Source organism: Pseudomonas sp. NPDC087804 (genome assembly GCF_044742965.1).
Lineage (GTDB): Bacteria > Pseudomonadota > Gammaproteobacteria > Pseudomonadales > Pseudomonadaceae > Aquipseudomonas > Aquipseudomonas rustica.
Genome location: NZ_JBIUVN010000021.1, coordinates 1 through 56911, shown reverse-complemented (window position 1 = coordinate 56911; position 56911 = coordinate 1). Strand labels below are relative to the sequence as shown.

52 protein-coding genes and 2 pseudogenes (1 of these 54 cut by a window edge) are annotated in these 56911 nt (G+C 59.7%); 17 read left to right on the top strand and 37 right to left on the bottom strand.

All coding sequences use genetic code 11. The features are described 5' to 3' along the window. The 6 genes from ACIOMO_RS21345 to ppc form a co-directional block, all read right to left on the bottom strand. Positions 1 to 607 carry the 5' portion of an isocitrate lyase/phosphoenolpyruvate mutase family protein gene (locus ACIOMO_RS21345; protein WP_401243440.1) on the bottom strand. It extends 230 nt beyond the left edge of the window, so only the first 607 of its 837 coding nucleotides appear in the window; it begins with the start codon at positions 605 to 607; its stop codon lies off the left edge, out of view. 33 nt (positions 608 to 640) lie between these two features. Continuing rightward, positions 641 to 1501 carry a DUF72 domain-containing protein gene (locus tag ACIOMO_RS21340; protein WP_212543966.1) on the bottom strand — a complete coding sequence of 287 codons (861 nt, stop codon included), beginning with the start codon at positions 1499 to 1501 and terminating at the stop codon, positions 641 to 643. Beyond that, positions 1501 to 1812, bottom strand: a complete 312-nt coding sequence (locus ACIOMO_RS21335; protein ID WP_159813042.1) for a hypothetical protein — start codon at positions 1810 to 1812, stop codon at positions 1501 to 1503. Before ACIOMO_RS21335 ends, ACIOMO_RS21340 begins: the two co-directional genes overlap by 1 nt. A 222-nt stretch (positions 1813 to 2034) precedes the next feature. After that, positions 2035 to 2709: a tRNA (adenosine(37)-N6)-threonylcarbamoyltransferase complex dimerization subunit type 1 TsaB gene (tsaB, locus tag ACIOMO_RS21330; protein ID WP_212543967.1), complete on the bottom strand. Its 675-nt coding sequence runs from the start codon at positions 2707 to 2709 to the stop codon at positions 2035 to 2037. 93 nt (positions 2710 to 2802) lie between these two features. Then, the gene (gene adk / locus ACIOMO_RS21325) at positions 2803 to 3453 is read right to left on the bottom strand and encodes an adenylate kinase (protein WP_053117556.1); all 651 of its coding nucleotides are present in this window, start codon (positions 3451 to 3453) and stop codon (positions 2803 to 2805) included. Between the two features lie 300 nt (positions 3454 to 3753). Next, positions 3754 to 6384 (bottom strand): phosphoenolpyruvate carboxylase, encoded by a 2631-nt coding sequence (ppc, locus tag ACIOMO_RS21320; protein WP_401243437.1) that lies wholly within the window; start codon positions 6382 to 6384, stop codon positions 3754 to 3756. 213 nt (positions 6385 to 6597) lie between these two features. Between ppc and ACIOMO_RS21315 the strand changes: the two genes are divergently transcribed. From ACIOMO_RS21315 to ACIOMO_RS21305, 3 genes are all read left to right on the top strand, one after another. Then, complete coding sequence (locus ACIOMO_RS21315; protein ID WP_016983304.1) at positions 6598 to 6942, top strand: hypothetical protein; 345 nt, start codon at positions 6598 to 6600, stop codon at positions 6940 to 6942. Positions 6943 to 7318: 376 nt separating this feature from the next. Further along, positions 7319 to 7723, top strand: coding sequence for a DUF4398 domain-containing protein (locus tag ACIOMO_RS21310; protein ID WP_034154861.1), 405 nt, complete (start codon positions 7319 to 7321; stop codon positions 7721 to 7723). 55 nt (positions 7724 to 7778) lie between these two features. Then, positions 7779 to 8567 (top strand): OmpA family protein, encoded by a 789-nt coding sequence (locus ACIOMO_RS21305; RefSeq protein ID WP_053117547.1) that lies wholly within the window; start codon positions 7779 to 7781, stop codon positions 8565 to 8567. A 164-nt stretch (positions 8568 to 8731) separates the two neighbouring features. Here the strand turns inward: ACIOMO_RS21305 and ACIOMO_RS21300 are convergent, their stop codons facing one another. The 15 genes and pseudogenes from ACIOMO_RS21300 to ACIOMO_RS21230 form a co-directional block, all read right to left on the bottom strand. After that, on the bottom strand, positions 8732 to 9061 hold the full coding sequence (locus ACIOMO_RS21300; protein WP_053117545.1) for a hypothetical protein: 330 nt from the start codon (positions 9059 to 9061) through the stop codon (positions 8732 to 8734). Next, positions 9058 to 9963, bottom strand: a complete 906-nt coding sequence (locus ACIOMO_RS21295) for an alpha/beta hydrolase (RefSeq protein ID WP_401243434.1) — start codon at positions 9961 to 9963, stop codon at positions 9058 to 9060. Before ACIOMO_RS21295 ends, ACIOMO_RS21300 begins: the two co-directional genes overlap by 4 nt. 150 nt (positions 9964 to 10113) lie before the next feature. Next, positions 10114 to 11364: a flavohemoglobin expression-modulating QEGLA motif protein gene (locus ACIOMO_RS21290; RefSeq protein WP_172680080.1), complete on the bottom strand. Its 1251-nt coding sequence runs from the start codon at positions 11362 to 11364 to the stop codon at positions 10114 to 10116. A 60-nt stretch (positions 11365 to 11424) separates the two neighbouring features. Further along, complete coding sequence (locus tag ACIOMO_RS21285; protein WP_401243432.1) at positions 11425 to 11979, bottom strand: hypothetical protein; 555 nt, start codon at positions 11977 to 11979, stop codon at positions 11425 to 11427. A gap of 159 nt (positions 11980 to 12138) precedes the next feature. Then, entirely contained in the window at positions 12139 to 12852 is a 714-nt protein-coding gene (locus tag ACIOMO_RS21280; protein ID WP_053117532.1) for a TetR/AcrR family transcriptional regulator, read from the bottom strand. Positions 12853 to 12957: 105 nt separating this feature from the next. Further along, positions 12958 to 14460, bottom strand: a pseudogene (gene lysS / locus ACIOMO_RS21275) (lysine--tRNA ligase). 111 nt (positions 14461 to 14571) lie between these two features. Then, a protein-coding gene (gene prfB, locus ACIOMO_RS21270; protein WP_401243430.1) for a peptide chain release factor 2 occupies positions 14572 to 15667 on the bottom strand; the annotation gives its coding sequence in 2 pieces (ribosomal slippage) (positions 14572 to 15594 and positions 15596 to 15667; 1095 coding nt in all). Positions 15668 to 15876: 209 nt separating this feature from the next. Further along, the gene (locus ACIOMO_RS21265) at positions 15877 to 16878 is read right to left on the bottom strand and encodes a diguanylate cyclase domain-containing protein (RefSeq protein ID WP_400754067.1); all 1002 of its coding nucleotides are present in this window, start codon (positions 16876 to 16878) and stop codon (positions 15877 to 15879) included. 48 nt (positions 16879 to 16926) lie between these two features. Then, the gene (locus tag ACIOMO_RS21260) at positions 16927 to 17937 is read right to left on the bottom strand and encodes a chemotaxis response regulator protein-glutamate methylesterase (RefSeq protein WP_282358186.1); all 1011 of its coding nucleotides are present in this window, start codon (positions 17935 to 17937) and stop codon (positions 16927 to 16929) included. Further along, on the bottom strand, positions 17934 to 20204 hold the full coding sequence (locus tag ACIOMO_RS21255; RefSeq protein WP_401243427.1) for a hybrid sensor histidine kinase/response regulator: 2271 nt from the start codon (positions 20202 to 20204) through the stop codon (positions 17934 to 17936). Before ACIOMO_RS21255 ends, ACIOMO_RS21260 begins: the two co-directional genes overlap by 4 nt. Next, positions 20201 to 20884 carry a chemotaxis protein CheW gene (locus ACIOMO_RS21250; protein WP_282358188.1) on the bottom strand — a complete coding sequence of 228 codons (684 nt, stop codon included), beginning with the start codon at positions 20882 to 20884 and terminating at the stop codon, positions 20201 to 20203. The genes ACIOMO_RS21255 and ACIOMO_RS21250 overlap by 4 nt, the downstream gene beginning before the upstream one ends. After that, a complete protein-coding gene (locus ACIOMO_RS21245) occupies positions 20881 to 22152 on the bottom strand; it encodes a protein-glutamate O-methyltransferase CheR (RefSeq protein WP_159813800.1) in 1272 nt (423 codons plus the stop codon). The genes ACIOMO_RS21250 and ACIOMO_RS21245 overlap by 4 nt, the downstream gene beginning before the upstream one ends. Next, positions 22149 to 22685, bottom strand: a complete 537-nt coding sequence (locus tag ACIOMO_RS21240; RefSeq protein WP_401243424.1) for a chemotaxis protein CheW — start codon at positions 22683 to 22685, stop codon at positions 22149 to 22151. Before ACIOMO_RS21240 ends, ACIOMO_RS21245 begins: the two co-directional genes overlap by 4 nt. Further along, on the bottom strand, positions 22685 to 24247 hold the full coding sequence (locus ACIOMO_RS21235) for a methyl-accepting chemotaxis protein (RefSeq protein WP_249342457.1): 1563 nt from the start codon (positions 24245 to 24247) through the stop codon (positions 22685 to 22687). Before ACIOMO_RS21235 ends, ACIOMO_RS21240 begins: the two co-directional genes overlap by 1 nt. 395 nt (positions 24248 to 24642) lie before the next feature. Then, the gene (locus ACIOMO_RS21230; RefSeq protein WP_212543980.1) at positions 24643 to 25365 is read right to left on the bottom strand and encodes a tellurite resistance TerB family protein; all 723 of its coding nucleotides are present in this window, start codon (positions 25363 to 25365) and stop codon (positions 24643 to 24645) included. Between the two features lie 176 nt (positions 25366 to 25541). On the opposite strand from ACIOMO_RS21230, the gene ACIOMO_RS21225 reads away from it, so the two are divergent. From ACIOMO_RS21225 to ACIOMO_RS21190, 8 genes are all read left to right on the top strand, one after another. Then, the gene (locus ACIOMO_RS21225) at positions 25542 to 26456 is read left to right on the top strand and encodes a LysR family transcriptional regulator (protein ID WP_053117503.1); all 915 of its coding nucleotides are present in this window, start codon (positions 25542 to 25544) and stop codon (positions 26454 to 26456) included. Between the two features lie 131 nt (positions 26457 to 26587). After that, entirely contained in the window at positions 26588 to 28045 is a 1458-nt protein-coding gene (locus tag ACIOMO_RS21220) for a gamma-aminobutyraldehyde dehydrogenase (protein ID WP_122598076.1), read from the top strand. 83 nt (positions 28046 to 28128) lie between these two features. Beyond that, a complete protein-coding gene (gene ydcS, locus ACIOMO_RS21215; RefSeq protein WP_401243421.1) occupies positions 28129 to 29280 on the top strand; it encodes a putative ABC transporter substrate-binding protein YdcS in 1152 nt (383 codons plus the stop codon). Between the two features lie 268 nt (positions 29281 to 29548). After that, entirely contained in the window at positions 29549 to 30586 is a 1038-nt protein-coding gene (locus ACIOMO_RS21210; RefSeq protein WP_401243419.1) for an ABC transporter ATP-binding protein, read from the top strand. Between the two features lie 16 nt (positions 30587 to 30602). Continuing rightward, positions 30603 to 31523, top strand: a complete 921-nt coding sequence (locus ACIOMO_RS21205; RefSeq protein ID WP_401243473.1) for an ABC transporter permease — start codon at positions 30603 to 30605, stop codon at positions 31521 to 31523. After that, positions 31513 to 32337: an ABC transporter permease gene (locus tag ACIOMO_RS21200; RefSeq protein ID WP_016986393.1), complete on the top strand. Its 825-nt coding sequence runs from the start codon at positions 31513 to 31515 to the stop codon at positions 32335 to 32337. Before ACIOMO_RS21205 ends, ACIOMO_RS21200 begins: the two co-directional genes overlap by 11 nt. A 149-nt stretch (positions 32338 to 32486) precedes the next feature. After that, on the top strand, positions 32487 to 33911 hold the full coding sequence (locus ACIOMO_RS21195; protein WP_401243417.1) for a gamma-aminobutyraldehyde dehydrogenase: 1425 nt from the start codon (positions 32487 to 32489) through the stop codon (positions 33909 to 33911). Positions 33912 to 34137: 226 nt separating this feature from the next. Next, the gene (locus ACIOMO_RS21190; protein ID WP_007908950.1) at positions 34138 to 35622 is read left to right on the top strand and encodes an APC family permease; all 1485 of its coding nucleotides are present in this window, start codon (positions 34138 to 34140) and stop codon (positions 35620 to 35622) included. A gap of 75 nt (positions 35623 to 35697) precedes the next feature. Here ACIOMO_RS21190 and ACIOMO_RS21185 read toward each other — a convergent pair whose 3' ends face one another. After that, a complete protein-coding gene (locus ACIOMO_RS21185) occupies positions 35698 to 36099 on the bottom strand; it encodes a type II toxin-antitoxin system VapC family toxin (protein ID WP_053117485.1) in 402 nt (133 codons plus the stop codon). Then, on the bottom strand, positions 36099 to 36344 hold the full coding sequence (locus tag ACIOMO_RS21180) for an AbrB/MazE/SpoVT family DNA-binding domain-containing protein (RefSeq protein WP_082341390.1): 246 nt from the start codon (positions 36342 to 36344) through the stop codon (positions 36099 to 36101). The genes ACIOMO_RS21185 and ACIOMO_RS21180 overlap by 1 nt, the downstream gene beginning before the upstream one ends. Before the next feature lie 417 nt (positions 36345 to 36761). On the opposite strand from ACIOMO_RS21180, the gene ACIOMO_RS21175 reads away from it, so the two are divergent. Beyond that, on the top strand, positions 36762 to 37274 hold the full coding sequence (locus ACIOMO_RS21175) for a Bro-N domain-containing protein (RefSeq protein WP_401243414.1): 513 nt from the start codon (positions 36762 to 36764) through the stop codon (positions 37272 to 37274). A gap of 84 nt (positions 37275 to 37358) precedes the next feature. Next, positions 37359 to 37565 (top strand): hypothetical protein, encoded by a 207-nt coding sequence (locus tag ACIOMO_RS21170; RefSeq protein ID WP_283437563.1) that lies wholly within the window; start codon positions 37359 to 37361, stop codon positions 37563 to 37565. Here the strand turns inward: ACIOMO_RS21170 and ACIOMO_RS21165 are convergent. Next, positions 37562 to 37747 (bottom strand): hypothetical protein, encoded by a 186-nt coding sequence (locus ACIOMO_RS21165; RefSeq protein WP_008081608.1) that lies wholly within the window; start codon positions 37745 to 37747, stop codon positions 37562 to 37564. The genes ACIOMO_RS21170 and ACIOMO_RS21165 overlap by 4 nt on opposite strands. 403 nt (positions 37748 to 38150) lie before the next feature. Between ACIOMO_RS21165 and ACIOMO_RS21160 the strand changes: the two genes are divergently transcribed. Next, positions 38151 to 39779 carry a glucan biosynthesis protein D gene (locus tag ACIOMO_RS21160; protein ID WP_008081609.1) on the top strand — a complete coding sequence of 543 codons (1629 nt, stop codon included), beginning with the start codon at positions 38151 to 38153 and terminating at the stop codon, positions 39777 to 39779. A gap of 206 nt (positions 39780 to 39985) precedes the next feature. On the opposite strand, the gene ACIOMO_RS21155 is transcribed toward ACIOMO_RS21160, so the two are convergent. The 3 genes from ACIOMO_RS21155 to ACIOMO_RS21145 form a co-directional block, all read right to left on the bottom strand. After that, the gene (locus ACIOMO_RS21155; protein WP_008081610.1) at positions 39986 to 41092 is read right to left on the bottom strand and encodes an NADH:flavin oxidoreductase/NADH oxidase; all 1107 of its coding nucleotides are present in this window, start codon (positions 41090 to 41092) and stop codon (positions 39986 to 39988) included. A 256-nt stretch (positions 41093 to 41348) separates the two neighbouring features. Next, a complete protein-coding gene (recJ, locus tag ACIOMO_RS21150) occupies positions 41349 to 43058 on the bottom strand; it encodes a single-stranded-DNA-specific exonuclease RecJ (RefSeq protein WP_401243411.1) in 1710 nt (569 codons plus the stop codon). 55 nt (positions 43059 to 43113) lie between these two features. Next, a complete protein-coding gene (locus ACIOMO_RS21145; protein ID WP_007908961.1) occupies positions 43114 to 43656 on the bottom strand; it encodes a YaeQ family protein in 543 nt (180 codons plus the stop codon). Between the two features lie 146 nt (positions 43657 to 43802). Here ACIOMO_RS21145 and ACIOMO_RS21140 point away from each other — a divergent pair, with 146 nt between their 5' ends. Both ACIOMO_RS21140 and ACIOMO_RS21135 read left to right on the top strand, forming a co-directional pair. Next, a complete protein-coding gene (locus tag ACIOMO_RS21140) occupies positions 43803 to 45002 on the top strand; it encodes a CaiB/BaiF CoA transferase family protein (RefSeq protein ID WP_400650925.1) in 1200 nt (399 codons plus the stop codon). After that, positions 44929 to 45909 (top strand): TIGR02285 family protein, encoded by a 981-nt coding sequence (locus ACIOMO_RS21135; RefSeq protein ID WP_401243409.1) that lies wholly within the window; start codon positions 44929 to 44931, stop codon positions 45907 to 45909. Before ACIOMO_RS21140 ends, ACIOMO_RS21135 begins: the two co-directional genes overlap by 74 nt. 176 nt (positions 45910 to 46085) lie before the next feature. Here the strand turns inward: ACIOMO_RS21135 and ACIOMO_RS21130 are convergent, their stop codons facing one another. The 8 genes and pseudogenes from ACIOMO_RS21130 to xerD all read right to left on the bottom strand — a co-directional run bounded on the left by ACIOMO_RS21130 (position 46086) and on the right by xerD (position 54174). Beyond that, entirely contained in the window at positions 46086 to 46367 is a 282-nt protein-coding gene (locus tag ACIOMO_RS21130; RefSeq protein WP_053117463.1) for a DUF3509 domain-containing protein, read from the bottom strand. Between the two features lie 164 nt (positions 46368 to 46531). Further along, on the bottom strand, positions 46532 to 46939 hold the full coding sequence (locus ACIOMO_RS21125; RefSeq protein WP_401243407.1) for a response regulator: 408 nt from the start codon (positions 46937 to 46939) through the stop codon (positions 46532 to 46534). 117 nt (positions 46940 to 47056) lie between these two features. Next, the gene (locus ACIOMO_RS21120) at positions 47057 to 48403 is read right to left on the bottom strand and encodes a transporter substrate-binding domain-containing protein (protein ID WP_401243405.1); all 1347 of its coding nucleotides are present in this window, start codon (positions 48401 to 48403) and stop codon (positions 47057 to 47059) included. Between the two features lie 119 nt (positions 48404 to 48522). After that, complete coding sequence (gene thrC / locus ACIOMO_RS21115) at positions 48523 to 49932, bottom strand: threonine synthase (protein WP_159813836.1); 1410 nt, start codon at positions 49930 to 49932, stop codon at positions 48523 to 48525. A gap of 109 nt (positions 49933 to 50041) precedes the next feature. Then, a complete protein-coding gene (locus ACIOMO_RS21110; RefSeq protein ID WP_007908972.1) occupies positions 50042 to 51346 on the bottom strand; it encodes a homoserine dehydrogenase in 1305 nt (434 codons plus the stop codon). Between the two features lie 131 nt (positions 51347 to 51477). Beyond that, the gene (gene dsbC, locus ACIOMO_RS21105) at positions 51478 to 52209 is read right to left on the bottom strand and encodes a bifunctional protein-disulfide isomerase/oxidoreductase DsbC (protein WP_053117452.1); all 732 of its coding nucleotides are present in this window, start codon (positions 52207 to 52209) and stop codon (positions 51478 to 51480) included. 242 nt (positions 52210 to 52451) lie between these two features. Then, a pseudogene (locus ACIOMO_RS21100) lies at positions 52452 to 52577 on the bottom strand (site-specific tyrosine recombinase XerD); the annotation flags it as partial. Positions 52578 to 53277: 700 nt separating this feature from the next. After that, positions 53278 to 54174, bottom strand: coding sequence for a site-specific tyrosine recombinase XerD (gene xerD / locus ACIOMO_RS21095; RefSeq protein WP_053117450.1), 897 nt, complete (start codon positions 54172 to 54174; stop codon positions 53278 to 53280). A 108-nt stretch (positions 54175 to 54282) separates the two neighbouring features. Between xerD and ACIOMO_RS21090 the strand changes: the two genes are divergently transcribed. Beyond that, a complete protein-coding gene (locus ACIOMO_RS21090; protein ID WP_401243402.1) occupies positions 54283 to 56091 on the top strand; it encodes a cation:proton antiporter in 1809 nt (602 codons plus the stop codon). Positions 56092 to 56177: 86 nt separating this feature from the next. Here the strand turns inward: ACIOMO_RS21090 and ACIOMO_RS21085 are convergent, their stop codons facing one another. Together ACIOMO_RS21085 and ACIOMO_RS21080 are read right to left on the bottom strand one after the other, a co-directional pair. Further along, positions 56178 to 56591: an acyl-CoA thioesterase gene (locus ACIOMO_RS21085; protein WP_401243400.1), complete on the bottom strand. Its 414-nt coding sequence runs from the start codon at positions 56589 to 56591 to the stop codon at positions 56178 to 56180. Positions 56592 to 56736: 145 nt separating this feature from the next. Next, the coding region (locus ACIOMO_RS21080; protein ID WP_401243471.1) for a 50S ribosomal protein L19 at positions 56737 to 56911 on the bottom strand (175 nt) is incomplete at its 5' end.

The window sequence follows — 56911 nt, the reverse complement described above, 5'->3', positions numbered from 1 at the left end:
GTACCACCGCCAGCACTTCTTCGGCGTTGCGTAAACCCGGCGCGTACAGCACGTCGGCGCCAGCGTCGGCGAAGGCTTTCAAGCGGCGAATGGTGTCATCGAGGTCAGGATTGCCGTGCAGATAGTTCTCCGCACGCGCGGTGAGGATGAAAGGAAATGGCAGCGTGCGCACGGCCGTGACAGCGGCTTCGATGCGCGCCACGGCATGTTCAAAACAATAGATCGGCGCATCCGGGCGGCCCGTCGCGTCTTCGATCGAACCACCGACCGCGCCCGCTTCGGCGGCACGCAACAAGCTTTTCGCGGACTCGGTCGGGTCATCAGAAAAGCCGTTTTCCAGATCCACCGCCACCGGTAAATCGGTCGCAGCGACAATCGCGCGGACGTTGGCCAAGGTCTCTTCAAGACTCAACGCGCCATCGGCCTTGCCCTGGGAAAACGCATAACCGGCACTGGTCGTGGCCAAGGCCTGATAGCCGAGGCTGGCGAGCATCTTCGCCGAGCCGGCATCCCACGGATTGGGAATGACGAAGACTTGCGCACGCTCATGCAGCGCTTTGAAGGCGTGGGCTTTACGGGTTTGTGCTTGAAGGTCTGAGGCGTCCATCGGCTGGCTCCCGGGCAGGAAAACGAATCCGCCTCAGAGCAGGCCAAGTTGCTCGGCGGCGGGTTCTCTGTATAGCTCAGGCAGCGGTGGCAGGCCAGGCAAACGTTGCATCAATTGTGCGTGAAAACGTTGCGCCAGCTTCGCCGCCAACAGGTTGTCGGCGGTGTGCAGGAAGATGTACGGCGTGCGCCCCTCTTCGATCCACTCGGCGATTTTCGCCACCCACGGCACGAGGAAGGTGTCGTTGGCCTCAAGCTCGGGATGGCCGATGAAGCGCACCTGCGGGAATTGCGTGAACGCCGCCGGGCGCGTCGGCACGCGGGGCTTTTTTGATTGCGCGTGGATCACCGAGGATTCGGTCGACAGGCAACTGAACAGCGCACGCGGATCGAGGCAGATGCGCTCGACGCCACGGTCGAGCAGCAAGCGATTGAGCAAACGTTCGCTCTCACCCTTGGCGAAGAACTGTTCATGCCGCACTTCCACCGCCAGCGGGCAATCCAGCGCATCGATGAACGCCGCCAGTTCCGGCAGCCGATGCGGCGTGAAGCTTTTCGACAATTGCAGCCACAACGGCGAAACACGCTGACCGAGGGGTTTGAGTAATTGCAGGAAGGTTTCGGCGGCGGTCAGTTGCTCGCGCAAGTCGCCGCTGTGGCTGATGTCGCCGGGGAATTTGGCGGTGAAGCGAAAATGTTCGGGCATGACCTCGGCCCAACGCTGCACGGTGGCCGGCGACGGGCTGGCGTAGAAGGTCGTATTGCCTTCGACGGCGTTGAACACTTGAGAATAGAGACCGAGGAAGTCAGAGGTTTTTGCGTCTACCGGGTAGAGATACTCGCGCCAGGCGTTTTCGCTCCAGGACGGGCAACCGAGGTAGTAAGGCAAATCCATCAGATGTACAGATCGAGGCCCAGCACGTCTGCATCCCAATCGACAAAACCGGCGGTGCTCAGGTAGCTGGCGAGGGCCATCGCTACGCTTTTGCTCATGGCGCGGTGGTAAATCATGTCTTGTTGGCGGGCGGGCAGATTGCTCAGGCGTTGCGCGGTGGCTTTGGCGGCAGCACGTGCGGCCAGTTGCTCTTCAGTCGGGAATTCCAGCTCGCCGTCGATATCGTCGACGGATTCATCCACCGTCACATTGCCTTTGCGAGGCTTGCGCTTGATGGGATAGGACTGAGAGGAGAGGCCGTCTATACGCATAAATTCATGCTCGGTATCGATGATGGCAATTTAGCGGCACCGGGCCGACTTAGCAAACTGCCGAGTGATAACTAGAACACATAAAGCGCAAAAGGTTTAAAGCGAGGGGGTGGAAACTGACGATTGGTGTTTTGAAAATCAAAAGATCGCAGCCTTCGGCAGCTCCTACAGTTGGAATGTGATCCCTGTAGGAGCTGCCGAAGGCTGCGATCTTTTAAAGGCTCAGCGAGCCTTGGGGGTGGCGACTTTGTCGCGCAGGTAAACCGGTTGTGCGTCATCTGCCGGGATCGACTCGCCGCGCTCCCAAGCGAAGCGCGCCAGCGTCAGCAAGTCTTCAGCGTGAGGAAGCATGCCCGCATCCGAGCCAGTCAGATTGACGGCAATACGCTCGGCATAGCCCCAACCGGTGCCGGCACCGAACCAGTCGCCACTGGCATCCGCCGGCAGCGCGACCACTTCCGGCGGCAGCACCGCTTCGGCGCCGACCAGACGCATCTCCCCCGCCGTCTCGCGGTAGCAGCCCCAATACACTTCATCCATGCGCGCATCGATGGCCGCAGCGACCTGGCTCACACCATGTTCACGCAACGCACGCTGCGCCAGCACCGCCAGATTGGACACCGGCAACACCGGGCGATCCAGCGCAAACGCCAGGCCCTGCACGACACCAATGGCAATCCGCACACCGGTAAACGCACCCGGCCCGCGACCGAAAGCGATCGCATCGACCGCTTGCAACGTTGTGCCAGCGTCGGCCAGCAGTTGCTGAATCATCGGCAGCAGCTTCTGCGCGTGCAGGCGCGGGATCACCTCGTAATGGCTCGTGACCTTGCCGTCATGCAGCAAGGCAACGGAGCAAGCTTCAGTCGCGGTGTCCAGGGCCAGCAAGGTGCTCATCGATGTTTCCAAAACAGGGGTGGGAAAAAGTGCGTCAGTATAAACAACTACGGCCCGCAAGCGGGCCGTGGATGATGCTGCGATTCAGACTTTTCAGCTCAGCGCTGCCAGCACCTTGGCGGTGATTGCATCAACCGAACCTACGCCTGGAATGTGGCTGTACTTCGGCTTGCCAGCATTTTTGGCGGACAGGTTCTGATAGAACTCCACCAGCGGCTTGGTCTGCGAGTGGTAAACCGACAGGCGATGACGCACGGTTTCTTCGGTGTCGTCCTTGCGCTGTACCAGCTCTTCGCCGGTGATGTCGTCTTTGCCAGCGATTTTCGGCGGGTTGTAGACGATGTGGTAAACGCGGCCGCTGGCTTCGTGAACACGACGACCGGCGATGCGTTGAACGATTTCTTCGTCTTCAACAGCGATTTCAACCACAGCGTCCAGCTCGACGCCGGCAGTAACCAGTGCTTCCGCCTGCGGAATGGTGCGCGGGAAGCCGTCGAACAGGAAGCCGTTGGCGCAGTCAGGCTGAGCGATACGATCTTTGACCAGTGCGATGATCAGGTCATCGGACACCAGACCGCCGGCATCCATGATGCTCTTGGCTTGCACGCCCAGCGGAGTACCGGCCTTGACCGCTGCACGCAGCATGTCACCGGTGGAAATTTGTGGAATGCCGAATTTTTCGGTGATGAACTTTGCCTGAGTACCTTTACCGGCCCCGGGAGCTCCCAGCAGAATGACGCGCATTAGATGTGCTCCTCAATTTTTTTATAAAAAGCTTTTACAAAACAAAGGATTCGCCTCTTGGGACGAATCCTGAAAATACGGGACGTGGCCGCAGAAACGGCCAAAGGCTGATCAAGATACACAGCAGGCTGCGCCCACACAAGACGCCAAAAGTCGGAGAAACCTTCGCCCGCCGCGACCCTGCGACGCGGTGACCCAAGTCGCAACCCCATCATTAACTGTCGCCTGGCGGCACTTTCACCCGTCAGGCAAAGCGGCAACCGACGCCTGTGGCCGGTGCCGCATGTCGCCACAAAATCGTTAGCCGGTGTTGCGCAAACCGGCGGCGATCCCCGCCACAGACACCAGCAACGCCTGTTCCACCGGGCTGCCCTGCTCGACATTCTGCTGCCGTGAACGGGCCAGTAACTCGGCCTGCAATAGATGTAGCGGGTCGAGGTAAGTGTTACGCAGACGGATGAATTCGAGGGTGTCCGGGCTATGCGCCAGCAGCTGCGACTGACCGGTCAGACCAAGCACCACCGCGCACGCCTGCGACAATAGGTCGCGTAACTGCGCGCCCAACGGCAGCAAATCCGCCTCGACCAGACGCTCGTCGTAGGACAACGCGATGTCCGCGTCGGCCTTGGCCAGCACCATTTCCAGCATGTCGATGCGCGTGCGGAAGAACGGCCACTGCTCACGCATCTGCCCGAGCAACTCGCCTTCGCCGCGCTCCAGCGCTTTGCTCAACGCCGATTCCCAGCCGAGCCACGCCGGCAGCATCAGCCGCGTTTGCGTCCAGCCGAAGATCCACGGAATCGCCCGCAAACTTTCGATGCCGCCCGCACGGCGTTTCGCCGGACGGCTGCCGAGCGGCAAACGGCCCAACTCCTGCTCCGGTGTCGACTGACGGAAATACTCGACGAACTGCGGATTCTCTCGCACCACCTGACGGTAAGCACTGACGCCATCGGCCGCCAATTCGTCCATCAGATGGCGCCATTCCGGCGTCGGTGGCGGCGGTGGCAGCAACGTCGCTTCAAGCACCGCTGCCAGATACAGATTGAGGTTTTGCTCGGCGATGTCCGGCAGGCCGAATTTGAATCGAATCATTTCCCCCTGCTCGGTGGTACGGAACCGCCCCGCCACCGAACCCGGTGGCTGCGACAGAATCGCCGCGTGCGCCGGGCCACCGCCACGACCCACGGTGCCGCCGCGACCGTGAAACAGCAGCAATTCAACTTGCTGCTCACGGCAGATTTCCACCAAGCGTTCCTGCGCACGATATTGCGCCCACGCGGCCGCCGTGGTGCCGGCGTCCTTGGCCGAGTCGGAGTAACCGATCATCACTTCCTGCGGGCCTTGCAGCCGTGCGCGGTAGCCCGGCAACAGCAACAGTCGCTCCATCACCGGCCCGGCGTTGTCGAGGTCGGCGAGGGTTTCGAACAGCGGCACCACACGCATCGGTCGCAACACGCCGGACTCTTTGAGCAGCAGTTGCACGGCGAGCACATCGGAAGCGGCGCCAGCCATGGAGATCACGTAGGAACCGAGCGAAGCGCCCGGTGCGGCGGCGATTTCCTTGCAGGTGTTGAGCACTTCGGCAGTGTCGGCCGACGGTTTGAAGTGCGCCGGCAGCAGTGGCCGGCGATTAGTCAGCTCTTGCGTGAGGAAACGGATGCGCTGTTCTTCATCCCAATCTTCGTAGCGACCGAGGCCGAGGTAGTCGGTGATTTCAGTCATCGCCGAACTGTGCCGCGACGAATCCTGACGCACATCGAGGCGCACGAGGAACAGGCCAAACGTCACCGCGCGACGCAGGCAATCGAGTAACGGGCCGTCGGCGATCACGCCCATGCCGCATTCGTGCAGCGAGTTGAAACACAGTTCCAGCGGATCGAGCAGATCGCGATTGTTGCTCAGCACATCGGCCGGCGCAGGCGTTGGCGCGGTCAGTGCGGCGTGTGCCCAGTTGCGCGTCGCACGCAGGCGTTCGCGCAGTTGCTTAAGGACTGCGCGGTACGGTTCGGCGCTGTCGCCCGCCTTGGCTTTGAGCGCATCGCTGGCCTGCTGCATCGACAGCTCGGCAGCGAGATGATCGACATCGCGCAGGTACAAATCGGCGGCCATCCAGCGCGCCAGCAGCAACACTTCGCGGGTCACTGCGGCGGTGACATTGGGGTTGCCGTCACGGTCGCCGCCCATCCACGACGCGAAGCGAATCGGCGCCGCTTCCAATGGCAGACGCAGGCCGGTCGCTTCAAACAAGGCCTTGTCGGCCTTGCGCATATGGTTGGGAATCGCTTGCCACAGCGAATGTTCGATCACCGCGAAACCCCACTTGGCTTCATCGACCGGCGTAGGTCGTGTGCGGCGGATTTCTTCGGTGTGCCAGGCTTCGGCGATCAGCCGTTGCAGGGTGTTTTGAATTTGCTCGCGTTCGGCGCTGGTCAGGTCGCGATGATCTTGGGCGGCGAGTTGCCCGGCGATCGCGTCGTACTTCTGGATCAGCGTGCGTCGCGCCACTTCGGTCGGGTGCGCGGTCAGCACCAGTTCGATCTCCAGTCGGGCCAATTGCCGTGCCAGCGATTCGGCGCTGTGGCCTTCGTTGCGCAAACGCGCGAGCAATTCCGGCAACACGCGAGATTCGAACGGCGCCGGCTGCGACTCTTCGCGCCGATGGATCAACTGATACTGCTCGGCGATGTTCGCCAGATTGAGAAACTGGTTGAACGCCCGCGCCACCGGGAGCAATTCGTCCTCGCTCAATTGATTGAGGCTGGCGCTCAGTTCAGCATCCATCGAGCCTCGGCGATCGGCCTTGGCGCCCTTGCGAATCTGCTCGATCTTGTCGAGGAACGCCTCGCCGTACTGGTCTCGAATCGTATTGCCCAACAGCTCTCCGAGCAGGTGAACGTCTTCGCGCAAGCGTGCATCAATATCGGTCATCAGCAATTCCCCAGCAGTAATCCGGACGGCTTAGAAACGAGTGCATGACCTAGAGAGTGCCGCTCTGCGCCGCTTCTTACAAGCATCCGACCAAGGGACTTTAAACCTTGTGGCCGAAAGCTAGTCTCAACAGTAAGCCGTACAACGGCTTGCCGCCGGCCCCGGCGGACACTCACCCAGACCTGCCATCAGCAGGTGCGAAATGAGGTCATCATGAAAATTCGTGAACTCGCCCAGCATTGGGAAGAAAACGCCAAAGGTCGCCTGACCGACACTGGCTACACGATTCATCTGGACGTTGAGGCGGCTGCGCGACTGGCCGCGATTGCCGAGATGTACCCCAAGCGGCATGCCGAAGAATTGCTCGGCGAACTGATTGGCGCCGCGCTTGAGGAGTTCGAAGCGAGCTTGCCGTATGTGAAAGGTTCGACGGTGGTGGCGACGGATGAGGAAGGTGATCCGCTGTACGAGGACGTCGGGCCTACGCCGCGTTTTCTGGCGCTGTCGCGGCGGCATTTGCATGACCTCTCGGCTGTTGAAGGCAAGCAAAAACACTGACCCAACACACATCAAACTGTAGGAGTGAGCCTGCTCGCGATAGCGGTGTATCAGTCAAAATTGATGGTGACTGGCACACCGCTTTCGCGAGCAGGCTCACTCCTACAGGGTTCGTATTTCAATTTGAAAATCGTGTGTTACCTGGCTTTTAAAACCCCGCGCGTACCGCTCTATCCCGCCAAAGTTCCCGCTTTAGAGCCTTGTCCATTCAGTCAAAAATTATTTTGGCGATTAGCCATCTTTTCTGAACTTTTGAAAAATCACTCCGGTCGGAACCTGTAACCACGCCTGGAACGAGCGTTTCAAAAACGCCTTTCACACGACGCTTTTCGGCTCCTCGACCAGGATGGATTTAGATGTTTTCAGGAGATGCCTAATGGAGTTGAAGACCATGAAAAACCAAACCTCGTTTACCCACCTGCGCGGTCTGAAACTGGCTGCTCTGGCGATCGGCACCAGCTTCGTTCTGGCCGGTTGCGCCGGTAATCCACCGACCGAGCAATACGCCGTGACGCAATCGGCCGTGAACAGCGCCGTCAGCGCTGGCGGTACCGAGTTCGCAGCGGTCGAGATGAAGCAAGCGCAGGACAAACTGAAACAAGCCGAAATCGCCATGCACGACAAGAAGTATGACGAGGCCCGCACCCTGTCCGAGCAAGCCGAGTGGGACGCTCGCGTAGCCGAACGCAAAGCTCAGGCAGCCAAGGCTGAACAAGCCGTGAAGGATTCCCAGAAAGGTGTTCAGGAACTGCGTCAGGAAAGTCAGCGCACCGTGCAATAAGCGCGCATCCCGACCGCAAAGCTGAAACTTTTATCGATAGAAAGGACGACAAATTATGCGTAAGCAACTGATGATCCCAGCTCTTCTGGCCGCAAGCGTTGCCTTGGCTGCCTGCTCCACTCCGCCTAACCCGAATCTGGAAAACGCGCGCACCAACTACGCCGGCCTGCAAGCCAACCCGCAGGCGAGCAAAGTCGCAGCGCTGGAAACCAAAGACGCCAGCGATTACCTGGACAAAGCCGACAAGGCTTATCTGGACAAGCAAGACGCGGCCAAGGTTGACCAACTGGCTTACCTGACCAATCAGCGCGTAGAAGTGGCCAAGCAGACCATCGCCCTGCGCACTGCTGAAAACAACCTGAAAAACGCCGCTGCCCAACGTGCTCAAGCGCGTCTGGATGCCCGTGATCAGCAGATCAAACAACTGCAGGACAGCCTGAACGCCAAGCAGACCGATCGCGGTACGCTGGTGACTTTCGGTGACGTACTGTTCGCTACCGACCGTGCTGACCTGAAATCCAGCGGTCTGGTCAACATCAACAAACTGGCGCAGTTCCTTCAGGAAAACCCGGATCGCAAAGTGATCGTCGAGGGTTACACCGACAGCACCGGTACTGCCAGCCACAACCAGACCCTGTCTGAGCGTCGCGCCAACTCCGTGCGTACCGCACTGGTGAAAATGGGCGTTGATCCAGCGCGCATCGTCGCTCAGGGTTATGGCAAGGAATACCCGGTTGCCGAGAACAGCAACGCTTCGGGCCGTGCGCAAAACCGTCGTGTGGAAGTGACCATTTCCAACGACAACCAGCCGGTTGTGCCACGTTCGGCTGTTAGCTCGAACTAAGCTGTCGGCTGTAACGCAAAAGCCCCGCCTGAGTGATCAGGCGGGGCTTTTTTGTGCCCTTCTGTAGGAGCAGAGCTTGCTCGCGAAAGCGGTCTCACATTCAACATCGTTGGTGGCGGACACATCGCCTTCGCGAGCAAGCTCTGCTCCTACAATGAATCGTGTTAAGGCTGAAGTTTTTGCGGGGTCTCTTCACCCATGCAGCGCACGGCTTTTTTCTGCGCATTGATCAGCACACCGGTCAAACCTTTCTGCTCGGTATCAAACAACACCAACACGCCATCAATGCACTGCGCCACTTGCGCTGCCGGCTCCAGCGAAACTTTGTAATCCTCCCCCGGCACCGTTTTGAGCATGGTGAATTCGTTGAGCAGCAACGCATCCTCGGGTTTGGCGAAGTGCAGGTAACCGTAGTACCACAGCGCCCCGACGGTGCCGAGGATGCTGCAGATACCGGTGATGATCAGCGGGATGGCGTTGCGTTCTTCAGTCATTGCGGACTCTCATCTTCAGAATTCGGGGGTGTCGGGTAATTGGGGATTTCACCGAGGCGGCGCAGGCCGTTGAAATGTTCGGGATCGTCGAGGTAGCGCAGCATCACTTGGCGCCACACCGGGTCGCCGAAGGTTTGCACATGGCCGCCGCGAGTCAGTTGCAGCACGCGCGGTGGCGGCGCAGCTTGATACAGACGGATGCCGTTGGAAAGCGGTACCAGCGGATCGTCGATGCTGTGGAAGATCAGCTTCGGCACGCCATTCAGCTGCGGCATCGAGTTGATCGCACTGTCGCCATCCGGCACCAGCCACGACAGCGGTACCTGAAATGGCCAAGTCAGCCACGACGTGCTCAGCGCGTATTGGCCGACGCTGCGGTAACTGGCGGGCACGCCGTCGAGCACCAGCGCCTTGAGCTGCTTCTGTCGCTCAGGGTGCTGCACCAGCCAATGCACGGCCATCGATCCGCCAAGGCTCTGGCCGAGCAACACAAGCGGTTTGCCTTTGACCTCGGGTGCCTTGTCCAGCCAGGCGAACGCGGCGTCGATGTCCTGATAGATCGCCGGCAGACTCGGCTCGCCCTCGGACAAGCCATAACCGCGATAGTCGACCAGCAGCACTTGATAGCCGCTTTTCGGCAACCACCAACTGCCGCCCAAATGCATCGGCAAATTGCCGCCGTTGCCGTGCAGGTGCAGGACGGTGCCTTTGACCTCGACGCCGGGCTTGGCCGGTAGCCACCAGGCGTTGAGCTTCAAGCCATCGGCGGTGACCAGCGTGACGGTGCGGTATTCGAGTTTGGCTTTTTCCGGGGTGAAGATCTGGCCCGGTTCGGGGTAGAACAGCAGCGAACTGCAACCGCTGAGGGTCAGGAGCAGGCAGAAAATGCCGAGGATTCTCATCCGGTGAAACCTCGCAAAAAAGTGCAATCAACATCAATCCAATGTGGGAGCGGGCTTGCTCGCGAATGCAGTTGAACATTCAAAATATCAGTTGCCTGACACGCCGCCTTCGCGAGCAAGCCCGCTCCCACAGGGGGATTTGTGTTTGGGTCAGAGGATGTTGGAGTAATCCGCTTCGATCCGGTCCAGGCTCAGGTGATTGAGGAAGTTGGAGAAGCACATCCACGCCGACAACGCGTTCAAATCGCGGAACTGATCCGGCAAGTACTTCGGCGCCACCACCAATCCCTCATCCACCAACTGACGCAAGGTACGCATGTCTTCCAGCGTGGTCTTGCCGCAGAACAACAGCGGGATCTGCTCGAGCTTGCCCTTACGCACGGCCAACTGAATGTAGTTGTAAACCATGATAAAGCCCTTGAGATAGGACAAGTCTTTGGTAAATGGCAGTCCCGTCGGCGTCGATCCACGGAACACTCGGCTGGCGTTGCCGTAACTTTCCGCCATCTCGAAGCCTTGCTCGCGGAAGAACTCGAACACCTGCAAAAAGTCCGCGCCCTCCTCGACCATGTGGATGGCGCGGGTACGGTTAGTCAGTTTGCGCAGGCGGCTCGGGTAGGAAGCGAAGGTGATGATCTCCATCAGGATCGCCAAGCCTTCCTGGGTCACCGTCGACGACGGCGGGCCTTTGGAGAGGAAGGTGCAAATCGGCTGATTCAGACCGTTAAGCGTGGTGCCGACGTGTACCAGCCCTTCGTGAACTTCCAGCGCACGCACATCACGATCGTTGAACATCGCGTCGGTGCGGATCTTGATGTAATCCGCGCCCGCCGCCGCGTCAGCGACGATGCCGTCGGACTCGAACACGCGAATGGTTTCCTCGGCCTCGCCAAAAACCTTGTTCAGACGCGTCTGCAACAGGTGCACGGCGTCTTTGGCGGTGAGGGTTTTCGGCTCATCCTTCAGGTCGCCACGGCCGTCGATGTTGTTGAGGTAGTCGGACATCATCAGGCCAAGGTCGGCCAGGGTCGGGTCGCCGGCGTGGAACGCATCGGACGCGGCGCCATACAGCTCTTGCGAGATCAGACCGAAATCCTCGGTGCCGCGCGCTTCGAGCATGCGCACCACCATGCGGTACTCCTTGCACATGCGCCGCATGATCTGCCCGACCGGGTTGAACTGACCGAGCTGGCGGGTGATGTCGCGCTCGATGTTCTGGAATTCCAGTTTGACCTTGCTCGAATCGAAACTCAGTGGCCGATTGAGGTAGTAGTCGCGGTCGATCGCCGGCATTTCCTTGCCTTTGGCCTTGAGAAAACCCTTGCGGATGTTCTCGTCCCACTTGACCGCGTCGAGGACACGGATCGGCGTTTGCGCCAGCACAATGCGGTCGGACAACATGCGTATCGTCTGCTGGTAATCGTCCACCCGAAACTCCTGTAGATACGTGACGTACTGAATTTATTTGGCGCGGGCCTGGCGCTGGTAGCGCACGGCTTCGACGAAGACATCGGAATTGGCCGGATCATCGAGGTAAGCAAAGACCTTGTCGAGGCTGCTGTCGACCTGCACGCCGTCGCCATCGTCGGTCTGGAATGGCTGACCGTCGAGGGCTTTTTGCTTGATCGCTTGATTGATCTGCTCGAGATCGAGGTTGTAGACCACCAATTCGTGTTTGTCGGTGAGTTCGAAACCGGCGATGGTGAAGTGGCCGCCGTACTGCGCCGGGACTTTCGCCGACAGGTACCAGCGGTTGCCGTGGCGCGAGACGGTGAACGGATAGGCTTCGCGTTCGCGGGGTTTGGCTTTGAAATACGTGACCGCCTGATAGCGATCATTGCCCAGGCGCGTCAGCTCGAGGTTCATCGGTTCACCCCAGGCGTTGGTGCTCGACCATTTGCCGAGCATGCCTTTGGGCGCCGGCTCACTGGCGGTCAGCGGTTCCTTGAACGTCACCAGACAACCACTGAGCAGCAGGAACGACAAGGCGATCAGCACGCTACGCCAGGCTTTCATTCGATACTCCCTATGAACATTCGCCGCCCTCATGGTGATCGATCGTTCCCACGCTCTGCGTGGGAATGCATCCACTGACGCTCTGCGTCATGTCGGCAAGGGACGCGGAGCGTCCCGGGCGGCATTCCCACGCAGAGCGTGAGGAACGATCAGCGCAGTTCAGACCGACGCGAGCACCAGGTGCATGTAGCGCGTCAGAATGCCGAGCATGTCCTCTTCGGCCAAAGGCTCGGCGTCGTTGAGCAGGCCTTGATACTCCATCCGTCCGATAATCGCCGTCAACACCTTGGCATCTTGCTGCGGTTCGCGCGAGCCCAGCACCTGAAACAACTGGCAGGTGCCCTGCAACAGAATCTGCTGATGCGAGCGCACCAGAATCGCCAGCCCCGGGTTAAGCAACGCTTCCTGTCGGAACGCCTGCTCGGCCATCAAATGCTCGCGACGGTTGACCAACTGCCGGTGCACATAGTCGGCCATCAACCGCGCAATATCGTCCGCCAGTTGCGAACGCGACTCCGGGCTGCCATCACCGCTGACGACCATCTCACGCAACAGGCCTTCGTTGTTGTTCCACAACTTGGCCATGTATTCCGCGCTGCGCTCGACGTATTGCGCGAAGGTATCGGTGAGCAGGTCATCGATGTCCTTGAAGTAATACGTAGTCGCCGACAGCGGCACACCGGCCTCGGCCGCCACCGCACGATGACGCACGGCGCGCACGCCATCACGCACGACAATGCGCATCGCCGCGTCGAGAATGTCCTGTCGACGCTGCTCACTGCCCTGTCGGCTGGCCTTGCGACCCTGGTACTGAACACTTTCAGCGACCGCAGTGGCGATACCCGCTGCACCTTCTTGAGCTATTGCACCCATCACGACCGGACTTCCTCTGCTAATTCCAAAGTAACCAATTGATACATTTGTACCAGACAGGCAATAAAAAGCCGCCTGTTTTAGGCGGCTTTTTAACTGAAACGTTTACGCTTGCGGTCGCATGTGCGGGAACAGGATCACATCGCGGATCGACGGTGAGTTGGTCAGCAACATCACCAGACGGTCGATGCCGATGCCTTCACCCGCCGTTGGCGGCATGCCGTACTCCAGCGCGCGAACGAAGTCGGCGTCGTAGTGCATGGCTTCGTCGTCGCCGGCGTCCTTGTCGGCCACCTGCGCCATGAAGCGCTCGGCCTGGTCTTCCGCGTCGTTCAACTCGGAGTAGGCGTTGGCGATTTCACGGCCACCGATGAACAGCTCGAAACGGTCGGTGACGTTCGGGTTGTCGTCGTTACGGCGAGCCAGCGGCGACACTTCGAACGGGTACTGAGTGATGAAGTGCGGCTGTTCCAGCTTGTGCTCGACCAGTTCTTCGAAAATCATCACCTGCAGTTTGCCCAGACCTTCGAAGCCGAGCACCTTGGCGCCGGCCTTCTTGGCGATGGCGCGCGCCTTGTCGATGTCGTTCAGAACATCGGCAGTCAGCTCAGGGTTGTACTTGAGGATCGAGTCGAACACCGACAGACGCACGAACGGCTCGCCGAAGTGGAACACCTAGTCGCCGGACGGCACGTCGGTGCTGCCCAGAACCAACTGCGCCAGTTCACGGAACAGTTCTTCGGTCAGGTCCATGTTGTCTTCGTAGTCGGCGTACGCCTGGTAGAACTCCAACATGGTGAATTCTGGATTGTGACGAGTCGAAACGCCTTCGTTACGGAAGTTGCGGTTGATCTCGAAAACCTTTTCAAAACCACCAACCACCAGACGCTTCAGGTACAGCTCCGGGGCGATACGCAGGAACATTTCCATGTCCAGCGCGTTGTGGTGGGTTTCAAACGGCTTGGCCGCTGCGCCGCCCGGAATGGTCTGCAGCATCGGCGTTTCGACTTCGAGGAAGTCGCGCTTCATCAGGAAGCTGCGGATGTGCGCGATCACTTGCGAACGGACGCGGAAAGTCTGGCGCACTTCTTCGTTGACGATCAGGTCAACGTAGCGCTGACGGTAGCGCTGTTCGGTGTCGGTCAGGCCGTGGTGCTTGTCCGGCAGCGGACGCAGGGATTTGGTCAGCAGACGCACGCTGGTCATTTCAACGTACAGGTCGCCCTTGCCGGAACGCGCCAGGGTGCCTTCGGCGGCAATGATGTCGCCCATGTCCCAGGTTTTCACCGCGGCCAGGGTGTCTTCCGACAGGGTTTTACGGTTGACGTAGACCTGAATGCGACCGGTCATGTCCTGAATCACCATGAACGAGCCACGGTTGAGCATGATGCGACCGGCAACCTTGACCGGGATTGCAGCCTCTGCCAGCTCTTCCTTGGTCTTGTCCGCGTATTTCTTCTGCAGATCTTCGCAGTAGTTTTCGCGGCGGAAGTCGTTCGGGAAGGCGTTGCCCTTGGCGCGCTCGGCAGCCAGCTTTTCCTTGCGCAGGGCGATCAGGGAGTTTTCTTCCTGTTGCAGGGCTTGCGGGTCGAGTTGTTGGTCGCTCATGTCTTTAGATATTCCATCACAGGTTCGTTACCCCCGGCGTGGCGCCGGGGTTCGCGGGCAAGCCTTGCTCCTACAGGGTCGCGTGTCACCGCGACCGCTGTAGAGCAGGCCTTACAGCCCTGATTTCAGGCTGGCATACAGGTATTCGTCGATGTCGCCGTCGAGTACCTTGTCGCAATCGCTGCGTTCGATGTTGGTGCGCAGATCCTTGATCCGCGACGCATCGAGCACGTACGAGCGAATCTGGTGACCCCAGCCGATATCGGACTTGGTGTCTTCCAGCGCTTGCGACGCGGCGTTGCGTTTCTGCATTTCCTGCTCGTACAACTTGGCCCGCAGCATTTTCATGGCGGTGTCTTTGTTGGCGTGCTGGGAACGTTCGTTCTGGCAGCTGACCACGGTGTTGGTCGGTACGTGAGTGATACGTACCGCCGAGTCGGTGGTGTTTACGTGCTGACCACCGGCACCCGAGGAACGATAGGTGTCGATCCGCAAGTCTGCCGGGTTGATTTCGATTTCCACCTTGTCATCGATCTCTGGCGAGACGAAAACCGCGGAGAACGAGGTGTGACGACGGTTGCCGGAGTCGAACGGGCTCTTGCGCACCAGACGGTGCACGCCGATCTCGGTGCGCAGCCAGCCAAAGGCGTATTCGCCCTTGATGTGCACGGTCGCACCTTTGATACCGGCGACTTCACCGGCCGACAATTCCATGATAGTCGCGTCGAAACCGCGCTTATCCGCCCAGCGCAGGTACATGCGCAGGAGGATGTTGGCCCAGTCTTGCGCTTCGGTGCCGCCGGAACCGGCCTGGATGTCCAGGTAGGCGTTGTTCGGATCCATTTCATGGCTGAACATGCGGCGGAATTCCAGCTTGGCCAGATTTTCCTCGAGACGGGCCAGTTCGGCGACGACATCGCCCACTGCGCCTTCGTCGTTTTCTTCGACGGCCATGTCCAGCAGATCGCGGCAATCGGCCAGGCCGGCGTTCAGTTCATCGAGGGTATCGACGATCTGCGCCAGCGCCGAACGCTCGCGGCCCAGCTCCTGGGCGTATTCAGGTTTGTTCCAGACATTCGGATCTTCAAGCTCGCGATTGACTTCAGTCAGACGCTCATGCTTTTGATCGTAGTCAAAGATACCCCCGAATAGTTTCGGAGCGCTCGGACAGGTCCTTGATGGTGTTCAGGATCGGGTTGATTTCCATGACGGGCAGCACTCGTTGGCGAACTTTTGAAAGCCGGCGAGTATAACGTAATCAGGCTGTGACGGCAGCCCGTCTGGCGGGTGTGGCGGCGATTCACTTGACGCCTTTCACCTGTAGGAGCCGCCGAAGGCTGCGATCTTTTGACTTTGATTTTAAAAACAGATCAAAAGATCGCAGCCTTCGGCAGCTCCTACAGGGGATTGCGGTGGTTATTCGATCCCGACCTGGTTACGGCCATTGTTTTTGGCCAGGTACAGGCCACGATCTGCCGCCGAGATCAGCAACCGGCAATCCGTGCCCGACTGCGGCACCATGGTCGCCAGGCCGATGCTGATGGTCAGGCTCGCGCCATCCGCCGGGGTGTTGTGCGGGATTTTCAGCGACGCCACGGTCTGCCGCAGTTTCTCCGCCACCAACCGCGCCCCACCCGGCGAGGTGTTCGGCAGCACCAGCGCAAACTCTTCGCCGCCGTAGCGCGCCGGCAAGTCCGACGGTCGCGCACTGGCGTCACGGATCGCCGTGGCCACCTTGCGCAACGCCTCATCGCCTTCAACGTGGCCAAAGCTGTCGTTGTAGGGTTTGAAGTAATCGACGTCGATCATCAGTAGCGACAATTGGCTTTGATCACGCAACGAGCGGCGCCATTCCAGCTCCAGGTACTCATCGAAGTGGCGGCGGTTGGACAGCCCGGTCAGGCCATCGGAGTTCATCAAGCGTTGCAACACCAGATTGGTGTCGAGCAATTGCTGCTGACTGACCCGCAGCGCGCGGTATGCCGCATCGCGCTGCAACAACGTCATGTACGAGCGCGAGTGATAGCGAATCCGCGCCACCAGTTCGATAGTGTCCGGCAGTTTCACCAGATAGTCGTTTGCCCCGGCCGAGAACGCCGCGCTCTTGATCAGCGGGTCTTCCTTGGTCGACAGGACGATGATCGGGATGTCCTTGGTCGCCGGGTGATTGCGGTATTCGCGCACCAGGCTCAGGCCGTCGAGGCCGGGCATCACCAAGTCCTGGAGGATCACCGTCGGCTTGATCCGCACCGCCTGGGCGATGGCCTGATGCGGGTCGGAGCAGAAGTGGAAGTCGATGTTTTCCTCATTCGACAGCCCACGGCGCACGGCTTCGCCGATCATCGCCTGATCGTCCACCAACAACACCATGGCGGCGTTTTCGTCGGTTTTAATGTCGTCGATCTGTAAATCAGTCATGGGCGGTCACCTGAGTACTGCGGGGGCCAGGATTGCGGATAAATCGGTTCATTTGGGGAAAATCTCCAGCAATCGTGGCGCTATCTTTTCCAAGGGGCGGATTTCTACGGCGGCATCGATCGCGGCGGCGGCCTTGGGCATGCCGTACACCGCACTGCTTTGCTGATCCTGCGCGATGGTCAGATAACCCTGTTGGCGCAAAAGCTTAAGCCCTTGCGCGCCGTCGCGTCCCATCCCGGTCAACAAAACCCCGACCGCATCACCGTTCCAGTAGCTGGCGACGCTCTCGAAAAACACGTCGATCGAGGGCCGGTAGATCTCGTTGACCGGTTCGGCGGTGTAGGCCAGCGTGCCGTTCTTGAGTAAACGAATGTGGTGGTTGGTGCCGGCCAGCAACACCGCGCCGGTCTGTGGCGGTTCGCCTTCGCGGGCCAGACGCACATCGAGGCCGCTGGCGCTGGCCAGCCATTCGGCCATGCCGGCGGCGAACACCTGATCGACGTGCTGCACCAGCACAATCGCCGCCGAAAAATCGCGGGGCAGACCCTTGAGCAAGACTTCCAGCGCCGCCGGGCCACCCGCCGATGAACCGATCGCCACCAGTCGCTGGCGCGAGCCCGAGCTGCGCGGAGGTGTCGGTGCCGGGCGTGAGCGCGGTGCCTTGTCGCCGATCAGCCAGCCAATATTAAGGATCTTGCGCAGCAACGGCGCGGCGGCCTCCCGTGCGTCGCCGGCACCGAGGGCCGGGGTGTCGACCACATCCAGTGCGCCGTGGCCCATGGCTTCGAAGACGCGATGGACGTTCTGCTGGCGATCAACTGTGACAATCACGATCGCGCACGGCGTTTCGGCCATGATCCGCCGCGTGGCTTCGACGCCGTCCATCACCGGCATGATCAGATCCATGAGGATCAGATCCGGGGTGTTTTCAGCGCACAGTTGCACCGCCTCGGCGCCGTTGCGGGCGACCCAGACCACCTGATGCGCCGGCTCGAAGGCCAGCGCACGGCGCAGCGCCTCCACCGCCATCGGCATGTCGTTGACGATTGCGATCTTCATGCCCGCGCTCCTCCGATGAGCTCGACCACTGCGTCGAGCAGGGCGTCGTCATGAAAACTGGCTTTGGCTAAATAATAGTCCGCCCCGGCGTCCAGTCCACGGCGGCGATCCTCTTCACGATCCTTGTACGACACAACCATCACCGGCAGCGATTGCAGACGGTTGTCGCGGCGCAGCAAGGTGACCAGCTCGATGCCGTCCATGCGCGGCATGTCGATGTCGGTAATCAGCAAATCAAAATCCTCGGAGCGCAGGGCGTTCCAGCCGTCCATACCGTCCACCGCCACCGCAACGTCGTAGCCGCGATTGAGCAGCAGCTTGCGTTGCAACTCGCGTACGGTCAGCGAATCGTCGACCACCAGCACGCGTTTGCGCGCCGCTTCCACAGCCTGATTGCCATGGCGGGCGATGCGCTCAAGGCGCCCGGTATTGAGCAGTTTGTCCACCGAACGCAGCATGTCCTCAACGTCGACGATCAACACCACCGAACCGTCGTCGAGCAAGGCCCCGGCGGAGATGTCCTGCACTTTGCCCAGACGTTCGTCGAGTGGCAAGACCACCAAGGTGCGCTCGCCAATGAAGCGCTCCACGGCCACGCCATAAATCGCGTCGCGCTCGCGGATCACCACGACTTTCAGGGTTTCGCCGCTGTTCTGGCTGGCCGGGCGATTGAGCAATTGACTCGCCGCAACCAGCCCGACATGCCGGCCTTCGTGCCAGAAATGCTGGCGACCTTCGACCTGCACGATGTCTTCGGGCTCCAGATCGCACATGCGTTCGATGTGCGCGAGCGGAAAGGCGTAGGCCTCCTCGCCGACTTCTACCACCAGACTGCGCACCACCGACAGGGTCAGCGGCACCTCCAGATGGAAACGACTGCCCTCGCCCGCCGTTTGCTCCAGTTCCACCGCGCCGCGCAACTGGCGCACCATGTGCTGCACCGCGTCGAGGCCGACGCCACGGCCGGACACTTCGGTGACCGTGTCGCGCAGGCTGAAACCGGGCAGAAACAGGAACGTCAGCAGTTCCTCTTCGCTCAACTGCGCAGCGGTTTCGGCTGGGGATAACTGCCGTTCAATAATGCTGCGGCGCACCTTTTCCAGATCGACGCCATTACCGTCATCGCTCAGCTCCAGCACCAGCAAACCGGCCTGATGCGAGGCGCGCAGACGGATCAGGCCTTCCTCGGATTTGCCCTTGAGCACGCGCTGCTCCGGGGTTTCGATGCCGTGATCGACCGCGTTGCGCAGCAAATGCGTTAGCGGTGCTTCGAGTTTTTCCAGTACGTCGCGGTCGACCTGGGTCTTCTCGCCTTCGATCTCCAGCCGCACCTGTTTGCCGAGACTGCGGCCCAGATCACGCACCATGCGCACCTGACCGGTGAGCACGTCGGCGAACGGGCGCATGCGGCAGGCCAACGCAGTGTCGTAAAGCACTTGCGCGCGCTGGCTGGCCTGCCAGGCGAACTCGTCGAGTTCGGCGTTTTTCTCGCTGAGCAGTTGCTGCGATTCAGCGAGCAAGCGCCGCGCGTCTTCCAGAGCTTCCAGCGCTTCAAGGCTCAGCGCGTGTTCCTTGAGGTGCACGTTGAGGTTTTCCAGCGCGCGCAGGCCGTTGTTCTGCATGCGCTTGAGGCGCTGCATGGTCGCCAGATGCGGCTTGAGGCGCTGGGTTTCGACCAGCGATTTACTCGACAGATCGAGCAGGCTGTTGAGGCGTTCGGCGGTCACGCGCAGCACGCGTTCGCCACCCTCGGTGGTGCGTCGGCTTTTCTGTGGCGTGGGCTCTGGCGTTTCAACCGGCGGTTCGAAAGCAAGCGCAGGCGGCGCTTCGAGTTGCAACTCGGCCATCACCGGCGCAGCAACGGCAGTTGGCAGCGCTGACGGATCGAGCAACTGCCCCATCAACGCCACGTACGCTTCGATATCGCGTGGTTGCGGCGCATTCGCCGGCGTCGCAATGCGCATCAGCAGATCGGTGCCCTGCAACAACGCATCGATGTGTTCCGGGCGCAACAGCAATCGGCCTTCCTGCGCGCTGACCAGACAATCTTCCATTACGTGGGCGACGCTGACGCCGCTGTCGATGCCGACAATCCGCGCCGCGCCTTTGAGCGAGTGCGCCGCGCGCATGCACGATTCGAGTTGATCGGCCTGGGTTGGATTGCGTTCCAGTGCCAGCAGCCCGGTGCTGAGCACTTGGGTCTGCGCTTCGGCTTCGAGGCTGAACAGCTCCAGCAAGGAGGCGTCGCGCATTTGCTCGGGGGTCATGTGAGGCTCCGGGTCACGGCGGACAGCAACTGTTCTTCATCCAGCCAACGCAGGCTGCGACCGCGAAACTGCAGGACGCCACGGGTGTATTTGGCACTGGCCTGCGCCCCGGATTGTGAGGCGGCATCGAGGATGCGCTCGTCGATGGCATGAATGCCGTCGACTTCATCCACCGGCACCACCACCGGCCCGCCATGGGCGGCGATGATCAGCATGCGCGGCATCACCCGCCCGGTGCTGACCGGCACGGCATTGGCGTCCAGATCAAGCAACTCAACCAGCGACAGACACGCCACCAGTGCGCCGCGCACATTGGCCACGCCGAGCAAGGCGCGCGAACGCTGGTGCGGCAACGAGTGGATCGCCTGCATTGGCGCCACTTCGACCAGACTGCGCGTTGCTAGCCCGAGCCATTCTTCGCCGAGACGGAACATCAGCAACGAACGGGTTTTGACGTCGGTTTCAACCACGCTGGCGACCGGATCGCGCTCATCCTGCTGCAACGAGTAACGGTCGAGCAATCGCGTGGCGGCGGCGGAATACACCGCGCAGTTGCGGCAATGAATGTGTTCTTCCAGCAGCGGACAGGACTTGTCGCCATGGATACCGATGCGGTTCCAGCAATCGTCGATGGCCCGGGCGTCTTCGTGGGTGACGTTCAAGGTGTCGGACGCGATCATCGTTTACGCTCACTGTCGGCGGTGCGGCCGCTGCGGGCGGCGCGCTCCTGCAATCGTCTGGCACCGGCGCTGTCACCCTGGGCCTGCAGCAATGCGGCCAGGTGCATCAGCGCTTCGGGGTGTTGCGGTTCGAGGTACAGAGCTTTGCGGTAGAAGCCTTGGGCTTCAAGGGTCAGGCCGGCGACATCGCTAAGCAGGCCGAGCCAGTAAAACACCTGGGCCACCGGTTCGTGGCTGCGCAAATACTGTTCACACGCAGCGCGGGCCTCGGCGCTTTTGCCTTCATTGGCCAGCGCGGCAATGTTCGCCAGCAGCGTTGCCGCGTCCGGGTTGGCGCTGGCGCGGGTGGTCGGCATTGGCGTCACTGCGCTGAACGGCCGATTGCGTACCGGCGTTGGCGGCGTGCTGCGCGGCGGTGGGCTGATCGGCAACGTGACCGGTTTTGGCGTCGGCAGCGGCTCGGGATGCGGATCGCTGTGACGACTGAACGCGAAGGACTGCGGGATGCCGATCGAACGCATGCCCAGACGCCCGAGCAGACTGCCCTCGGCCGGGCCGATGAACAGCACGCCGTCGTCATGGGTGAGGCGTTTGAGCACTTCGAACACTTGCTTCTGCGTCGCCTGGTCGAAATAGATCAGCAGGTTGCGACAGAACACAAAATCGAACGGCGGATCGCTGGCCCACAGCGTCGGATCAAGCACGTTGCCAACCTGTAAACGCACCTGCTCGCGAACGTTCTCGTTGAGCAAATGACCGTCCTGTTGCGCACTGAAATGGCGCTCGCGATAAGTCAGTTCATCGCCGCGAAACGAGTTCTTGCCGTACAGCGCGCGCCGGGCTTTTTCCACCGACAGCGGGCTGACGTCCATGCCGTCGACTTTGAATTGATGCGGTTTGAGCCCGGCATCGAGCAAGGCCATGGCAATCGAATAAGGTTCTTCGCCGGTCGAACACGGCAGGCTGAGGATGCGCAGCGCGCGCATGTTGTTTAGCTCGCCAAGGCGTTTCAGCGCCAGTTTGCCCAGCGTCGCGAAAGATTCCGGGTAACGGAAAAACCACGTTTCCGGGACAATCACCGCTTCGATCAGCGCTTGCTGTTCATCGCGCGAGCCTTGCAGCAACTGCCAGTACTCTTCGGCGTTGGCCGCTTGCGACAGCGTGGTGCGCTGACGCACCGCACGCTCGATAATCGCCGGGCCCACCGAGGTCACATCGAGGCCGATGCGCTCTTTGAGGAAGTCGAAAAAGCGCTGATCGCTGCTCATGGCTGCCCCTCGAACTGCGCCGGACTCAGCGGCGGATCGGGGAACAGCAAGGCGCGCACGCCGTCATCGAGCAAATCGTTGACCCGCACCCATTGCACCAGCCCCTGCGCATCTTCGCGCACCGGGCCGAGGTACGGCGCCTCGCGATTGTCGAGGCCGTACGGCTGAAAATCCTGCGGGTTGCAGCGCAGCGTGTCGGTAGCCTGTTCAAGAATCAGCCCGAGCCATTGCCCCGGCTGCGACTCGTTCGGGCGGTAATGCACCAGCACCAGTCGCGTGCTGGTGCGCGCCTCGGCCGGTTGACCGAATGTCAGCGCGCTGAGGTCAATCACCGGCACCACCGCGCCGCGATAAGCGAAGACCCCGGCGACCCACTGCGGCGCCCGTGCGATCGGTTTCAACGGCAGGCGCGGCAGCACTTCCGCCACCTCGGTCGCGCGCAACGCGTAACGTTCGCTGCCAATGCGAAACAGCAGGAACAACGCCTGCTTCGCCACCGGTGCGACGTTGCGTTTGGCGATGATTTCGCTCATCAGACTTTGAATCGCGAGACGCCGCTGCGCAGCCCAACGGCCACCTGGCTCAGTTCGTCGATGGCGAAACTGGCCTGACGCAGCGATTCAACGGTCTGGCTGCTGGCATCGCCCAACTGCACCAGCGCGTGGTTGATCTGCTCGGCGCCGGTGGCTTGCGCCTGCATGCCTTCGTTGACCATCAACACGCGCGGCGCCAGCGCCTGCACTTGATGAATGATCTGCGACAGTTGCTCGCCGACCTGCTGCACTTCGGACATGCCGCGACGCACTTCTTCGGAAAATTTGTCCATGCCCATCACACCGGCCGACACCGCCGACTGAATCTCGCGCACCATTTGTTCGATGTCATACGTGGCGACCGCAGTCTGATCCGCCAGACGGCGCACTTCGGTGGCGACCACGGCAAAACCACGGCCGTATTCACCGGCCTTCTCGGCTTCGATGGCGGCGTTGAGCGAGAGCAGGTTGGTCTGGTCGGCCACTTTGACGATGGTCACCACCACCTGATTAATGTTGCCGGCCTTCTCATTGAGGATCGCCAGTTTGGCGTTGACCAGATCGGCGGCGCCCATCACCGAGTGCATGGTGTCTTCCATGCGTGCGAGGCCTTGCTGGCCGGAGCCGGCGGCCACCGACGCCTGATCGGCAGCGGTGGAGACTTCAGTCATGGTGCGCACCAGATCGCGCGACGTGGCGGCAATTTCGCGGGAGGTCGCGCCGATTTCGGTGGTGGTCGCGGCGGTTTCGGTGGCGGTGGCTTGCTGCTGTTTGGAAGTGGCGGCGATTTCAGTCACCGAGGTGGTCACCTGCACCGACGAGCGCTGCGCCTGGGACACCAGCGACGTGAGCTCGGTCATCATGTCGTTGAAGCCGGTTTCCACCGCGCCGAATTCGTCTTTGCGGTCGAGGTTCAGGCGCGAGCTGAGGTCGCCGGTGCGCATGATTTCGAGGATTTTCACGATGCGGTTCATTGGCGCCATGATTGCGCGCATCAACAGCAGACCACAGGCCGCTGCGGCCAAAACCGCCACCAGCAGGGACACGGCCATGCTGACTTTCGCAGCGGCCACGGCATCGTCGATGTTGTTCATGGCTTCATCGGCGACGGATTTGTTCTCGCGGATGATGTCGTTGAGCTTCATGCGGCCAGCCGTCCAGGCGGGGGTCAGTTGTTCGTTGAACATCTTCGCCGCTTCATCGTCCTGGTTGCGCTGATGCAGATCGAGCACCGCCGTCTGCACCTTGAAGTAATTGAGCACGTCCTGTTTGAAGACAGAGAACTCGGCCTTGTCCTCGTCGGTGGTGACGGTGGTTTGGTAGTTTGCCATCTGCTCATCGAGGCGCGCTTCGAAGGCCTTGAAGTCCGCCGCGTCTTCGGCGCTGATGCCCTGGCCCCGCTTCAGACCCAGCAATTCCTGGGTTTGCAGGTAACTGTCGACCCAGGCGCTGCGGATCATCGAGCTGTAATACACGCCCGGCACCGCGTCCTGTCGCACGCTCTGCTCACCGGCTTCGATCTTCAACAAACGCGAATACGAGACGACGACCATCAGCAACATGATGGCGATAATCACCGCAAAGCTCGCCAAAATGCGTTGGCGCAACGTCCAGTTCTTCACAGTGATTCCTCGTGCCTAGGTCGAAATGCGGGGAGTATAGCCGAGGGCGGTGTTTCATTTATAAGACGCTTTTTAACCCCCGGGCCTGCCCGACGCGGTTGGCGGGAGGCTCTGGAGTGGGACTGTCCGACAATCAGGGGTGGGCGTGCCAGCGATGAAACGGCAAAAAGAGGCGGCGCAATGGCCATTACGCAGATGACTGGGCTGCAAATGCGATCAACTGTAGGAGCCGAGCTTGCTCGCGAAAGCGGTGGATCAGTTGCCGATGATGTTGGCTGACACACCGCTTTCGCGAGCAAGCTCGGCTCCTACAAATTTCAACTGCGTTGCGAGATTTAGGTCAACGCCTGGCGCACCTGCTTCTCCAGTTCGATTTTCAGACCGGGCTCCAGCTTCAACTGTCGCGCCAGTTCATCCAGATAGCTCTTTTCCATGAAGTTCTCTTCGTCCACCAGCATCACGCTGGCGATGTACATCTCAGCAGCCATTTCCGGCGTACTCGCGGCGCGGGCGACGTCGGTGGGGTCGAGGGGTTTGTTGAGTTCGGCGTGCAGCCAGTGTTGCAGTTCCTGATCGTTGTCGAGTTTGGTGAATTCACCCTCGATCAACTGGCGCTCGCGATCATCGATGTGGCCGTCAGCCTTGGCGGCGGCGACCAGTGCTTTGAGAATCGCCTGACTGTGTTGTTCGACTTGCGCCGCTGGCAGGCGGTCGATCGTCTGCGGTTCAGTTTGCGGCGCGATGCCTTTCTGCGCGTTGTAGTTGCCATAAGCCTTGTAAGCCAGCACACCGAGCGCCGCGAGGCCGCCGTAGATCGCTACTTTGCCGCCGACCTTGCGCACTTTCTTGTTACCGAGCAGCAGGCCCATCGCGCCAGCCGCCAGCGCTCCGCCACCCGCGCCTGACAACAGGCCGCCGAGGCCACCGGAGCCAGATGCGCCACCGAGCAAGCCGCCCAAGCCTCCACCGGACGATTTGTTCTGCGAACCACCGGCCTTGTTCTGCAACAGATCCTGGCCGGACTTGAGTAGTTGATCGAGCAATCCACGGGTGTTCATGTTCCGCCTCCAAAACAGGGGTTATCCGGATCTATAAGGCCTCCAGCCTAGTTCGAAAGTGCCCGTGACCGGCCTGCGAGTGTGCTTCCAGATGTTGCTCGCTGCGCGCAGGCCTTCGTGAAAATAGATATACACTCAGATCCATCTATAAAAACCGCCCACCGGGTATTCCCGTCATGATGACCCTGCGTCAGATTCGTCACTTCATCGCCGTGGCCGAGACCGGCTCGATCTCCGCCGCCGCGCAAACCGCATTCATTTCCCAATCGACCCTAACCTTGGCGATCCAGCAACTGGAAGAGGAAATCGGCGTCAGCCTGTTCAGCCGTCACGCCAAAGGCATGACGCTTACGCACCAAGGTCATCAATTCCTACGTCAGGCGCACCTGATTCTTGCGACTGTGGACAACGCCAAACGCAGTCTGCAACAGAGCACCGACCAAGTTGCCGGGCAGTTGATCATCGGCGTGACCAGTCTGGTTGCCGGTTATTACCTGGCGGATTTACTCACGCGTTTTCAGCGTGCTTACCCGAATGTCGAGATTCGGGTGATGGAAGACGAGCGCCCGTATATCGAACATTTGCTGGTCAGCGGCGAGATCGACGTCGGCGTGTTGATCCTCTCCAACCTCGAAGATCGCCACGCCTTGCAGACTGAAGTGTTGACTCACTCGCCGCACCGTTTGTGGCTCCCGGCCCAGCATCCACTGCTGGAGCACGACAGCATCAACCTCGCCGATGTCGCCCGCGAGCCGTTGATTCAACTCAACGTCGATGAAATGGATCGTAATGCCCAACGCCTGTGGCGCGGCGCCGGCCTGCAACCAAAAATCACTTTGAGAACCGCATCGACGGAGGCTGTGCGAAGTCTGGTCGCCGCCGGTTTGGGCGTATCGATCCAGCCAGACATGACTTATCGCCCTTGGTCACTCGAAGGCGACATCATCGAAGCAAGACCGATTGCCGACTTGAATCAAACCCTCGACGTCGGCCTGGCCTGGCGCCGTGGCACCGCGCGCCCCGCTCTCGTCGATCCATTTCTCACTGTGGCCCGTGAGCAACCCCACGGCGGGCGCAAGCCATCTATTTAATCGAATGCTGCCTTCAGTATTTAGAATTTGTCGACCTCGGAGCCGCGCACTAGTCTTGCTGCATCTATAAGACGGTCGGCTCCCGATATCAGGGAGCAACAATGGCCACACAAGAAAAGAGAACGCGGAAAATGGCTGGCGCGCAGACCCCGATGTGTACCGCGTTGTTGATCGATGGCGAATTGGTCGCCGGGGAAGGTTTTGTCGAGCCGATTCTCAACCCGGCCACCGGTGAAATCCTCACCCACATCGCCGAGGCCAGCACCGAGCAAGTCGAAGCCGCCATCCTCGCCGCCCACCGCGCCTTCGCCGAATGGTCGCGCACCACGCCGCAGCAACGTTCGAACCTGCTGTTGGACATCGCCAACGCCGTCGAAAAACACGCCGATCACCTTGCCCGCCTCGAATCGCTGAACTGCGGCAAGCCGTTGCACCTGGCGCGTCAGGACGATCTGACGGCGACCGTCGATGTCTTCCGGTTCTTCGCCGGCGCCGTGCGTTGCCAGACCGGTCAGCTCAGCGGCGAATACCTGCCGGGCTACACCAGCATGGTGCGCCGCGATCCGATTGGCGTGGTCGCCTCGATTGCGCCGTGGAATTACCCGATCATGATGGCCGCGTGGAAAATCGCCCCGGCCCTCGCCGCCGGCAACACGCTGGTGTTCAAACCCTCCGAACACACGCCGCTGTCGATCCTCGCCCTGGCGCCAGCGCTGGCCGAAATCCTCCCGCGCGGGGTGATCAACATCATCTGCGGTGGCGGCGAAGGCGTCGGCAGCCACTTGGTTGGCCACGCCAAAGTGCGCATGGTTTCGCTGACCGGCGATATCGTCACCGGGCAGAAAATCCTTCAGGCCGCGGCGAAAACCCTGAAACGCACGCACCTCGAACTCGGCGGCAAGGCCCCGGTGATCGTCTGCAACGACGCCGACATTCAGGCCGTGGTCGAAGGCGTGCGCACTTACGGTTACTACAACGCCGGGCAAGACTGCACCGCCGCCTGCCGGATCTACGCGCAGGCCGGGATTCACGACAAATTGGTCGCAGAGCTTGGCGCCGCCGTCAGCAGCCTGCGCTTCGCCGGCAAACGTGATGCCGACAACGAGATTGGCCCGCTGATTAGCACGCGCCAGCGCGACCGCGTCGCCAGTTTCGTCGAACGCGCGCTCGGTCAGCCGCACATCGAACGCGTGACCGGTGCAGCGGTGCATTCCGGCGCCGGTTTCTACTATCAACCGACCCTGCTGGCCGGTTGCAAACAGAGCGACGAAATCGTCCAGCGCGAAGTGTTCGGCCCGGTGGTCACCGTGACTCGCTTCGACGAACTCGCGCAGGCCGTCGACTGGGCCAACGATTCCGAATACGGCCTCGCCTCGTCGGTGTGGACGCAGAATCTGGACAAGGCAATGCAGGTTGCCGCGCGCCTGCAATACGGCTGCACGTGGATCAACAGCCATTTCATGCTGGTCAGCGAAATGCCCCACGGTGGGCTCAAACGCTCCGGTTACGGCAAAGACTTATCCAGCGATTCGCTGCAGGACTACAGCGTGGTGCGGCACATCATGGCCCGCCACGGCCAGCATCTCTGACTACGCTAATAACAAGCCGCCAACGGCATGCTTCACCGCGTTCACAACTGCCCCGACCATAATTTAAAGAAGAGGGTTCAACCATGTTCGTGCACAAGACCGCACTGCTCAGTGCAATCACCACGGCCTTGCTGGCCAGCGCCAGCCTGCAAGCCGCCGAGCCGTTGAAGGCCGTCGGCGCCGGCGAAGGTCAGCTGGATATCGTTGCGTGGCCGGGCTACATCGAACGTGGCGAGAGCGATAAAGCCTATAACTGGGTGACCGGTTTCGAGCAGGAAACCGGCTGCAAGGTCAACGTGAAGACAGCGGCCACCTCGGACGAAATGGTCAGCCTGATGGCCAAGGGCGGTTACGACCTGGTCACCGCATCCGGCGACGCCTCGCTGCGGTTGATCGTCGGCAAGCGTGTGCAACCGATCAACACTGCGTTGATCCCGAACTGGAACACCCTCGACCCGCGTCTCAAAGACGCGCCGTGGTACGTGGTCAACAACCAGACTTACGGCACCCCGTACCAGTGGGGCCCGAACGTGCTGATGTACAACACCAACGTGTTCAAAACCGCGCCGACCAGTTGGAACGTGGTGTTTGCCGCGCAGGACTTGCCCGATGGCAAACCGAACAAAGGCCGAGTGCAGGCCTATGACGGCCCGATCTATATCGCCGATGCGGCGCTGTATTTGAAGTCGACCAAGCCAGAACTGGGCATCAAAGACCCGTATCAACTCACCGAAGATCAATACAAAACCGTGCTCGATCTGTTGCGCGCGCAGCAGCCGCTGATCCACCGCTACTGGCATGACACCACGGTGCAGATGAGCGACTTCAAAAACGAAGGCGTGGTGGCATCGAGTGCCTGGCCGTATCAGGTCAACGGTTTGATGAACGAAAAGCAGCCGATCGCGTCGACCATTCCGAAAGAAGGCGCCACGGGCTGGGCTGACACCACTATGTTGCACGCCGAGGCCAAGCACCCGAACTGTGCCTACAAGTGGATGGACTGGTCGCTGAAACCGAAAGTCCAGGGTGATGTGGCGGCGTGGTTTGGTTCGTTGCCAGCCGTTCCGGCGGCGTGCAAGGGCAGCGAGTTGCTCGGCGCTGAAGGTTGCAAGACCAACGGTTTCGACCAGTTCGACAAGATCGCCTTCTGGAAAACCCCGCAGGCTGAAGGCGGCAAGTTTGTGCCGTATAGCCGCTGGACGCAGGACTACATCGCGATCATGGGCGGCCGTTAGCTCTCGACAACGACGCGGTCTGCTCCCTTTCCCCCCTCGCCCCCTTGGGGGAGAGGGCTGGGGTGAGGGGGTAGCTTTTGACTTTGCTCTTGATCTCAGAGCAATGGCCGAAACCGCCACCCTCACCCCCCGCCCTCTCCCGGAGGGAGAGGGAGCTAAAAGCAATCTCAGCGCCCTGCACACCTACTGTAGGAGCTGCCGCAGGCTGCGATCTTTTCGACGCACACACGACTTTTTTTGAAAGCCCGCTTTACCGGAGCACCGCACCATGACGCTTGCAGTCCAGTTCACCAACGTTTCCCGGCAGTTCGGCGAGGTGAAGGCCGTTGACCGGGTTTCCATCGATATCGAGGACGGCGAGTTCTTTTCCATGCTCGGCCCTTCCGGCTCGGGCAAAACCACCTGCCTGCGCCTGATCGCCGGGTTCGAACAACCGAGCGCCGGTTCGATCCGCATTCACGGTGCTGAAGCGGCCGGTCTGCCGCCGTACCAGCGTGACGTCAACACGGTGTTTCAGGATTACGCGCTGTTCCCGCACATGAACGTGCTCGACAACGTCGCCTACGGTTTGAAGGTCAAAGGCGTCGGCAAAAACGAGCGGCACAAACGCGCCGAAGAAGCCTTGGACATGGTCGCCCTCGGCGGTTATGGCGCGCGCAAACCGGTGCAGTTATCCGGCGGTCAGCGCCAGCGCGTCGCCCTCGCCCGCGCCTTGGTCAATCGTCCGCGCGTGTTGTTGCTCGATGAGCCTCTGGGCGCGCTCGATTTGAAATTGCGCGAACAGATGCAAAGCGAACTGAAAAAGCTGCAACGCCAACTCGGCATCACTTTCATCTTCGTCACCCACGATCAAACCGAAGCGCTGTCGATGTCCGACCGCGTTGCCGTGTTCAACAAGGGTCGCATCGAACAAGTCGACACGCCGCGCAATCTGTACATGAAACCGACTACCACATTTGTCGCTGAATTCGTCGGCACCTCGAACGTGATTCGCGGCGATCTGGCACGTGAAATCAGCGGTCATCCGCAGCCATTTTCGATCCGCCCCGAACACGTGCGTTTCGCCGAAGGCCCACTCGCAAGTCACGAAATCGAAGTCAGCGGTCTGCTCCACGACATCCAGTACCAGGGCAGCGCCACCCGTTATGAATTGAAGCTGGAAAACGGCCAGACCCTGAGCATCAGCCACGCCAACAATCAGTGGATCGACAGCAGCGCACAACACCAGACCGGCCAGCGCCTGAACGCGCGTTGGGCGCGGGAAGCGATGATTCCGCTGCACGATACCGTGGCGAGCGGGGTGTGACATGAGCACGCTCGCGATGACTGCATCGCCGCCGTTGCGCAGGTTTTCCAATCTGCTCTACCGCAAGCCGAACCTGTATCTGTCGATGCTGCTGGTGCCGCCATTGCTGTGGTTCGGCGCGATTTATCTCGGCTCGCTGCTGGTGCTGTTGTGGCAGGGTTTCTACACCTTCGACGACTTCACCATGGCGGTCACCCCTGACCTGACCCTGGCGAATTTCGCCGCGCTGTTTCAGCCGTCGAACTTCGACATCATCCTGCGCACGCTGAGCATGGCCATCGTCGTGTCGATCGCCAGCGCCATCGTCGCGTTCCCGATTGCCTACTACATGGCGCGCTACACCACCGGCAAAACCAAGGCGTTTTTCTACATCGCGGTGATGATGCCGATGTGGGCCAGTTACATCGTCAAGGCCTACGCGTGGACGTTGCTGTTGGCCAAGGGCGGCGTGGCGCAGTGGTTCGTGCAGCACTTGGGATTGGAGCCGGTTTTGCAGTTCATCTTGGGGATTCCCGGGGTGGGCGGCAGCACTCTGTCGACCTCGCATCTGGGGCGATTCATGGTGTTTGTGTACATCTGGCTGCCGTTCATGATCCTGCCGATTCAGGCGTCGCTGGAACGTCTGCCGCCGTCGCTGTTGCAGGCCTCCGCTGACCTTGGTGCGAAGCCGCGTCAGACCTTTATGCAGGTGATTTTGCCGCTGTCGATTCCGGGGATTGCCGCCGGTTCGATTTTCACGTTTTCGCTGACCCTGGGCGACTTTATCGTGCCGCAACTGGTCGGGCCGCCGGGGTATTTCGTCGGCAGCATGGTCTACGCGCAGCAAGGTGCGATTGGCAATATGCCAATGGCGGCGGCGTTCACGCTGGTGCCGATCGTGTTGATCGCGATTTACCTGTCCATCGTCAAACGACTGGGGGCTTTCGATGCGCTCTGATTCTTCATCACAAGGGCATGCCTCTCTAGGCCTGAAAATCGCAGCGTGGGGCGGGTTGGTGTTTCTGCACTTTCCGATCCTGATCATCTTCCTTTACGCCTTCAACACCGAAGAAGCCGCGTTCAGTTTTCCGCCGAAGGGCTTCACACTGCACTGGTTCAGCGTGGCGTTTTCGCGGCCGGATGTGCTGGAGTCGATCAAGCTTTCATTGCAGATCGCAGCCATCGCCACGTTGATTGCGATGGTGCTCGGCACGCTCGCATCGGCCGCTTTGTACCGCCGGGATTTCTTCGGCAAACAGGGTATTTCGCTGATGCTGATTTTGCCGATTGCGCTGCCGGGGATCATCACCGGGATCGCGCTGCTGGCCACGTTCAAAACCCTGGGGATCGAGCCGGGGATGTTCACCATCATCGTCGGCCACGCGACCTTCTGCGTGGTGATCGTCTACAACAACGTCATCGCCCGCCTGCGCCGCACTTCGCACAGTTTGATCGAGGCCTCGATGGATCTCGGCGCCGATGGCTGGCAGACGTTTCGCTACATCATCCTGCCGAACCTCGGCTCGGCGTTACTGGCGGGCGGCATGTTGGCGTTTGCGCTGTCGTTCGACGAAATCATCGTCACCACGTTCACCGCCGGGCATGAGCGCACGTTGCCATTGTGGCTGCTCAATCAGTTGAGTCGCCCTCGGGATGTGCCGGTGACCAACGTCGTCGCGATGCTGGTGATGATGGTGACGATGCTGCCGATCCTCGGCGCGTACTACCTGACGCGCGGTGGCGAAAGCGTCGCCGGCAGCGGCGGCAAATAACCGAATAACCACAAACCCAACCCCGTGTAGGAGCTGCCGAAGGCTGCGATCTTTTGATCTTGATCTTCAAAGCAACATCAAAAGATCGCAGCCTTCGGCAGCTCCTACAGGGGTTCGGTTTCGGCAGAACAATAAAGAGGACAACAGACATGCAAACCAAACTCTTGATCAACGGCCAACTGGTCACCGGCGAAGGCCCAGCACAACCGGTGCTCAACCCTTCGCTTGGCGAAGTCCTGGTAGAAATCAACGAAGCCACTGAAGCCCAGGTCGATGCCGCCGTGCGCGCCGCCGACAACGCCTTCGCCGACTGGTCGCAAACCGCGCCAAAAGACCGCTCGCTGCTGCTGCTCAAACTCGCCGACGCCATCGAAGCCCACGGCGAAGAGCTGGCCAAACTCGAATCCGACAACTGCGGCAAACCCTACACCGCCGCGCTCAACGACGAGATCCCGGCGATTGCCGACGTGTTCCGTTTCTTCGCCGGTGCCAGCCGTTGCATGAGCGGTTCGGCCGGTGGCGAATACCTGCCCGGCCACACCTCGATGATCCGCCGCGACCCGGTCGGCGTGATCGCTTCCATCGCGCCGTGGAACTACCCGCTGATGATGGTCGCCTGGAAAATCGCCCCGGCGCTGGCCGCCGGTAATACCGTGGTGCTCAAGCCGTCGGAACAAACCCCGCTGACCGCGTTGCGCCTGGCCGAACTGGCGTCGGAAATCTTCCCGGCCGGTGTACTCAATCTGGTGTTTGGTCGTGGGCCTACCGTTGGTAGTCCGTTGGTCACGCATCCGAAAGTGCGCATGGTCTCGCTAACCGGCTCCATCGCCACGGGCGCCAATATCATTTCCAGCACTGCCGACAGCGTTAAACGCATGCACATGGAACTGGGCGGCAAGGCGCCCGTAATCATTTTCGATGACGCCGACATCGATGCGGCGGTGGAAGGAATTCGCACGTTTGGTTTCTACAACGCCGGGCAGGATTGCACTGCCGCGTGCAGGATTTATGCGCAACAGGGCATCTACGACAAATTCGTCGAGAAGCTCGGCGCGGCGGTCAGCAGCATCAAGTACGGCTTGCAGGATGATCCGTCGACCGAACTGGGGCCGTTGATCACTGCACAACATCGCGACCGTGTTGCCGGGTTTGTGGAGCGTGCTGTGGCGCAGTCGCACATTCGTTTGATCACTGGTGGCAAGGCTGTTGATGGTAACGGCTTCTTCTTCGAGCCGACCGTGTTGGCCGACGCGCAGCAGGACGACGAGATCGTTCGCCGCGAAGTGTTTGGCCCGGTGGTTTCGGTGACCAAGTTCACCGATGAGGCGCAGGCGCTGGAATGGGCCAACGATTCGGACTACGGCCTAGCGTCCTCGGTGTGGACGGCGGATGTGGGACGCGCGCACCGCATGTCGGCACGCTTGCAGTACGGCTGCACGTGGGTGAACACGCACTTCATGCTCGTCAGCGAAATGCCCCATGGCGGTCAGAAATTGTCCGGTTACGGGAAGGACATGTCCATGTATGGGCTGGAGGACTACACCACGGTTCGGCATGTGATGTTCAAGCATTAACGGCGAAAAGATCGCAGCCTGCGGCAGCTCCTACATGATGGACGCCGCTCCCCTGTAGGAGCTGCCACAGGCTGCGATCTTTTCCGCGACACACGGACGATGTCGGCGATTCACCACCAGGCTTCACCGAAACCAAAACAACAACTACCGAACCGGGCGGCGCCCACAAAGCCCCGCCACGGCCTCGGCCATCCGAAATCTGCCGATTTCACGGAGCAAAACACACATGAGTTCCTCACCCGATCTCGCCACAGCCGTTGCCGACAGCGATGCCGAACAACTGCGCAAACTGGGCTACACCTCGAACTTCAACCGCAGCATGAGCCTGTGGGAAAACTTCGCCTTGGGCTTCACTTATCTGTCACCGGTCGTAGGGGTTTATACCCTCTTCGGCCTGTGCCTCGCCGCCGGCGGCCCACCGATGTTCTGGGCCTACTTGCTGGTTGGTTGCGGCCAATTGCTGGTGTGCCTGATCTTCGGCGAAGTGGTTTCGCAGTTCCCGATTTCCGGCGGTGTTTACCCTTGGGCGCGCCGGTTGGTCGGTAAGAAATGGGCGTGGATGGTTGGCTGGATCTACTCCATCGCCCTCTGCGTCACCATCGCTGCCGTTGCGGTCGGCGCCGGCCCGTACCTGGCCGCCATGCTCGGTTTCGAGCCGAGCAACAACACCAACATCGTCATCGCCCTGGTGCTGACCCTGTTCGCCACACTGGTCAACCTCAGCGGCACCAAAGTGCTGGCGCGCATCGCCATGTTCGGCTTCCTCTGCGAACTGGTTGGCGCGGTGATCGTTGGCGTTTACTTGTTGGTGTTCGAACGCCATCAACCGCTCAGCGTGCTGTTCAACACCTTCGACATCAGCGTCGACGGCTCGTACCTGCCGGCTTTCCTCACCGCGTCGTTGGCGGGGATGTTCCTCTACTACGGCTTCGAGGCCTGCGGCGACGTGGCCGAAGAAACCCCGAACCCGAGCGCAAAAATCCCGGTGGCCATGCGCATGACCATCTACATCGGCGGCATCGCGGCGATGTTCGCCTGCCTGGCGCTGATCCTCGCCGTGCCGGACATGCAAGCCGTGATCAACGGCACCGACAAAGACCCGGTCACTACCATCCTCAACAATGCCTTCGGCCCGGTCGGTTCGAAAGTGGTGATGGGCGTGGTGATGATTTCCTTCATCTCCTGCGTCATCAGCCTACAAGCAGCGGCGAGCCGTCTGCTGTACTCCTACGCTCGCGACGAAATGGTCATCGGCAGCCGACTGCTGAAAAAGATTTCTCCTACCACCCAAGTACCGGTTGCCGCACTGTTCGTGTCCGGCGTCCTGCCGGCGCTGATCATCGCCCTCGGTTTCTTCCTGCAAGACGCGGTGGCCACCATCGTCAGCTTCGCCGCCATCGGCATCTACCTCGCGTTCCAGATGATCGTCCTGGCCGCGCTGTACGCCCGCAGCAAAGGCTGGAAACCGAGCGGCAAATTCACCCTCGGCGCATGGGGCTGGCCGGTGAACATCGGCGCGCTGGTGTACGGCGTTGGCGCAATCATCAACATGGCCTGGCCACGCACGCCTGATGCGGCGTGGTATGTGAACTATGCGATGGTGTTGAGCACGGCGATCGTGATTGGCTTGGGCTTGGTTTATATGTGGATTGGCAAGCCGTATGACCATGGCAAGGCGCCGGCTGGAGATGCTTGGAAGGTGAGTCGCTAAAGCAGAATCGCCCCGGTAGGTTCATTCTTATCGGGGCGATTTGCGAGACCGCTCGTCGTGTAGCAATCCATAAGCTCAGGACGGCGTTATCAATTCGACTGAAGGGAAATAATTGCGGTAACGCTTGGAGTCTCTCGTCAACAAGGGTAATTTTTTTACGGCCGCATGTGCTCCGATGAAAAAATCAGCCAGAACATTATGCTTTCCACCGCCAACCTTCCGATACTTCACGAAGGCCTTACCAGCTAAAAACAGTGCGGGTCTAGGAATGTCCTGCATGACCAATCCCAGTTGACTCACTACTCCGTCCAATGTCTCAAACGTCGAAAATGTCTGTGATAGCTCTGCATAAACTATCGGGTTGATGGCTAACTCATGGATCAGTGATTGAGCACGAAGTTGCTGAATCGACCAATCGGCCCAGACCGGATCGTCTTCGAGCACATCAATCAACACATTCGTATCGACCAGCACCATCAATCATCCCCTCGGAGCAAGGCCATTAAATCATCGGTTCGCCATTTGATATCGGCTTTGCCCCTTACGGCATCAAATCGATCAGGAGCTCGCGCTTTTCCCGATTCGCGCTTAGCACTATGCAGAACCACTTCGCCATGATCGTTGACGCTGAACTCAATGGCCGAGCCCGGCGTAAGATGCAAAGCATCACGAATTGGCTTGGGGATTGTGACTTGCCCCTTGCTGGTCATGGTCGTCGACATGTCATACCCCTAAAGTATTACTCAATGGAACAACGTATTACTTGATCGAGCTATCTGCAACCGCCGCTTATCGCAGGATTATTTTTACCGGATTGCAGGCCTCGACCTCTTAGCCCTGATGGCACTCATGCAGTTCATTCCGTGGATCCGAATAGATAAAGGAAAACTACGGCTTGGGCGGTCGGTTGCTGCTGACACTGCAAAATCAGGCATTTCCTACAGATACTGCCTTCAGAGAAAAGCCCGCTTTCCTACAGCAGGTATCGACAGAGCCGACTTGGCGTATTGGGTGGCTAGCCGATAGGCTTTCTCTCGGCAGCGAAATCAGCGGCCCGGTGTCGAAGTCGGAAGAAAATCAACATGGCGCAACCGCGCTCATTTGAGTGGCGGCTCTATTCTCAATATTGGAGTCGACAAATGCCTAACCACGTACAAATTCCTTCTGAAACCTCTGCTTTCTTCACCCCCACCATCTTCACCCGCCACAACCGCTTCCTCCACGCCTTTATGCAAGACCACGAAGCCTGGTTCTGCGTTCAGGATCTCGGTCGCTTGATGGGCTATCCGCTGAACGAACGCCTCACCCTGAAACTCGATCCCGACCAGCGTCGCAATGTCCTCCTGCGCAAGGACGGCGAAATCGTCGATTGCGCGATGGTCAGCGAATCCGGACTGTTCGCCCTGCTCGTCCACCACGTCGTCCCGGAAAACCGCTACCTGCGCCAGTGGCTGAGCCATGAAGTCATCCCGATGATGCGCGAAACTTATTCAAGCCCAATGGAAAACCACCCGAGCCTGAGTTCGATGCATTGGGCAGGCGTCACCGTGCCGCTGCTGCACTGGCAACAGCAGGCGTGGGTCAAATGGCGGGATGTTCCAGAGTTGATACACGGCCAGCGGCCGTACCCGGTTCTGGGTACTTGCAGCTAAAGCTAATAAATAAAAAAACTGTGGTGAGGGAGCAAACTCCCTCGCCACAGGTTTAGCGCGTCCCATCTAGCGAGTTGAATTCAGATGAGTAGAACTGTTCTCAAATTTTCTCAGATTGAGGAAGTCATTCCCTGTGATGAAAGCTTTGCGATCTCTTACCTGAAACTAAACGACAGTGCCGAGCTGCAGAAAGCCATTCACGTCGGCATCGACGATGCCGACGCAGGCAATTTGATTGACCTGTCCACCGTAAAAGCCAAATGGCTTTCACGGTGCCCACCCCAGCGTTAAAACCGCGAAACACTCCGCATCGCATCCACCAGATACCGCATCGCAATCCGGTCACTTTCCGAAAGTTCACGATAGCGCTCCACCAGTTTCAGTTCCTCAGAGCTCAACCGGCGCCTTCTGCGCCCGCTGCCCAGGCAGGGGAAGATGCCCAGCATGTCGGTGATGCCTTGTATTTTTGCCATGGACGATGTCCTTCTCTAGTACTGCAAAGAATTGCTTAAACACCACATCGCCCTGCCCCTTACAGCAGCGCCGTGTGCCCTGCCGGCCAAATGGATCGCGCCGGCCATGCCCATAGAATAGAAATAAATTCGGCGCTGAAAAGCGGTTTTTAGAGTAATTAGTCAAGAAAAGCAGATATGCCGTGTAAATCAGAACGTCCTGTCAGATTTTTAACCGACATGTCTTGTTTCATTGACACACTGGCGCAGTGAATCAACGAATTTTGCATTGCGAGCGAACCGTTTAAGCTAGCGGGCATCTGTTTATAGTCCGTTGCGTTTGGCCGAAGGCTTGTCCGAACCGTTATTTCCGATCCAGCACGTGCCAGGAAGGGCGCGGGATTGCACACGACAGGTTGTATTTATGCACCGCAGGAATTTGCTCAAAGCGTCCATGGCCATTGCGGCTTACACCGGTCTTTCGGCCACCGGCCTGCTGGCGACCCGCGCATGGGCGGCCAGTGGTGGCGCCGCTGATGGCGAGGCGCAGGCGTTTGACTTCGAAGCGCTGAAGCGCCAGGCCAAGCAACTGGCTGGCAGTGCCTATCAGGACACTAAACAGGTGCTGCCGCCGACGCTGGCGACCATGACGCCGCAGAATTTCAACGCGATCCGTTACGACGGCAATCATTCGTTGTGGAAGGAAAACAAGGGCCAGCTCGACGTGCAGTTCTTCCACGTCGGCATGGGTTTCCGCCAACCGGTACGCATGTACAGCGTCGACCCGAAGACTCGTACCGCGCGCGAAGTGCATTTCCGCCCGGCGCTGTTCAACTACGAGAACACCTCGGTCGACACCCAGCAGCTCAAGGGCGATCTGGGTTTTGCCGGCTTCAAGCTTTTCAAGGCACCAGAACTGGATCGCCATGACGTGGTGTCGTTCCTCGGCGCCAGTTATTTCCGTGCGGTGGACGCGACTGGCCAATATGGCCTCTCCGCGCGTGGTCTGGCGATCGACACTTACGCCAAAAAACGCGAAGAATTCCCTGATTTCACCAAATTCTGGTTCGAGACCCCGGATCAGAACGCCACGCGTTTTGTGGTCTACGCCCTGCTCGACTCGCCGAGTGCGACCGGCGCTTACCGCTTCGACATCGATTGCCAGGCCGAGCGTGTGGTGATGGAGATCGACGCGCACATCAATGCACGCACCGCCATCGAGCAACTGGGCATCTCGCCGATGACCAGCATGTTCAGCTGCGGCAACCACGAACGGCGCATGTGCGACACCATCCACCCGCAAATCCATGACTCGGATCGCCTGGCGATGTGGCGCGGCAACGGCGAGTGGATCTGCCGTCCGCTGAACAACCCGGCGACTCTGCAATTCAACGCGTTTGCCGATACCGATCCGAAAGGTTTCGGCCTGGTGCAGACCGACCATGAGTTCGCCAACTATCAGGACACCGTCGACTGGTACAGCAAGCGTCCGAGCCTGTGGGTCGAACCCACCACCGCGTGGGGCGAGGGCTCTATCGATCTGCTGGAAATTCCTACGACTGGCGAGACGCTCGATAACATCGTGGCGTTCTGGACACCGAAGAAACCGGTGGCTGCCGGTGATTCGCTGAACTATGGCTACAAGCTCTACTGGAGCGCTTTGCCGCCGGTGAGCACGCCGTTGGCACGGGTGCAGGCAACTCGTTCCGGGATGGGCGGTTTTGTTGAGGGTTGGGCACCGGGCGAGCATTACCCGCCGGTGTGGGCGCGTCGTTTTGCTGTGGATTTCACGGGTGGCGGCCTTGATCGATTGCCACAGGGCACCGGGATTGAGCCGGTGGTGACGTGCTCGAACGGCAAGGTGCAGGATTTCAGCGTGCTGGTGCTGGATGACATCAAGGGTTACCGGATTCTGTTTGACTGGTACCCGACCAGTGACAGCGTTGAGCCGGTGGAGCTGCGGTTGTTTATTCGCACCAACGATCGCACGCTGAGCGAGACGTGGTTGTACCAGTACTTCCCGCCGGCGCCGGATAAGCGCAAATACCCTTGATGTTTCTTTAGCGTCTGATTGGGCCTCATCGCGAGCAGGCTCACTCCTACATTTAGTCTGCGTCGAACACACATTCTGTGTACGGCAGAATCCCTGTAGGAGTGAGCCTGCTCGCGATAGCATCCGCCCAGGCAGTAAAAAAACACCCACCAAAAACAAAGCCCCGGCCATCACTGACCGGGGCTTTTTGCTTTATCGCTACTGACTCAATCGCGCAAATCAGACTCATGAATCGGCTGATCACGGTGCGTCGCGCGCTGATACTGCGCCGGCCACACCGCTTTGCGCCCCCCGAGATCATCGTCGGCATGCAGCGGCCAGTACGGATCACGCAACAACTCGCGGGCGAGGAAGATGATGTCGGCCTGACAGGTGCGCAGAATGTGCTCGGCCTGCGCCGGCTCGGTAATCATTCCCACCGTGCCGGTGGCGATGCCTGACTCCTTCCGGACACGCTCGGCGAAGCGCGTCTGATAACCCGGCCCGACGGGGATTTCGGCATTCGCTGCGGTGCCACCCGAAGACACATCGATCAGATCGGCGCCAAGGGTGTGCAGGCGTCGCGCCAGCTCCACGGTTTCATCCGGATTCCAGCCGTCCTCTACCCAGTCGGTAGCCGATACGCGGACAAACAACGGCAACTCTTCCGGCCAAACCGCCCTCACCGCTTCAGTCACTTGCAGCACCAGACGAATACGATTTTCAAACGAACCACCGTACTGATCGCGGCGCTGGTTGCTCAGCGGCGAGAGAAATTGATGCAGCAGATAACCATGCGCCGCGTGTACCTCAACCACACTGAAACCGGCCTTGAGCGCGCGTTTGGCAGCATCGACAAAGGCCTGGATGACGTCGGCAATCTGCCCTTCATCCAGCTGTTTCGGTTGCGTGTGTTGCGGGTCAAAGGCAATCGGCGACGGCCCGACCGGAGTCCAGCCGCCGTCATCGGGTTTAACGCTGCCATGCTTGCCGAGCCAAGGCCGATGGGTGCTGGCCTTGCGCCCGGCGTGAGCCAGTTGAATCCCGGCGACCGCGCCTTGGGAGGTAATGAAGCGAGTGATGCGTTGCAGCGGTTCGATCTGTTCGTCGTTCCACAGGCCAAGGTCTTCGGCGGTGATCCGCCCGTCGGCCGTGACCGCCGTGGCTTCGGTGAATACCAGACCGGCGCCGCCCACCGCGCGGCTGCCGAGGTGTACCAGGTGCCAGTCGTTGGCCAATCCGTCGACGCTGGAGTACTGGCACATCGGCGAGACGGCGATGCGGTTGGGCAGGGTCAGTTGGCGAAGGGTGAAGGGTTCAAGCAGCAGACTCATGGGGCACCTCTCAAATCAGTGGGCAGGCTCCAGGGTTCTGTTTGAATAGTCGACGAGTGACAGGAAAAAGGTGCAGCACCCGCCCCCGCGGGCAAAAAATTCGACAAGACGTCACAAGGCCAATCAAGCAGTGCTTAGAGCCTAGTCGACAACGGGGGATCGGGGGAAATTCAAGAAAAGATCGCAGCCTTCGGCAGCTCCTACAGAAAAGCGCATTCCCATGTAGGAGCTGCCGAAGGCTGCGATCTTTTGATCTTCAGCGCGGTTCGATATGGGCAATCATCAACTGAACGGTCTCATTACCCCGAAACTCGTTAACATCGAGCTTATAGGCGAGCTCAACCCACTTGATCGTCGGATTCGGCCAGATATCCCGGTCAATCCCAAACGCGATGCCATCCAGCTTCACCGAGCCACACTCGCTCTTCAGCACCACTTTCAAATGCCGCTCACCGACCACCCGCTGCTCAATCAACTGAAACACCCCGTGAAACAGCGGCTCAGGAAAATGCTGCCCCCAAGGCCCGGCATGGCGCAGGGCGCGGGCCAGTTCGAGGTGGAATTCTTCCACCGCCAACGTGCCGTCCGAGAGCATGCGCCCGGTCAGGTCTTCCTCGCGAAGTTGCCTACGCACTTCAGCGTCAAAGGCCTCGGCAAACAGCGGAAAATTCTCCTGCGGCAAGGTCAGACCGGCGGCCATCGCGTGACCACCGTACTTGGCGATCAGGGTTGGATGCTGCGCTGCAACAACGCTCAGCGCGTCACGAATATGGAAGCCCTGCACCGAGCGCCCCGAGCCCTTGAGCAAGCCATCACCGGCATCAGCAAAGGCAATGGTCGGACGGAAATAACGCTCTTTCATCCGCGACGCGAGAATACCGATCACGCCTTGGTGCCACTCCGGATCGAACAGGCACAGACCAAATGGCATCGACTCCACCGGCAAGTCCTTGAGCTGCGCCAGCGCTTCACGCTGCATGCCCTGCTCGATGGATTTGCGATCCTGGTTCATACCGTCCAGTTGCGCGGCCATTTCCTGGGCCTTGCTGGCGTCGGCAGTGAGCAGGCATTCGATGCCCAGGCTCATGTCATCCAGACGCCCGGCAGCGTTCAGGCGCGGGCCGACGATAAAACCGAGATCGGTGGACGTGATGCGAGTGGCGTCACGCTTGGCCACTTCAAGAATCGCTTTGATCCCCGGCCGTGCGCGACCGGCGCGAATTCGCTCCAGGCCTTGGTGCACCAGAATCCGGTTGTTGGCGTCCAGCGGTACCACGTCGGCAACGCTGCCCAGTGCCACCAGATCAAGCAACTCACCGATGTTCGGCTGCGGCTTGTTCTCGTACCAGCCGAGGCTGCGCAAACGCGCGCGCAACGCCATCAACACATAGAAAATCACCCCGACGCCGGCCAGTGCCTTGCTCGGAAACTCGCAGCCAGGCTGGTTCGGATTGACCAGAGCATCGGCCTGCGGCAATTCATCGCCCGGCAAGTGGTGGTCGGTGATAAGTACTTTGAGCCCATGACGTTTCGCAGCGGCCACACCTTCGACGCTGGAGATGCCATTGTCGACGGTCACCAGCAAGTGCGGCTCACGAGTCAAAGCGACTTCGACGATTTCCGGGGTCAGGCCGTAGCCATATTCAAAGCGGTTCGGCACCAGATAATCGACGTGCGCCGCACCGAGCAAACGCAAGCCAAGCATGCCTACCGTGCTGGCCGTCGCGCCGTCCGCATCGAAGTCGCCGACGATGAGGATGCGCTGGCGTTGCTCCAGCGCCGTCACCAGCAAGTCCACCGCCGCATCAATGCCCTTGAGCTGCTGGAACGGGATCAACCGCGCCAGGCTCTTGTCCAGCTCTGCCTCGGACTGCACGCCCCGCGCCGCGTACAGGCGGGTCAGCAGTGGCGGAATATCACCGAGAAAAGGCAGAGTTTCGGGCAGTAGGCGAGGTTCGATGCGCATGGGGTGACGGAGACTTCTCTTTAATACGTGGGATTAATCAGCTACAGGCGCGGGATCAGCCGCGCTCACCTTGTAGCCATTGCAACTGGACTTCGTGCTGACCACGGTCGTCGGTGACGAAGATCGTCCCTTCACTGATCATCACGTCCCACTTGATGACGCGGGGCATGTCTTTGGCCAAAGTCTCCAGCACTTCTTGCGGGACGGCGGCGATGTTGACGTTTTTCAGGTTCTTGATCGCCGGGATCACTTTGGTTTCCCAGACGCGCAGGCTGCCGTAGGCCAGCAAGCTGGTGCGCTCGGTGCGACGCGAGCACCAGGTCAGGCGATCGGCGTCTGGCTGGCCCACTTCAATCCAGTGCAGAACACGGTCGTCCAGGCTCTTTTCCCACAGCGCAGGTTCGTCCACGTCTGACAGACCGCGACCAAACGACAACTGCTCGTTGTACCAGAGCGCGTAGGCCAGCAGCCGCACGGTCATGCGTTCTTCGGTTTCCGAAGGGTGACGGGCGATGGTCTGCTTGACGCTCTCGTAGACACTGCGGTCGAGGTCGGTGAGGTTCAGTTCAAATTTGTAGGTAGTGGACGGCTGGGCCATGAACGGGCTTCTTGATACGAGGAAAGGCGGCAAGTCTAACCGATGCGGTAGGCAATCATCGAATTGATGGCGATCAACCTGCGGCGTCTGACAGCCGGCTATGTTAAAACGCTGTATCCGCACAGCCTTGTCCTACAGGATTCAGCATGCCGTTTTCCAACAAACCGCTCAGCGGTGTGAAAGTCATTGAATTGGGTACGTTGATTGCCGGGCCGTTTGCCTCGCGTATTTGCGGCGAGTTCGGCGCTGAAGTGATCAAGATCGAATCGCCGGATGGCGGTGATCCATTGCGCAAATGGCGAAAAATGTATGAAGGCACGTCCTTGTGGTGGTTCGTGCAGGCGCGCAACAAGAAATCGCTGACGCTGAACCTCAAGCATCCTGATGGCCTGGCGATCCTGAAAAAACTGCTCAGTGAAGCCGACATCCTCATCGAGAACTTTCGCCCCGGTGTGCTGGAAAAACTCGGCCTGAGTTGGGAAACCTTGCACGCGCTGAACCCGAAACTGGTGATGGTGCGCCTGTCCGGTTTCGGCCAGACCGGGCCAATGAAAGATCAGCCAGGCTTCGGCGCGGTTGGTGAATCCATGGGCGGTTTGCGCTATATCACCGGTTTTGAAGACCGCCCGCCCGTGCGCACCGGGATTTCTATTGGCGATTCGATTGCCGCGCTGTGGGGCGTGATCGGCGCACTGATGGCGCTGCGTCATCGCGAAGTCAATGGCGGGCTCGGCCAAGTGGTCGATGTGGCGTTGTACGAAGCTATTTTCGCGATGATGGAAAGCATGGTGCCGGAGTTCGATGTGTTCGGTTTCATCCGCGAACGCACCGGCAACATCATGCCCGGCATCACGCCCTCTTCGATTCACACCAGCGCCGACGGCAAGCACGTGCAGATCGGCGCCAATGGCGATGCGATCTTCAAGCGTTTCATGTTGATTATCGGCCGCGAGGATCTGGCTAATGACCCGATGCTGGCCAGCAACGACGGGCGCGACAGTCGCCGCGACGAGTTGTATGGCGTGATCGATCGCTGGGTCAATTCGCAGCCGCTGCAAACGGTGCTCGATCTGCTTAATCAGGCGGAAGTGCCGGTCAGCCGCATCTTCAGCGCCGAAGACATGTTCAGCGACCCGCAATACCTCGCCCGGGAGATGTTCCTGTCCGCCAAGTTGCCGGACGGCAAGGACTTCAAGATGCCGGGTATCGTGCCGAAACTTTCCGAGACACCGGGTAGTTCCGAATGGGTCGGGCCGACGCTGGGTGAACACAATGCGCAAGTGCTCAGCGACCTCGGTTACGACGCGCAGCAGATCGCCCGATTGCGCGAAGACGGAGCCATTTAAGCTGAAAAACCTGCATCCCTCAGACGCCAACCGCGCTCACCAATGGTGGACGTGGCGTCTGTTCGGCCTGTTGTTTTTGCTGGCCTCGCCAACGTGGGCGCAGGCGAAGCCCACATTGATCTGGTTGCTGCGCGACTTGCCACCGATGACGATTTTCGAAGGCCCGAAAAAAGGTCAGGGGGTGATCGATCATTTGATGCCGCAACTGATTGCGGGCATGCCGCAGTACGAACACAAGATCATGCGCGTCAACCGTGCGCGTGGTTTGCAGATGCTTCACGAAAACCCTTTCGCCTGCGACCCTGCGCTGCTGTGGAACAAAGAGCGCGCGCAATGGGTGGCGTATTCGATTCCGGCGATTCGCGCTGTAGCCAATGGCTTGGTGGTGCGTCAGAAAGATCGCGCGGTACTTGAACCATATCTGGTGGCCGGTGCGGTGGATTTTTCTGCGCTGCTGGCCAGTGGTGAGCGAAAAGTCGGCGTAGTTGCCGAACGCAGTTACGGCGAATACATCGACGGACTGTTGCGCCACGCCCCCAGCGGCGCATTGACCCCGCACTACGGCAATGATGCATTGAGCAATTTGCTGTCGATGCAGCGGTTGAACCGATTACAGGTGGTGCTCGGCTATTGGCCAGAGATCCGCTATCAGGCGAAACAGGCACAAATTCCGGAAGATGAACTGGAGTTCTATTCGATTCGCGGCACCGAGAAATATCTCTCAGGCTATGTCGCTTGTTCCGACACCACGCAGGGCCGTCAGGCCATCAGCGAAATCAACCAACTGCTGCGCACCCTGCCCCACGAGCATTTGAATCAACTCTACGCGGCGTGGCTGGATCCCGAACGACAAGCGGATTATCTGCAGCAGGCGCGGACGTTTTTCGAGCAGCAAGCCGCGCAATAGGCAAACGCCAGACAAAAGAAACCCCGAGAAGTGGGGAGACGACTCGGGGTTAAACTTGGCCTACATAAAGACCAGTAGCAGCAAGCGACAAGCACCGGAGCACAATGCTTGATCCTGCTGTTACTGGGTCTGACTGACAGGGATGCAGGAAGGTTCCCACAAAAAATATTTCATCTTTACAGCGTCGGACGTTTATCCAGCGCTGCGTTGCGCAATGCCGCGATCACACAGGGTTCCAGCCGTCCTTCGGCGATCAGCACGTCACGGTGCAGGCCGTCGACGACATCGGTCAGCAAGCGTTTGTCGCTCAACTGCGCCTGATTGAATTCGCGTTCCACCACAATGGCGCCGTTGCTGTTCTTCAGGGTCACCAGGCATTCGCCATGGCTGCCGCGAGGGGTCAACGTCACTTGATACGGGCTCAGAGCCTCACCGAGCAATAGACTGATACTTTCCATCTCGATCTCCACTCAATAGTCCGAAAACACAGTGCCTGGGGCGTGTTCACAATAAATGACCACCGGCCCGAGAAGAAAGTTCTGCCTGCGATTGCTCCATCCCTGGAGCCTTACCGGTCTATGGAGCATGCACGGCGAAGATGACAGTAAAAATACCCCGCGTTTCAAGCCCCGGCAGGTTGATGCAACGCGCTGAGGTATTGATCAAGCAAACCGCGCATCAACACCGCCGAAACCGGCGTTTGCAGGCGTCCGAGCAGTTGCAGCTCATGCGCGTGCAGCAGCGTTTCAAGGTCGGTCAGCAGGCTCGGCGCCACGTTGCCCAGCAGAATCAATGCGCGTGATTGCTCCTGCCGGGTCAGATGATGGATCAACGCCAGGCCATCGCCGCCCTTGAGTTGCGGATCGCAGATGGCGATATCGATGACGCCGCTTTGCTCCAGCGAACCCAAGGCCGAACCCAGCGACGGCGCGGTCAGTACGTTGTAGATGCCGATGGCGTTGAGCATCTGGTGCAACGCCATCAACTGGAACGGATTGTGTTCAAGGATCAGGACTTTGAGCGAGCGCATAGGCGACCTCTGAAACGGCGGGTGCGGACTCTCACCGCAGACACCGTTCACTCTAGGGCAGCCGTCCTCAGCCTCCCATCGGAAAAGGCCTCAGGGGTTATAGGACTTTTCCCAAACTCAGTGCAGACGTCGGCTCATGTCTGTCCAGCCACCGAGCAGTCCGCGCAGTTTTCCGTCGGCGCTGTAAAACGGCACCGTCCATTGGTAGATCTCCCGCGAGCCGTTTTTGAATTGCAGTTGGCGCCGGCAGAATCGCGTCTTGCGCGTCTGCAACTGCGCCATGAATTCGTCGTGAAGCATGCGCGACGTGATCTGTGGCAGGGCATCAACCTCCATCAGCGAGCGTCCCTGAACTTGATCGAAACGAATGTCGAGCGCCTCCTCATAACTGCGATTGCACATGATCAGGCGGCCCAGCAGGTCGCGGACGAACACCGGATCGGGCATTGAATTGATCAACGCATGCTGAAACGCCAACTGGTCGCCGAGATCTTTTTCAGCTTCAGTGCGTTGCCTGATTGCCGCGCGCAATCGCCGATTCCAGACCAGCGACAACAGACCGAACGTGCCAATCACGGCCATCGCCCAACAGCCCCAACTGGCGATGCGCTGCCACACCGAGGGCACACGCAGCGGGGAAACACCGTCGAGCCATTTGAGCCGAATCGCGCGCAACTCCTCCGGCGGAAAAGCCTCAAGCGCCTTGTTGAGGATGCTCAACAACTCCGGCTGGCCCTTACGCACCGCCAAGTGATCTGCCTCCCATTTTCCCTCAAGCAAATCGCCGACCCTGAGCAATCCGGAAGGGAACAACTGCGCGCCAATCTCGTTTTCAATCGTGGCATAAGCTTCACCGCTTTCGACCAACGCCCGTGCTTCGGCATAGGTTTTCACCGAGCGGATCTCAATGGCCGGATAGTCGCGGCGAATGATGCCTTCCAGCGCGTGCCGGGCCGGCAGCACCAGTACACGTTTGGCCAACTGCTCCAGCGACTGAACCTGTGGTTCGCCAACACGCCCGACAAACACCCAGCCCGCACCGCCAAAGGCATGGCTGAAATCGAGGAACACTTTGCGCTCATCGCTCATCGCCAGCGTGGTGCTGATGTCCGCTTCACCGCGCTCCAGCCGTTCGAGCAGGTGGTCGGTGGAGAAAGACTCTTGATGAACAAACTGCAGGCCAGTCATCGCGCTGATGCGCCTGAGCACATCACTGTTCAGGCCGTTCCAGTGCGCATGTTCATCCTGGAACAGGTACAGCGGATACTGCACGGACGCGACGATGACCCGCGGATTGTCGCGGATCCATTGCTGCTCTTCTGCGTTGAGCTCGATGGGCTGAACCTTGCTGACGCCAGCGTCATGCTGCATCAGTTGCGCCGCTACCCCCCAGCGCATGAACCCCAGCATTGCCAATAAAAACAGCCAGCACAGGGCTGGCTTCAAATCTCTGGAAAACCACATTGCCACTTCCTTCGTGATCAACTCACCCGTCCTTCGTGGGTGAAAACCCGAGCAGTGTGGCAGCAGAAACAAAAAAGCCCGTCAGGAGACGGGCTTCAAAATGTGACAGCTTTTGCGGCTTACAGCGGCTTGCCGCGGTTGCCATGCTGGCTGACAAAGGCTTGCACGGCTTTCAGCTCGTTTGGCAGAACGGTGCAGCGCTCATTTCGCTCAAACAAATCAGAAAGATGTGCAGGTAGTTCGAGCGCTTTTCCTACACCGGCTTTCTCTACGGCTTCAGGGAATTTCACCGGGTGAGCGGTGCCCAGGATGACCATCGGGATATCCAGGCTGCGACGGCATTCACGCGCAGCTTTAACACCGATGGCGGTGTGCGGATCCAGCACTTCACCAGTCTGCTCGTAGACTTCAGCGATGGTTTCGCAAGTCTGTGCGTCATCCACGGCCAGCGAATCGAACAGCTTGCGCGCTTCGGTCCAACGTTCTTGCTCGACGCTGAAACCGCCGCCCTGCTTGAACGAATCCATCAGACCGGCGATTGCTGCGCCGTTGCGACCGTGCAGGTCGAACAGCAGGCGTTCGAAGTTCGACGAGACCATGATGTCCATCGACGGCGACAGCGTGGCGTGCAGGGTGTCCTTGACGTACTGATTGCCGCTCATGAAGCGGTGCAGGATGTCGTTGCGGTTGGTGGCGACGATCAACTGGTTGATCGGCAGGCCCATGTTGCGCGCGAGGTAACCGGCAAAGATGTCGCCGAAGTTGCCGGTTGGCACCGAGAACGACACCGAACGCGCCGGGCCGCCCAACTGCAGCGCGGCGTGGAAGTAGTAAACGATCTGGGCCATGATCCGCGCCCAGTTGATCGAGTTCACCGCGACCAGACGCGTGCCTTTGAGGAAGCTCTGGTCAGCGAAGCTGTTCTTGACCATTTCCTGGCAGTCATCGAAGTTGCCTTCGATGGCGATGTTGTGGATGTTCTCGCCGAAGATCGTGGTCATCTGGCGACGCTGCACTTCCGACACGCGCTTGTGCGGGTGCAGGATGAAGATGTCGACGTTTTCGCAGTGCTTGCAGCCTTCGATGGCGGCCGAACCGGTATCACCGGAAGTAGCGCCAACGATCACTACGCGCTCGCCGCGTTTTTCCAGCACGTAGTCGAGCAAACGACCGAGCAGTTGCAGGGCGAAGTCCTTGAACGCCAGGGTCGGGCCGTGGAACAGCTCCAGCACCCATTCGTTGCCGTTCAACTGACGCAGCGGCGCCACGGCGCTGTGGGCGAACACGCCGTAGGTTTCTTCAAGAATCTTTTTGAAATCGGCATCCGGAATGCTGCCGGTGACGAACGGGCGCATCACCCGGAAGGCCAGCTCGTGATACGGCAGGCCGGCCCAGGAAGCGATTTCTTCCTGGGTGAAACGTGGCAGGTTTTCCGGAACGTACAGACCGCCGTCGGTCGCCAGACCAGCCAGCAGGACGTCTTCGAAATTCAGGGCCGGTGCCTGGCCGCGGGTACTGATGTAACGCATAAGGGCAAACCTTCGGTTTGGGCTTCAAGCTACAAGCTACAAGCTGCAAGTAAAAGCCAGACCGCTTTTCTCTTGCCGCTTGCAGCTCGAAGCTTGCAGCTGCTTCTATTTAGTTCAAGTGCTCGACGCGGATCCGTACTACCGGACCATTCACGCCGGCCAGCGCTTCGAGGGCGGCGATGGCATCGTTGATGCGCTGCTCGACCACACGGTGGGTCAGCAGGATCATCGGCACCAGACCGTCGTGTTCCTCGACTTCTTTCTGCATGATCGACTCGATGTTGATGCCGCGCTCCGAGAGGATGCTCGCCACCTGAGCCAACACGCCCGGATGATCCTTGGCCTGAATGCGCAGGTAGTAAGCGCTTTCGCAGGCTTCGATCGGCAGGATCGGGTGAGCCGACAGCGAATCCGGCTGGAAGGCCAGGTGCGGCACGCGGTTTTCCGGATCGGAGGTCATGGCGCGAACCACGTCGACCAGATCGGCGATCACCGACGAAGCGGTTGGCTCCATGCCGGCGCCGGCGCCGTAGAACAGCGTCGAACCGGCGGCGTCACCGTTGACCATCACCGCGTTCATCACGCCGTTGACGTTGGCGATCAGACGATCGGCCGGGATCAGCGTCGGGTGCACGCGCAACTCGATGCCGGCAGCGGTGCTGCGCGCCACGCCGAGGTGCTTGATGCGGTAGCCCAGCGCTTCGGCGTAGTTGACGTCAGCGGTGGTCAGCTTGGTGATGCCTTCGGTGTAAGCCTTGTCAAATTGCAGCGGGATGCCGAACGCGATGGAAGCCAGAATCGTCAGCTTGTGCGCGGCGTCGATGCCTTCAACGTCGAAGGTCGGATCGGCTTCGGCGTAACCCAGTGCCTGCGCTTCGGCCAACACGTCTTCGAAGGTACGACCCTTCTCGCGCATTTCGGTGAGGATGAAGTTACCAGTGCCATTGATGATCCCGGCGACCCAGTTGATGCGGTTGGCGGACAGGCCTTCACGGATCGCCTTGATCACCGGAATGCCACCGGCCACGGCCGCTTCGAATGCGACGATCACGCCTTTCTCGCGAGCCTTGGCGAAAATTTCATTACCGTGAACGGCAATCAGAGCCTTGTTCGCGGTGACCACATGCTTGCCATTCTCGATGGCCTTGAGTACCAGCTCGCGGGCAACGGTGTAGCCGCCCATCAGCTCTATAACGATGTCGATCTCAGGGTTTGTGGCCACTTCGAAGACATCGTTGGTAATCGCAATACCGGTCGTCTGGAACTGAGGCTTTGGCGTGCGCATGGCAATTTGTGCCACTTCGATTCCACGCCCGGCACGACGAGCAATTTCCTCGGCGTTGCGCTGAAGTACGTTGAAGGTACCGCCACCGACGGTGCCTAACCCACAGATGCCTACTTTGACCGGATTCACTGTGAACTCCCCATAAAACGGCCGACGCTGGGTCGGCCGGAAAACAACCGCGTGCTCGCGGCTCTCTATTGATGGCCCGGCAATGTTGCTGCCGGACCATGATCGTCAGCGGCTGACCGTGACGATGCGAATTACTTCGCGCCCAGCGCCAGTTTGGCGACTTGTGGCGCAGGCTGGTAGCCCGGAATGACTTGTCCGTCGGCCAAAACGATGGCCGGTGTACCGTTCACGCCAATCGACTGACCCAGAGCGAACTGTTTGGAAACCGGGTTCTCGCACTTGGCGGCCTTGATTTCCTTGCCATCGACCATTTTGTCCATGGCGGCTTTCTTGTCTTTCGAGCACCACACGGCTTGCAGTTGCTCGTCGCCCGGCGAACCGAGGCCCTGACGCGGGAACGCAACATAGCGCACTTCGATGCCGCGCTTGTTCAGCTCAGGCACTTCGGCGTGCAGCTTGTGGCAGTACGGGCAGGTGGTGTCGGTGAACACGGTGATGTGCGATTTGGTTTCGCCGATGGCCGGGTAGACCACGGTTTCGGCAACCGGAATGGCGTTGACCAGTTTGGAGACGCCCAGGCGCTCAGTTTTCTCGGTCAGGTTGACTGGTTTGCCGTCCTTGAGCTGGAACAGGTAACCCTGAACGATGTACTGGCCATCGGCGCTGGCGTAGAGCACGCGGCTGCCTTTGAGTTTGACTTCGTACATGCCTGGCAACGGGCTGGCATTGATGCTTTCTACCGGAACCTCGAGTTCGAGTTTTTCCAGGCTTTGACGAATCGCTTTGTCGGCCGCGTCATCGGCGACGGCAAAGGTGCTGACCAACGCAATGGCTGCGGCGGCGAAAATCTGGGTCAGACGCATGAGAACTCCTGAAGGCGGACAAATGGAACGATCAGAACGCCCGTGCCGGAACACCGGGTCATAACCGTCCATCGTGCAAACCGGCAAAGCCTAACACATAAGGCCACGGTGGCCGAATGCGCCTGTCGCCACTCATCACACCTGCTGTATGTATGAGCTGCCGCAGGCTGCGATCTTTTGATTTTGTTTTTAAGATCAAAAGATCGCAGCCTTCGGCAGCTCCTACACGGGGGGGTATGGAGTTAACCGCGGGGGTGGTGTTTGGCGTGCAGCTCTTGCAGACGGGCGCGGGCGACGTGGGTGTAGATTTGCGTGGTTGAAAGGTCGCTGTGGCTCAGCAGCATCTGCACCACGCGCAACGCATTGCCTCTGCAACTGCTACACCACATGGGACTGACACACATTATTGTGGTGAGAGGATTTATCCCCGCTGGGTTGCGAAGCGGCCCTAAAACCATCCAACCCGATCTATCAGACAAACCGAGCAAGCCAGGTTTGGGGCCGCTGCACAGCCCGTCGGGGATAAATCCCCTCACCACAGATAAGTATTTCAAACTTTGCGTGGTTGAAAGGTCGCTGTGGCCGAGCAGCATCTGCACTACGTGCAACGCATTGCCTCTGCAACTGCTACACCCACATGGGACTGACACACATTATTGTGGTGAGGGGATTTATCCCCGATGGGTTGCGAAGCAGCCCTAAAACCATCCAACCCGATCTATCAGACAAACCGAGCAAGCCAGGTTTGGGGCCGCTGCGCAGCCCGTCGGGGATAAATCCCCTCACCACAGATAAGTATTTCAAACTTTGCGTGGTGGAGAGGTCGCTGTGGCCGAGCAGCATCTGCACCACGCGCAACGCATTGCCTCTGCAACTGCTACACCCACATGTAACTGACACACATTATTGTGGCGAGGGGATTTATCCCCGCTGGGTTGCGAAGCAGCCCTAAAACCATCCAACCCGATCTATCAGACAAACCGAGCAAGCCAGGTTTGGGGCAGCTGCGCAGCCCGTCGGGGATAAATCCCCTCACCACAGATAAGTATTTCAAACAAAGGGGATGTGTCAGCCGCGCGGGTGGTGTTTGGCGTGTAGCTCTTGCAGACGGGCGCGGGCGACGTGGGTGTAGATTTGCGTGGTGGAGAGGTCGCTATGGCCGAGCAGCATCTGCACCACGCGCAAATCCGCGCCATGGTTGAGCAGGTGCGTGGCGAACGCATGGCGCAACGTATGCGGCGACAACGACTTGCCAATCCCCGCGACCTTGGCCTGATGCTTGATGCGGTGCCAGAACGTCTGCCGGGTCATCTGCTCGCCGCGCTGACTGGGGAACAGCACATCGCTGGGCCGCCCGCCGAGCAGTTCACCGCGCCCATCGCGCATGTAGCGCTCGACCCAGACAATCGCTTCCTCGCCCATCGGCACCAGCCGCTCCTTACTGCCCTTGCCCATCACTCGCAACACACCCTGACGCAAGTTGACCTGTTCCAGCGTGAGGCTGATCAATTCGGTCACCCGCAGGCCGCAGGCATACAACACCTCAAGCATGGCGCGATCACGCTGACCGATCGCTTCGCTGAGATCCGGCGCCTTCAGCAGCGCTTCCACGTCAGCTTCCGACAACGACTTGGGCAACGGCCGACCCAGCTGCGGCATTTCGACACGTAACGTCGGGTCGACAGAAATCATCTTCTCGCGCAGCAAGTAGCGATAGAAGCCACGTACGCCGGAGAGAAATCGCGCCGTCGAGCGCGGTTTGTAGTTTTGCTCAAGGCGCCAGGCCAGATGATCGAGGATCAATTCGCGACCGGCATTGATCAGCTCGAGATTTTTCTCCTGCACCCAGCCGTTGAACAACGCCAGGTCACTGCGATAGGCGTCACGGGTGTTGTCGGACAGGCCTTTCTCCAGCCATAAAGCGTCGAGGAATTGATCAATCAGCGGGTGGTCAATGGCAGCCATGGGCACTCTGCACGCACACGCAAAAGCGCTGTACGCAAATAGAAAATGAACAGTAATAATGCGCGCTAGTCTTTCACAGCGCGCCATTTCAAGGAACAGGGAGCTTCAATGAACGAGCAGCAAATCCTATTGGCATTCGGTGGCATCGGTGTCGCCGCATTGGGCTGCCAATGGCTGGCATGGCGCCTGAAGCTGCCGGCGATTCTGTTTCTGCTGGTAACGGGGATTTTGGTCGGGCCGGTATTGGGTCTGCTCGATCCACAAGAGATGTTCGGCCCTCTGCTGATGCCGCTGGTATCGCTGGCGGTGGCGCTGATTCTGTTCGAGGGCAGCCTGACACTGCACCTGTCGGAATGGAAGGAAATCGGCAGCGTCGTGCATCGTCTGGTGACCATCGGTGCGCTGTCGACCTGGGTCGTCATCGCCGTCGCCACGCACTATCTGCTTGGTTTCGACTGGATGCTGGCCATCCTCTTCGGCAGCCTGACGCTGGTCACCGGCCCGACGGTGATTGTGCCGATGCTGCGCGTAGTGCGGCCGAAATCTTCCATCGCCAACATTCTGCGCTGGGAAGGCATCGTCATCGACCCGATCGGCGCCCTCCTCGCCGTTGTGGTTTACAGCTTCATTATTGCCAGCGCTGAAGGGCATGGGCTCAAGCAGAGTATGTTTACGTTTGGCGGGGTGATTCTGTGTGGCGCGGTGTTCGGCGTTGTCGGTGGCTGGCTGCTGGGGACGGTGATCCGCCGGCAATGGCTGCCGGAGTATTTGCATAACCTCGCGTCGCTGGCGGCGGTGCTGGGGATTTTCATTGCCTCCAACGAGGTGATGCACGAGTCCGGTCTGCTGGCGGTGACGCTGATGGGCATGTGGCTGGCGAATATGAAAGGCGTGGATGTGCGGCACATTCTGCACTTCAAGGAAAACCTCAGCGTGCTGCTGATTTCCGGGTTGTTCATTTTGCTCGCGGCGCGTCTGGATTTGTACGCGTTGATGGGCCTCGGGCCGTTGGTGCTGATTCTGTTGGTGGTGATTCAGTTCATCGCCCGACCGCTGAACGTGCTGCTCAGTACCGCCGGTTCGAGCCTGAGCTGGCGCGAGCGTGCGCTGCTGTGCTGGATCGCGCCGCGCGGAATTGTCGCGGCGGCGGTGTCGGCGATTTTTGCGATTCGTCTGCACGAGGCCGGGCATGAAGGGGCGCTGCTGCTGGTGCCGCTGACGTTTGCGGTGATCATCGGCACGGTAGTGCTGCAAAGCGCGACGGCGCGCCCGTTGGCACGTTTGCTTAAGGTGGCCGAACCGGCGCCGAGCGGCTTCCTGATCGTCGGCGCCAATGGCCCGGCACGCGAGCTGGCCAAGTCGTTGCAGCAATTGGGCAGCCGGGTATTGCTGACCGATTCAAGCTGGGAAAACATTCGTGCGGCGCGCATGGAAGGTTTGCCGACGTACTTCGGCAACCCGGCCTCGCAGCATGCCGATGCGCATCTGGATCTGGTCGGGCTGGGGCATTTGCTGGCGCTGTCGCCGTCGGGTGAGCTGAATACCTTGGCGGCGATGCGTTTCCGTCATGACTTCGGGCATCAGCGCTTGTTTGGCTTGGCGAGTGGTCAGGAAAGCCGTCGCAGTGACAAGCACCGGGCGAGTCTTGAGCATCGTGGCAATCAGTTGGGCAGCGAAGCGTTTACCTACGCGAAGCTGGCCAGTCAGATCGGCCAGGGGGCGGAGTTGTACAGCACGACGTTGACGGATGGCTTCAGTTGGGATGATTACCGGGCGCTGCATGGTAATCGCGCGACGTTGCTGTTTATGCGCGATGACAGCGGCTGGGTGCATGTGGTGACGCCGGAGACTGTCGTGAAGCCGGGGTCGGGGTGGACGTTATTGGCGTTGATTCAACCTGAGGCACAACAGGCTTAAAAGCAAAAGATCGCAGCCTTCGGCAGCTCCTACAGGGAAAACGCATCACATGTAGGAGCTGCCGAAGGCTGCGATCTTTTAAAGATTCAAGCTGCAAAACCCGGCAGCACCGGCACCGGGCGCTTATCGTCATCAATCGCGACAAAGCTGAACTGTCCATGAATCGCTTTCTCACAACCATCACAGCTCATGCTTTCAACAAACACTTCCACCTCAACCTTGAGGCTGGTGTTGCCGACCTTGATCACCTTGCCCACTAACTCAACGATCGAACCCGCCGGGATCGCGTGGTTGAAGTCGATGCGGTCGGTGGACACGGTCACCAGCGGCAAGCGGCAGAAGCGTGTGGCGGTGATGAACGAGACTTCGTCCATCCACGCCAGCGCCGTGCCGCCGAACAGGGTGTTGTGGTGGTTGGTGGTCGGCGGGAAGACGGCTTTGGTGACGCGGGTCACCGAGAGTTCGGTGCGGCGTTCGATTTCCTGGTCGCGGGTGGTCATGTCGGGCAGCTCGTAAACAGTGGATTGCGGATCGAAAGCAAGATCAAAAGATCGCAGCCTTCGGCAGCTCCTACAGAGGATCGGTGAAATTCGGGCAACAAAAAAGCAGCCCGTAGGCTGCTTTTTTCTGCATCGGAAGCTGGACTTAAGCCAGTTTTTCCTTGATGCGAGCTGCTTTACCCGACAGGTCGCGCAGGTAGTACAGCTTGGCTTTACGTACGTCACCGCGACGTTTAACAGCCATGCTGTCGATCTGCGGGGAGTAGGTCTGGAAAGTACGTTCTACGCCAACACCGTTGGAGATTTTACGAACGGTGAAC

Excerpts from the sequence above, each read along its gene's own strand:
- ACIOMO_RS21340 (WP_212543966.1), bottom strand. The coding sequence starts at position 1,501 with ATGGATTTGCCTTACTACCTCGGTTGCCCGTCCTGGAGCGAAAACGCC.
- ACIOMO_RS21335 (WP_159813042.1), bottom strand. The coding sequence starts at position 1,812 with ATGCGTATAGACGGCCTCTCCTCTCAGTCCTATCCCATCAAGCGCAAG.
- tsaB (WP_212543967.1), bottom strand. The coding sequence starts at position 2,709 with ATGAGCACCTTGCTGGCCCTGGACACCGCGACTGAAGCTTGCTCCGTT.
- adk (WP_053117556.1), bottom strand. The coding sequence starts at position 3,453 with ATGCGCGTCATTCTGCTGGGAGCTCCCGGGGCCGGTAAAGGTACTCAG.
- ppc (WP_401243437.1), bottom strand. The coding sequence starts at position 6,384 with ATGACCGATATTGATGCACGCTTGCGCGAAGACGTTCACCTGCTCGGA.
- ACIOMO_RS21315 (WP_016983304.1), top strand. The coding sequence starts at position 6,598 with ATGAAAATTCGTGAACTCGCCCAGCATTGGGAAGAAAACGCCAAAGGT.
- ACIOMO_RS21310 (WP_034154861.1), top strand. The coding sequence starts at position 7,319 with ATGGAGTTGAAGACCATGAAAAACCAAACCTCGTTTACCCACCTGCGC.
- ACIOMO_RS21305 (WP_053117547.1), top strand. The coding sequence starts at position 7,779 with ATGCGTAAGCAACTGATGATCCCAGCTCTTCTGGCCGCAAGCGTTGCC.
- ACIOMO_RS21300 (WP_053117545.1), bottom strand. The coding sequence starts at position 9,061 with ATGACTGAAGAACGCAACGCCATCCCGCTGATCATCACCGGTATCTGC.
- ACIOMO_RS21295 (WP_401243434.1), bottom strand. The coding sequence starts at position 9,963 with ATGAGAATCCTCGGCATTTTCTGCCTGCTCCTGACCCTCAGCGGTTGC.
- ACIOMO_RS21290 (WP_172680080.1), bottom strand. The coding sequence starts at position 11,364 with ATGTTGTCCGACCGCATTGTGCTGGCGCAAACGCCGATCCGTGTCCTC.
- ACIOMO_RS21285 (WP_401243432.1), bottom strand. The coding sequence starts at position 11,979 with ATGAAAGCCTGGCGTAGCGTGCTGATCGCCTTGTCGTTCCTGCTGCTC.
- ACIOMO_RS21280 (WP_053117532.1), bottom strand. The coding sequence starts at position 12,852 with ATGGGTGCAATAGCTCAAGAAGGTGCAGCGGGTATCGCCACTGCGGTC.
- ACIOMO_RS21265 (WP_400754067.1), bottom strand. The coding sequence starts at position 16,878 with ATGACTGATTTACAGATCGACGACATTAAAACCGACGAAAACGCCGCC.
- ACIOMO_RS21260 (WP_282358186.1), bottom strand. The coding sequence starts at position 17,937 with ATGAAGATCGCAATCGTCAACGACATGCCGATGGCGGTGGAGGCGCTG.
- ACIOMO_RS21255 (WP_401243427.1), bottom strand. The coding sequence starts at position 20,204 with ATGACCCCCGAGCAAATGCGCGACGCCTCCTTGCTGGAGCTGTTCAGC.
- ACIOMO_RS21250 (WP_282358188.1), bottom strand. The coding sequence starts at position 20,884 with ATGATCGCGTCCGACACCTTGAACGTCACCCACGAAGACGCCCGGGCC.
- ACIOMO_RS21245 (WP_159813800.1), bottom strand. The coding sequence starts at position 22,152 with ATGAGCAGCGATCAGCGCTTTTTCGACTTCCTCAAAGAGCGCATCGGC.
- ACIOMO_RS21240 (WP_401243424.1), bottom strand. The coding sequence starts at position 22,685 with ATGAGCGAAATCATCGCCAAACGCAACGTCGCACCGGTGGCGAAGCAG.
- ACIOMO_RS21235 (WP_249342457.1), bottom strand. The coding sequence starts at position 24,247 with ATGTTGCTGATGGTCGTCGTCTCGTATTCGCGTTTGTTGAAGATCGAA.
- ACIOMO_RS21230 (WP_212543980.1), bottom strand. The coding sequence starts at position 25,365 with ATGAACACCCGTGGATTGCTCGATCAACTACTCAAGTCCGGCCAGGAT.
- ACIOMO_RS21225 (WP_053117503.1), top strand. The coding sequence starts at position 25,542 with ATGATGACCCTGCGTCAGATTCGTCACTTCATCGCCGTGGCCGAGACC.
- ACIOMO_RS21220 (WP_122598076.1), top strand. The coding sequence starts at position 26,588 with ATGGCTGGCGCGCAGACCCCGATGTGTACCGCGTTGTTGATCGATGGC.
- ydcS (WP_401243421.1), top strand. The coding sequence starts at position 28,129 with ATGTTCGTGCACAAGACCGCACTGCTCAGTGCAATCACCACGGCCTTG.
- ACIOMO_RS21210 (WP_401243419.1), top strand. The coding sequence starts at position 29,549 with ATGACGCTTGCAGTCCAGTTCACCAACGTTTCCCGGCAGTTCGGCGAG.
- ACIOMO_RS21205 (WP_401243473.1), top strand. The coding sequence starts at position 30,603 with ATGACTGCATCGCCGCCGTTGCGCAGGTTTTCCAATCTGCTCTACCGC.
- ACIOMO_RS21200 (WP_016986393.1), top strand. The coding sequence starts at position 31,513 with ATGCGCTCTGATTCTTCATCACAAGGGCATGCCTCTCTAGGCCTGAAA.
- ACIOMO_RS21195 (WP_401243417.1), top strand. The coding sequence starts at position 32,487 with ATGCAAACCAAACTCTTGATCAACGGCCAACTGGTCACCGGCGAAGGC.
- ACIOMO_RS21190 (WP_007908950.1), top strand. The coding sequence starts at position 34,138 with ATGAGTTCCTCACCCGATCTCGCCACAGCCGTTGCCGACAGCGATGCC.
- ACIOMO_RS21185 (WP_053117485.1), bottom strand. The coding sequence starts at position 36,099 with ATGGTGCTGGTCGATACGAATGTGTTGATTGATGTGCTCGAAGACGAT.
- ACIOMO_RS21180 (WP_082341390.1), bottom strand. The coding sequence starts at position 36,344 with ATGTCGACGACCATGACCAGCAAGGGGCAAGTCACAATCCCCAAGCCA.
- ACIOMO_RS21175 (WP_401243414.1), top strand. The coding sequence starts at position 36,762 with ATGCCTAACCACGTACAAATTCCTTCTGAAACCTCTGCTTTCTTCACC.
- ACIOMO_RS21170 (WP_283437563.1), top strand. The coding sequence starts at position 37,359 with ATGAGTAGAACTGTTCTCAAATTTTCTCAGATTGAGGAAGTCATTCCC.
- ACIOMO_RS21165 (WP_008081608.1), bottom strand. The coding sequence starts at position 37,747 with ATGGCAAAAATACAAGGCATCACCGACATGCTGGGCATCTTCCCCTGC.
- ACIOMO_RS21160 (WP_008081609.1), top strand. The coding sequence starts at position 38,151 with ATGCACCGCAGGAATTTGCTCAAAGCGTCCATGGCCATTGCGGCTTAC.
- ACIOMO_RS21155 (WP_008081610.1), bottom strand. The coding sequence starts at position 41,092 with ATGAGTCTGCTGCTTGAACCCTTCACCCTTCGCCAACTGACCCTGCCC.
- recJ (WP_401243411.1), bottom strand. The coding sequence starts at position 43,058 with ATGCGCATCGAACCTCGCCTACTGCCCGAAACTCTGCCTTTTCTCGGT.
- ACIOMO_RS21145 (WP_007908961.1), bottom strand. The coding sequence starts at position 43,656 with ATGGCCCAGCCGTCCACTACCTACAAATTTGAACTGAACCTCACCGAC.
- ACIOMO_RS21140 (WP_400650925.1), top strand. The coding sequence starts at position 43,803 with ATGCCGTTTTCCAACAAACCGCTCAGCGGTGTGAAAGTCATTGAATTG.
- ACIOMO_RS21135 (WP_401243409.1), top strand. The coding sequence starts at position 44,929 with ATGCGCAAGTGCTCAGCGACCTCGGTTACGACGCGCAGCAGATCGCCC.
- ACIOMO_RS21130 (WP_053117463.1), bottom strand. The coding sequence starts at position 46,367 with ATGGAAAGTATCAGTCTATTGCTCGGTGAGGCTCTGAGCCCGTATCAA.
- ACIOMO_RS21125 (WP_401243407.1), bottom strand. The coding sequence starts at position 46,939 with ATGCGCTCGCTCAAAGTCCTGATCCTTGAACACAATCCGTTCCAGTTG.
- ACIOMO_RS21120 (WP_401243405.1), bottom strand. The coding sequence starts at position 48,403 with ATGTGGTTTTCCAGAGATTTGAAGCCAGCCCTGTGCTGGCTGTTTTTA.
- thrC (WP_159813836.1), bottom strand. The coding sequence starts at position 49,932 with ATGCGTTACATCAGTACCCGCGGCCAGGCACCGGCCCTGAATTTCGAA.
- dsbC (WP_053117452.1), bottom strand. The coding sequence starts at position 52,209 with ATGCGTCTGACCCAGATTTTCGCCGCCGCAGCCATTGCGTTGGTCAGC.
- xerD (WP_053117450.1), bottom strand. The coding sequence starts at position 54,174 with ATGGCTGCCATTGACCACCCGCTGATTGATCAATTCCTCGACGCTTTA.
- ACIOMO_RS21090 (WP_401243402.1), top strand. The coding sequence starts at position 54,283 with ATGAACGAGCAGCAAATCCTATTGGCATTCGGTGGCATCGGTGTCGCC.
- ACIOMO_RS21085 (WP_401243400.1), bottom strand. The coding sequence starts at position 56,591 with ATGACCACCCGCGACCAGGAAATCGAACGCCGCACCGAACTCTCGGTG.